Annotated in this window: 57 protein-coding genes (1 of these 57 cut by a window edge); 25 read left to right on the top strand and 32 right to left on the bottom strand. The window is 64.3% G+C overall.

The genetic code is table 11. The features are described from left to right. The 4 genes in view from paoA to QBJ92_RS12175 are tightly spaced (at most 17 nt apart) and all read left to right on the top strand, a layout consistent with a single transcriptional unit that may run on beyond the window. Window positions 1-224 carry the 3' portion of an aldehyde dehydrogenase iron-sulfur subunit PaoA gene (gene paoA, locus QBJ92_RS12190; RefSeq protein ID WP_277969963.1) on the top strand. 415 nt of this gene lie to the left of the window's left edge, so only the last 224 of its 639 coding nucleotides appear in the window; its start codon lies beyond the left edge, outside the window; it ends in the stop codon at window positions 222-224. Beyond that, complete coding sequence (locus QBJ92_RS12185; protein ID WP_277969962.1) at window positions 221-1171, top strand: FAD binding domain-containing protein; 951 nt, start codon at window positions 221-223, stop codon at window positions 1169-1171. The genes paoA and QBJ92_RS12185 overlap by 4 nt, the downstream gene beginning before the upstream one ends. Beyond that, entirely contained in the window at window positions 1168-3387 is a 2220-nt protein-coding gene (paoC, locus tag QBJ92_RS12180) for an aldehyde oxidoreductase molybdenum-binding subunit PaoC (protein ID WP_277969961.1), read from the top strand. The genes QBJ92_RS12185 and paoC overlap by 4 nt, the downstream gene beginning before the upstream one ends. Before the next feature lie 17 nt (window positions 3388-3404). Further along, entirely contained in the window at window positions 3405-4646 is a 1242-nt protein-coding gene (locus QBJ92_RS12175; RefSeq protein ID WP_277969960.1) for a flavin monoamine oxidase family protein, read from the top strand. Between the two features lie 155 nt (window positions 4647-4801). Here QBJ92_RS12175 and rmuC read toward each other — a convergent pair whose 3' ends face one another. Next, a complete protein-coding gene (gene rmuC, locus QBJ92_RS12170; protein ID WP_277969959.1) occupies window positions 4802-6325 on the bottom strand; it encodes a DNA recombination protein RmuC in 1524 nt (507 codons plus the stop codon). Between the two features lie 167 nt (window positions 6326-6492). On the opposite strand from rmuC, the gene QBJ92_RS12165 reads away from it, so the two are divergent. Then, the gene (locus tag QBJ92_RS12165) at window positions 6493-8157 is read left to right on the top strand and encodes a formate--tetrahydrofolate ligase (RefSeq protein ID WP_277969958.1); all 1665 of its coding nucleotides are present in this window, start codon (window positions 6493-6495) and stop codon (window positions 8155-8157) included. Between the two features lie 113 nt (window positions 8158-8270). Here the strand turns inward: QBJ92_RS12165 and def are convergent, their stop codons facing one another. Together def and recR are read right to left on the bottom strand one after the other, a co-directional pair. Further along, window positions 8271-8801 (bottom strand): peptide deformylase, encoded by a 531-nt coding sequence (gene def, locus QBJ92_RS12160; RefSeq protein WP_277969957.1) that lies wholly within the window; start codon window positions 8799-8801, stop codon window positions 8271-8273. 144 nt (window positions 8802-8945) lie between these two features. Next, entirely contained in the window at window positions 8946-9542 is a 597-nt protein-coding gene (gene recR, locus QBJ92_RS12155; protein WP_277969980.1) for a recombination mediator RecR, read from the bottom strand. Between the two features lie 55 nt (window positions 9543-9597). Between recR and fmt the strand changes: the two genes are divergently transcribed. Together fmt and truA are read left to right on the top strand one after the other, a co-directional pair. Continuing rightward, window positions 9598-10503 carry a methionyl-tRNA formyltransferase gene (gene fmt, locus QBJ92_RS12150; RefSeq protein ID WP_277969956.1) on the top strand — a complete coding sequence of 302 codons (906 nt, stop codon included), beginning with the start codon at window positions 9598-9600 and terminating at the stop codon, window positions 10501-10503. Continuing rightward, the gene (truA, locus tag QBJ92_RS12145; RefSeq protein ID WP_277969955.1) at window positions 10500-11285 is read left to right on the top strand and encodes a tRNA pseudouridine(38-40) synthase TruA; all 786 of its coding nucleotides are present in this window, start codon (window positions 10500-10502) and stop codon (window positions 11283-11285) included. Before fmt ends, truA begins: the two co-directional genes overlap by 4 nt. Here truA and thiS read toward each other — a convergent pair. Then, window positions 11278-12282: a sulfur carrier protein ThiS gene (thiS, locus tag QBJ92_RS12140; RefSeq protein WP_277969954.1), complete on the bottom strand. Its 1005-nt coding sequence runs from the start codon at window positions 12280-12282 to the stop codon at window positions 11278-11280. The two genes, truA and thiS, sit on opposite strands and share 8 nt — an antisense overlap. Before the next feature lie 161 nt (window positions 12283-12443). On the opposite strand from thiS, the gene aroQ reads away from it, so the two are divergent. The 9 genes from aroQ to bfr all read left to right on the top strand — a co-directional run bounded on the left by aroQ (window position 12444) and on the right by bfr (window position 21651). Continuing rightward, window positions 12444-12878 (top strand): type II 3-dehydroquinate dehydratase, encoded by a 435-nt coding sequence (gene aroQ / locus QBJ92_RS12135; protein WP_277969953.1) that lies wholly within the window; start codon window positions 12444-12446, stop codon window positions 12876-12878. A gap of 39 nt (window positions 12879-12917) precedes the next feature. After that, entirely contained in the window at window positions 12918-13394 is a 477-nt protein-coding gene (gene accB / locus QBJ92_RS12130) for an acetyl-CoA carboxylase biotin carboxyl carrier protein (protein ID WP_277969952.1), read from the top strand. Window positions 13395-13396: 2 nt separating this feature from the next. Further along, entirely contained in the window at window positions 13397-14749 is a 1353-nt protein-coding gene (accC, locus tag QBJ92_RS12125) for an acetyl-CoA carboxylase biotin carboxylase subunit (RefSeq protein ID WP_277969951.1), read from the top strand. A gap of 177 nt (window positions 14750-14926) precedes the next feature. Then, on the top strand, window positions 14927-15889 hold the full coding sequence (locus QBJ92_RS12120; protein ID WP_277969950.1) for an alpha/beta fold hydrolase: 963 nt from the start codon (window positions 14927-14929) through the stop codon (window positions 15887-15889). Between the two features lie 389 nt (window positions 15890-16278). Next, window positions 16279-17490, top strand: coding sequence for a hypothetical protein (locus QBJ92_RS12115; RefSeq protein ID WP_277969949.1), 1212 nt, complete (start codon window positions 16279-16281; stop codon window positions 17488-17490). 161 nt (window positions 17491-17651) lie between these two features. After that, window positions 17652-18545 (top strand): hypothetical protein, encoded by an 894-nt coding sequence (locus QBJ92_RS12110; RefSeq protein WP_277969948.1) that lies wholly within the window; start codon window positions 17652-17654, stop codon window positions 18543-18545. A gap of 89 nt (window positions 18546-18634) precedes the next feature. Beyond that, complete coding sequence (gene purL, locus QBJ92_RS12105; RefSeq protein WP_277969947.1) at window positions 18635-20875, top strand: phosphoribosylformylglycinamidine synthase subunit PurL; 2241 nt, start codon at window positions 18635-18637, stop codon at window positions 20873-20875. Between the two features lie 78 nt (window positions 20876-20953). Next, complete coding sequence (locus QBJ92_RS12100; RefSeq protein WP_277969946.1) at window positions 20954-21124, top strand: (2Fe-2S)-binding protein; 171 nt, start codon at window positions 20954-20956, stop codon at window positions 21122-21124. A 41-nt stretch (window positions 21125-21165) separates the two neighbouring features. Then, window positions 21166-21651: a bacterioferritin gene (bfr, locus tag QBJ92_RS12095; protein WP_277969945.1), complete on the top strand. Its 486-nt coding sequence runs from the start codon at window positions 21166-21168 to the stop codon at window positions 21649-21651. A gap of 44 nt (window positions 21652-21695) precedes the next feature. Here bfr and QBJ92_RS12090 read toward each other — a convergent pair whose 3' ends face one another. The 24 genes from QBJ92_RS12090 to QBJ92_RS11975 all read right to left on the bottom strand — a co-directional run bounded on the left by QBJ92_RS12090 (window position 21696) and on the right by QBJ92_RS11975 (window position 44122). Beyond that, the gene (locus QBJ92_RS12090; RefSeq protein ID WP_277969944.1) at window positions 21696-21974 is read right to left on the bottom strand and encodes a DUF1467 family protein; all 279 of its coding nucleotides are present in this window, start codon (window positions 21972-21974) and stop codon (window positions 21696-21698) included. 34 nt (window positions 21975-22008) lie between these two features. Beyond that, window positions 22009-23586 carry a ribonuclease J gene (locus tag QBJ92_RS12085; RefSeq protein WP_277969979.1) on the bottom strand — a complete coding sequence of 526 codons (1578 nt, stop codon included), beginning with the start codon at window positions 23584-23586 and terminating at the stop codon, window positions 22009-22011. Window positions 23587-23779: 193 nt separating this feature from the next. Next, a complete protein-coding gene (locus tag QBJ92_RS12080; RefSeq protein WP_277969943.1) occupies window positions 23780-24562 on the bottom strand; it encodes a type III pantothenate kinase in 783 nt (260 codons plus the stop codon). Window positions 24563-24579: 17 nt separating this feature from the next. Next, a complete protein-coding gene (locus QBJ92_RS12075) occupies window positions 24580-25275 on the bottom strand; it encodes a biotin--[acetyl-CoA-carboxylase] ligase (protein ID WP_431358397.1) in 696 nt (231 codons plus the stop codon). Between the two features lie 47 nt (window positions 25276-25322). Next, window positions 25323-26777 carry an NADH-quinone oxidoreductase subunit NuoN gene (nuoN, locus tag QBJ92_RS12070; RefSeq protein ID WP_277969942.1) on the bottom strand — a complete coding sequence of 485 codons (1455 nt, stop codon included), beginning with the start codon at window positions 26775-26777 and terminating at the stop codon, window positions 25323-25325. After that, window positions 26774-28303, bottom strand: a complete 1530-nt coding sequence (locus QBJ92_RS12065; RefSeq protein WP_277969941.1) for an NADH-quinone oxidoreductase subunit M — start codon at window positions 28301-28303, stop codon at window positions 26774-26776. Before QBJ92_RS12065 ends, nuoN begins: the two co-directional genes overlap by 4 nt. After that, window positions 28300-30486: an NADH-quinone oxidoreductase subunit L gene (nuoL, locus tag QBJ92_RS12060; RefSeq protein ID WP_277969940.1), complete on the bottom strand. Its 2187-nt coding sequence runs from the start codon at window positions 30484-30486 to the stop codon at window positions 28300-28302. Before nuoL ends, QBJ92_RS12065 begins: the two co-directional genes overlap by 4 nt. Window positions 30487-30491: 5 nt before the next feature. Then, a complete protein-coding gene (gene nuoK, locus QBJ92_RS12055; protein WP_010163525.1) occupies window positions 30492-30800 on the bottom strand; it encodes an NADH-quinone oxidoreductase subunit NuoK in 309 nt (102 codons plus the stop codon). After that, complete coding sequence (locus QBJ92_RS12050) at window positions 30797-31408, bottom strand: NADH-quinone oxidoreductase subunit J (protein ID WP_277969939.1); 612 nt, start codon at window positions 31406-31408, stop codon at window positions 30797-30799. Before QBJ92_RS12050 ends, nuoK begins: the two co-directional genes overlap by 4 nt. 34 nt (window positions 31409-31442) lie before the next feature. Then, on the bottom strand, window positions 31443-31928 hold the full coding sequence (nuoI, locus tag QBJ92_RS12045; protein ID WP_010163523.1) for an NADH-quinone oxidoreductase subunit NuoI: 486 nt from the start codon (window positions 31926-31928) through the stop codon (window positions 31443-31445). Continuing rightward, on the bottom strand, window positions 31925-33094 hold the full coding sequence (gene nuoH, locus QBJ92_RS12040) for an NADH-quinone oxidoreductase subunit NuoH (protein WP_277969938.1): 1170 nt from the start codon (window positions 33092-33094) through the stop codon (window positions 31925-31927). Before nuoH ends, nuoI begins: the two co-directional genes overlap by 4 nt. Then, window positions 33091-35091, bottom strand: coding sequence for an NADH-quinone oxidoreductase subunit NuoG (gene nuoG, locus QBJ92_RS12035; protein WP_277969937.1), 2001 nt, complete (start codon window positions 35089-35091; stop codon window positions 33091-33093). Before nuoG ends, nuoH begins: the two co-directional genes overlap by 4 nt. Continuing rightward, entirely contained in the window at window positions 35091-36395 is a 1305-nt protein-coding gene (gene nuoF / locus QBJ92_RS12030) for an NADH-quinone oxidoreductase subunit NuoF (protein WP_010216648.1), read from the bottom strand. Before nuoF ends, nuoG begins: the two co-directional genes overlap by 1 nt. A gap of 43 nt (window positions 36396-36438) precedes the next feature. Continuing rightward, entirely contained in the window at window positions 36439-36669 is a 231-nt protein-coding gene (locus tag QBJ92_RS12025) for a hypothetical protein (protein ID WP_277969936.1), read from the bottom strand. After that, a complete protein-coding gene (locus tag QBJ92_RS12020) occupies window positions 36666-37334 on the bottom strand; it encodes a complex I 24 kDa subunit family protein (RefSeq protein ID WP_277969935.1) in 669 nt (222 codons plus the stop codon). Before QBJ92_RS12020 ends, QBJ92_RS12025 begins: the two co-directional genes overlap by 4 nt. Then, a complete protein-coding gene (locus tag QBJ92_RS12015; protein ID WP_277969977.1) occupies window positions 37334-37639 on the bottom strand; it encodes a nuclear transport factor 2 family protein in 306 nt (101 codons plus the stop codon). The genes QBJ92_RS12020 and QBJ92_RS12015 overlap by 1 nt, the downstream gene beginning before the upstream one ends. 26 nt (window positions 37640-37665) lie before the next feature. Then, window positions 37666-38901: an NADH-quinone oxidoreductase subunit D gene (locus QBJ92_RS12010; RefSeq protein ID WP_277969934.1), complete on the bottom strand. Its 1236-nt coding sequence runs from the start codon at window positions 38899-38901 to the stop codon at window positions 37666-37668. Beyond that, window positions 38898-39722 (bottom strand): NADH-quinone oxidoreductase subunit C, encoded by an 825-nt coding sequence (locus tag QBJ92_RS12005; protein WP_277969933.1) that lies wholly within the window; start codon window positions 39720-39722, stop codon window positions 38898-38900. The genes QBJ92_RS12010 and QBJ92_RS12005 overlap by 4 nt, the downstream gene beginning before the upstream one ends. Next, window positions 39719-40273, bottom strand: coding sequence for a NuoB/complex I 20 kDa subunit family protein (locus tag QBJ92_RS12000; RefSeq protein WP_277969932.1), 555 nt, complete (start codon window positions 40271-40273; stop codon window positions 39719-39721). The genes QBJ92_RS12005 and QBJ92_RS12000 overlap by 4 nt, the downstream gene beginning before the upstream one ends. Continuing rightward, window positions 40264-40638: an NADH-quinone oxidoreductase subunit A gene (ndhC, locus tag QBJ92_RS11995; RefSeq protein WP_277969931.1), complete on the bottom strand. Its 375-nt coding sequence runs from the start codon at window positions 40636-40638 to the stop codon at window positions 40264-40266. Before ndhC ends, QBJ92_RS12000 begins: the two co-directional genes overlap by 10 nt. Before the next feature lie 272 nt (window positions 40639-40910). Then, window positions 40911-41723: an inositol monophosphatase family protein gene (locus QBJ92_RS11990; RefSeq protein WP_277969930.1), complete on the bottom strand. Its 813-nt coding sequence runs from the start codon at window positions 41721-41723 to the stop codon at window positions 40911-40913. Window positions 41724-41871: 148 nt separating this feature from the next. Continuing rightward, window positions 41872-42435, bottom strand: coding sequence for an elongation factor P (gene efp, locus QBJ92_RS11985; protein WP_277969929.1), 564 nt, complete (start codon window positions 42433-42435; stop codon window positions 41872-41874). A 64-nt stretch (window positions 42436-42499) separates the two neighbouring features. Further along, complete coding sequence (locus QBJ92_RS11980; protein ID WP_277969928.1) at window positions 42500-43135, bottom strand: M23 family metallopeptidase; 636 nt, start codon at window positions 43133-43135, stop codon at window positions 42500-42502. A 12-nt stretch (window positions 43136-43147) separates the two neighbouring features. Further along, window positions 43148-44122: a L,D-transpeptidase family protein gene (locus QBJ92_RS11975; protein WP_277969976.1), complete on the bottom strand. Its 975-nt coding sequence runs from the start codon at window positions 44120-44122 to the stop codon at window positions 43148-43150. Window positions 44123-44276: 154 nt separating this feature from the next. On the opposite strand from QBJ92_RS11975, the gene QBJ92_RS11970 reads away from it, so the two are divergent. After that, window positions 44277-44801 carry a YcbK family protein gene (locus QBJ92_RS11970; protein WP_277969927.1) on the top strand — a complete coding sequence of 175 codons (525 nt, stop codon included), beginning with the start codon at window positions 44277-44279 and terminating at the stop codon, window positions 44799-44801. Between the two features lie 46 nt (window positions 44802-44847). Here the strand turns inward: QBJ92_RS11970 and thiE are convergent, their stop codons facing one another. Then, entirely contained in the window at window positions 44848-45531 is a 684-nt protein-coding gene (thiE, locus tag QBJ92_RS11965) for a thiamine phosphate synthase (protein WP_277969975.1), read from the bottom strand. 128 nt (window positions 45532-45659) lie between these two features. Then, complete coding sequence (locus QBJ92_RS11960; protein WP_277969926.1) at window positions 45660-46568, bottom strand: class I fructose-bisphosphate aldolase; 909 nt, start codon at window positions 46566-46568, stop codon at window positions 45660-45662. 138 nt (window positions 46569-46706) lie between these two features. Between QBJ92_RS11960 and QBJ92_RS11955 the strand changes: the two genes are divergently transcribed. The 7 genes from QBJ92_RS11955 (at window position 46707) to QBJ92_RS11925 (ending at window position 53185) form a co-directional block, all read left to right on the top strand. Then, window positions 46707-47903, top strand: coding sequence for an MFS transporter (locus tag QBJ92_RS11955; RefSeq protein WP_277969925.1), 1197 nt, complete (start codon window positions 46707-46709; stop codon window positions 47901-47903). 111 nt (window positions 47904-48014) lie between these two features. Then, a complete protein-coding gene (trpB, locus tag QBJ92_RS11950) occupies window positions 48015-49274 on the top strand; it encodes a tryptophan synthase subunit beta (RefSeq protein WP_277969924.1) in 1260 nt (419 codons plus the stop codon). After that, window positions 49271-49480: a hypothetical protein gene (locus QBJ92_RS11945; RefSeq protein ID WP_277969923.1), complete on the top strand. Its 210-nt coding sequence runs from the start codon at window positions 49271-49273 to the stop codon at window positions 49478-49480. Before trpB ends, QBJ92_RS11945 begins: the two co-directional genes overlap by 4 nt. Next, window positions 49477-50280 carry a tryptophan synthase subunit alpha gene (gene trpA / locus QBJ92_RS11940; protein ID WP_277969922.1) on the top strand — a complete coding sequence of 268 codons (804 nt, stop codon included), beginning with the start codon at window positions 49477-49479 and terminating at the stop codon, window positions 50278-50280. Before QBJ92_RS11945 ends, trpA begins: the two co-directional genes overlap by 4 nt. Then, window positions 50277-51137, top strand: coding sequence for an acetyl-CoA carboxylase, carboxyltransferase subunit beta (gene accD / locus QBJ92_RS11935; RefSeq protein WP_277969921.1), 861 nt, complete (start codon window positions 50277-50279; stop codon window positions 51135-51137). Before trpA ends, accD begins: the two co-directional genes overlap by 4 nt. Window positions 51138-51336: 199 nt before the next feature. Further along, window positions 51337-52671, top strand: a complete 1335-nt coding sequence (locus QBJ92_RS11930) for a bifunctional folylpolyglutamate synthase/dihydrofolate synthase (protein ID WP_277969920.1) — start codon at window positions 51337-51339, stop codon at window positions 52669-52671. Between the two features lie 70 nt (window positions 52672-52741). Beyond that, window positions 52742-53185 (top strand): DUF6628 family protein, encoded by a 444-nt coding sequence (locus QBJ92_RS11925; RefSeq protein ID WP_277969919.1) that lies wholly within the window; start codon window positions 52742-52744, stop codon window positions 53183-53185. Window positions 53186-53188: 3 nt separating this feature from the next. On the opposite strand, the gene QBJ92_RS11920 is transcribed toward QBJ92_RS11925, so the two are convergent. Both QBJ92_RS11920 and QBJ92_RS11915 read right to left on the bottom strand, forming a co-directional pair. Beyond that, entirely contained in the window at window positions 53189-54517 is a 1329-nt protein-coding gene (locus tag QBJ92_RS11920) for an AmpG family muropeptide MFS transporter (protein WP_277969918.1), read from the bottom strand. 104 nt (window positions 54518-54621) lie between these two features. Next, window positions 54622-55053, bottom strand: coding sequence for a response regulator (locus QBJ92_RS11915; RefSeq protein WP_277969917.1), 432 nt, complete (start codon window positions 55051-55053; stop codon window positions 54622-54624). A 147-nt stretch (window positions 55054-55200) separates the two neighbouring features. Here QBJ92_RS11915 and QBJ92_RS11910 point away from each other — a divergent pair. Next, a partial coding sequence (locus QBJ92_RS11910) for a pseudouridine synthase (RefSeq protein WP_277969916.1) occupies window positions 55201-56434 on the top strand: 1234 nt, incomplete at its 3' end.

The following is a 56434-nucleotide window of genomic DNA, read 5'->3' as shown; positions in this document are numbered from 1 at the left end:
GCTATCAGTGCGGTTACTGCACGCCCGGCCAGATCTGCTCGGCGGTTGCGGTGATCGAGGAAATCCGCGCGGGCGTTCCCAGCCATGTGACCGGCGACCTCAACGCCAAGACGCCGATCTCGAACGCAGAAATGCGCGAGCGGATGAGCGGCAACATCTGCCGTTGCGGTGCCTATTCGAACATCCTCGAAGCGATGACCGAAGTTGCGGAGACGCGCGCATGAAGCCCTTTACTTACGAACGCGCCTCCTCCCCCGCCGCTGCTGCGGCTGCGGTCGCGCGCACCCCTGGCGCGAAGTTCATCGCGGGCGGGACCAATTTGCTCGACCTGATGAAGCTCGAGATCGAGACGCCGACGCATCTGATCGACGTGCAGGAGCTAAAGCTCGACAAGATTGAGCCGACGCAGGATGGTGGTCTGCGCGTGGGTGCGTTCGTGTCGAACACCGCGCTTGCCTCCGATGCGCGCGTGCGTCGCGATTATGGCGTGCTCAGCCGCGCGATCGTCGCGGGGGCCTCGGGCCAGTTGCGCAACAAGGCGACGACCGCGGGCAATCTGCTCCAGCGGACGCGCTGCCCGTATTTCTACGACACCAACCAGGCGTGCAACAAGCGCAAGCCGGGCTCGGGCTGCGCAGCGCTCGGTGGTTACAGCCGCCAGCTCGGCATCATCGGGACGAGCGATGCGTGCATCGCGACCTATCCCGGCGACATGGCGGTCGCAATGCGGCTGCTCGATGCGCAGATCGAGACGATCAACCCGACCGGTCAGTCGCGAACGATCCCGATCGCCGACTTCCACAAGCTGCCCGGCACGACGCCGCATGTCGAGAACGCCTTGCAGCGCGGCGAGCTGATCACTGCGGTGACCTTGCCCAAGCCGCTCGGCGGGACGCATACCTATCGCAAGGTGCGTGACCGCGCGTCGTATGCGTATGCGCTCGTCTCGGTCGCGGCGATCGTCCAGCCGGACGGCAGCGGTCGGGTCGCGATCGGCGGGATTGCGCCGCGTCCGTGGCGAGTCGACGCCGCCGATGCGCAATTGCGCAATGGCTCCAAGGCAGTGGTCGCTCCGCTGCTGGCAGGCGCACGGCCGACCGAAGACAATGCATTCAAGGTCCCGCTGGTCGAGCGTACGCTCGCCGCGGTGCTGGCGGAGACACGCGCATGAAGTTCACGACCCCCGCAGGCCAGAATCCGATCGACCAGGGCAAGGTCGTCGGCAAGCCGCACGACCGCATCGACGGCAAGTTCAAGACCACCGGCACCGCGCCTTATGCCTATGAACGGCATGACGTCGTCGCCAACCCGGCTTACGGCTACATCGTCCACGCGGCGATCGCCAAGGGGCGGATCGGCGCGATGCATCTGGCGGAGGCGAAGGCCGCGCCCGGTGTCATCACCATCGTCACCGCTGCCGAAGCGGGCAAGCTGACCAAGGGAGATTTCAACACCGCGATGCTGCTCGGCGGGCCCGAGATCCAGCATTACCACCAGGCGATCGCGATCGTCGTCGCCGAGACGTTCGAGCAGGCGCGCGCGGCGGCCAACCTCGTTCGGGTGGACTATGAGCGCGGCAAGGGTCGGTTCGACCTCGACGAGGCGCTCAAGACCGCGCCGCTCAAGGGGGCCGACAGCGGCGAAGGCAGCAAGGCGCCGCCGGTCGACCGCGTCGGCGATTTCGAGGGTGCGTTCGCCAAGGCGGCGGTCAAGCTCGACGCACGCTACACCACGCCGGATCACAGCCATGCGATGATGGAGCCGCATGCGTCGCTCGCGCGCTGGGACGGCGACAAGCTGACGGTGTGGACGTCGAACCAGATGATCGCCTGGGGCAAGGGCGACGTCGCCAAGACGCTCGGCATCCCCAAGGAGAACGTCCGGCTGATCTCGCCCTATGTCGGCGGCGGGTTCGGCGGCAAGCTGTTCGTCCGTACCGATGCGATCATGGCCGCGCTCGGCGCACGCGCGGCGGGACGTCCGGTCAAGGTCGCCTTGGCGCGGCCGATGATGTTCAACAACACGACGCATCGTCCGGCCACGACGCAGCGAATCCGCATCGGCACCGATCGCAGCGGCAAGATCACCGCGATTGCGCATGAGAGCGGGTCGGGCGATCTCCCCGGTGGCGGCCCCGAGACCGCGGTCTCGCAGACCAAGCTGCTGTATGCGGGCGCGAACCGGATGACGTCGATGCGGCTTGCGGTGCTCGACTTGCCCGAGGGCAATGCGATGCGCGCGCCGGGCGAGGCACCGGGCCTGATGGCGCTCGAGATCGCGATGGACGAAATGGCCGAGAAGCTCGGCATGGACCCGATCGCGTTCCGCATCGCCAACGATACGCAGGTCGACCCTGAGAAGCCCGAGCGGCGCTTCTCGCAGCGGCAGCTGATCAAGGCGTTGCAGGACGGCGCGAAAGCCTTCGGCTGGGACAAGCGCAACGCCAAGCCCGCGCAGGTGCGCGACGGGAAATGGCTGATCGGCATGGGCGTAGCTGCGGGCTTCCGCAACAACATGAACATGAAGTCCGGCGCGAAGGTCTCGATCGATCGCAAGGGGATCGTCACGGTTTACACCGACATGACCGATATCGGCACCGGCTCCTACACGATCATCGCGCAGACCGCGGCGGAGATGATGGGGGTCGATATGGACCGCGTCGTGGTCCGGCTCGGCGATTCGGATTCGCCGGTGTCCTCGGGGTCTGGCGGCCAGTGGGGCGCGAACAGCTCGACCGCGGGTGTCTATGCCGCCTGCGTCAAGCTGCGCGAAGCGGTTGCGCAGAAGCTCGGGTTTAACTCGGGTGACGTCGAATTCGCCGACGGCAAGGTGCGCTCGGGCAACCGCAGCGTTGCGCTCGCCGAAGCGGCGGGTGACGCCGGGCTGACCGCCGAGGACACGATCGACTATGGCGATCTGGCCAAGACGTATCAGCAGTCGACCTTCGCGGGGCATTTCGTCGAAGTGGGCGTCGACATGTACACGGGCGAGGTCCGCATTCGCCGGATGCTCGCGGTGTGTGCGGCGGGCCGCATCCTCAACCCCAAGTCCGCGCGCAGCCAGGTGATCGGCGCTATGACCATGGGTGTGGGCTCGGCGCTGATGGAGGAACTCGCGGTCGACAAGCGCTTCGGCTTCTTCGTCAACCACGACCTCGCGCAATATGAAGTGCCGGTGCATGCCGACATTCCGTATCAGGAAGTGATCTTCCTCGAGGAAACCGACCCGACCACATCGCCGATGAAGGCGAAGGGCGTGGGCGAGCTCGGGCTGTGCGGCGTCGGCGCGGCGATTGCGAACGCGGCGTATAACGCGACCGGCATCCGCATCCGCGACTATCCTGTCACGCTCGACAAGATGCTCGACAAGATGCCGCCGGTCGCCTGACGGCGGACGATCGGCGGATGGCAAGCGTGTGTGACGTGGTCATCGTGGGCGGCGGCGCGGCGGGGATCGCTGCCGCCCGCACGCTCGCCGGTTCCGGGCTGAGTGCGGTCCTACTCGAGGCGGGACCGCGCCTTGGCGGGCGTGCGCATAGTGAGCCGCATGGTGGGAACGCGCTCGATCTTGGGTGTGGGTGGCTGCATTCGGGCGAGCGCAATGCGTGGACCGCGATTGCTGAGGAAGCGGGGGTTGCGATCGACCGCCGCACGCCTGCCTGGGGGCAGCAGTTCCACGACCTCGGCTTTGCGCCTGCGGATCAACGCGCGGCGCGGGCCGCGTTCGAGGCGTGGAATTTGCGGATGGAAGCATCGCCGCAACCGAGCGACCGTGCTTCGGATGCTTTGCTACCGGACTGCGCGTGGAACGGTCACATTGCTGCGATGACCGGCTTCATCAGCGGGGTCGGACCGGAGCGGATCTCGGTCGCGGACTATCTGGCGTATGACGCCGCCGCGAGCGACTGCAATTGGCGGCTGCCTGACGGGTACGGCACGCTGGTTACGGATAGTTTGCCCGAGGGGTTTGCGGTTTTCCTGTCGATGCCAGTGGAGCGCATCGCGCTGACGGCGGACGACGTCACGCTTACGACGCCTTCGGGGGACATTTCGGCGCGGGCGGTGATCCTGACCGTTTCCACCGCGGTGCTGGCGGGCGAGACGATCGCCCTCCCTGCCGCGCTCGATCCGTGGCGCGAGGCGGCTGCGTCTTTGCCGCTCGGGCGCAACGAGAAGCTGTTCCTTGCCATCTCCGGCAAAGGGCCGTTCGAGGACGAGACGCAGGTGCTGGGACGGCCGGGCAATCCTACGAGCGGGTCGCATTATATTCGGCCATTGGGTTGGCCGCTCATCGAATCCTTCCTTGGCGGCGACGGCGCGCGAATTGCCGAAGCGGAGGGTATGGACGCGGCGTTTGCGCAAGTGATCGACGATCTGGTTGCGCTGTTCGGGTCGGATGTGCGGCGAATGTTGCGCCCGCTGGCGGCTTCGGGGTGGAGTGCGGACGTTCGGATCGGCGGCGGGTATAGTTGCGCTTTGCCGGGACATACCGCGGCGCGGGGGTTGCTGGCGCAATCTTATGGCGAGCGCATCTTCTTCGCGGGTGAAGCGACCAACCCGACCGACTTCAGCACCGCGCACGGCGCGCACGATAGCGGCGTGCGCGCGGCGCGGGAGGCGATGGGGGTGCTGGGAAGCAGGGGTTAAAACGCGGCTAACGATCCCTCGAATGCGTTTCCCCGGCGAAGGCCGGGGCCCAGGGGTAAGGCCACGGTTGGTTGCGCAGCACGCAGTTTCAAAAACCAGTCCTGCTGGGCCCCGGCCTTCGCTGGGGAAGCGGCCCGAAGGAGAGTCCGCCCAAGCTAAGGCGCGTCGGTCGGCTCCGGCAGCGCAGCCGGCTCGCCATAGCGCGCGAGCGCCTCGACCGGGGGAACGTCGTCGATCTCGCGCGCCGTCGTCTCGATATTAAGATCGCGGAACTTGCGTCCGCTGACGAGTACGCGGCTCTCGAAGCTTGAGACAAACGTATTGTAATTGTTGACGGCGCTCGTCAGTCCGCTGCCGACCTTGCGCAAATCGCCGGCAGCCTTGGCAATCCGTTCGTACAATTCCTTGCCGAGCTCGCCGATTTGCCGGGCTTCCTTGGCCAGCCGCTCCTGCCGCCATACCGCCGCCACGGTCCGCGCAATGGCAATCAGATTGGTCGGTGTCGCCAGCAGCACGCGCTTGTCGAACGCGAAGTCCCACAATGTCGGATCTTGCTCCAGCGCCGCAGTCAGGAAATGCTCGCCCGGGACGAACATGATGACGTAATCGGGGGCATCGGCAAATTGGCTCCAATAGGCCTTGTTGCCCAACCCGTTGACGTGCGCCCGCATCGCCGCCGCATGCATCGTCAGTCCCTTGGCGCGCTCGGCCTCGTCGACAGCGCCGAACGCATCCTGATAGGCGTTGAGTGAAACCTTGGCGTCGATGACGAGACTGCGACCGCCCGGCACGGTGACGATCGCATCGGGTCGCAACCGTCCACCTTCGTCGCCACCGGCCACAGACACTTCAGTCTGGAAATCTGTATGCTCGGACAACCCACAGGTTTCCAAGACATTTTTTAGCTGCTGCTCACCCCAGCGCCCGCGCGACTTGGGGGCATTGCGGAGCGAATTCACGAGCTTGGCCGCCTCGCTGGAGACCTTCTCCTGCCCTACGCGCAGGCCTTCGAGCTGTCCCTTTAACTGGTCGAACGCGCTTAATCGCTCGCCCTCGACGCGCGTAACCGCTTCCTCGTATTTCAGCAGACGGTCGCTTACCGGCTGAAGCATCGACTTGAGGTTATGCCCCGCTGTCTCCTCGGATTGGCGGAAGCGTTCGTCGGCACGCTTCAGAAACACTTCCTGCGCGTCGTTGAGCAGCTTGTTCGAGACCTCGGCAAACTGCGTCGCAAGCAAATCCTTGGCATGGAGCAGTTCGCCGATGCGTGTAGCGTGAGCATCCTCGACCATCTTCTCCCGCGCTGCGGTGGTCTGACGAAGTTCGGCGACACGCGCCTCGTGGGCTTCGCGATCGGCGTTCAGACGTGCATCGTTGTTGGCGTGCATCTCCGCGAGGCGGTTCTCGAAGGCGTTAGCGTGCGTCTTCAGTGCAGTATTTTCCAAGCGCGCCACGTCGCGCTCATCGCGAATGACAGCGAGCTCTGCGCGCAGCTGTTCCGTATCGCGTGCGCGGTGCTCGGCGCTGGCAAGATCGGAGATTGCACGACGAAAGTCGGCATCGCGTGCTGCTGCATCTGCGCGGGCGGCGGCAAGCGGGCGACTGCCGAGCATCCATCCAAAAGCTAGCCCCACCAGCAAAGCGCAGATTGCGAGCAGGGAAATCATCAGGCCGTTCATAAGGGGTCTCGCTGGAACATTCAGTGAACCTTACCCGTGCCAGGGCGTGCGGACAAGCGCACCCCGTCGCAAAGCAGACCCGCATCACGTGAGCAGCCGCCACCCCTTCGCCAAACGATCGGTGCTTCCCCCTCCCCCTTGCTTGCTTATCCCGCTACAGCCGCGCGATGCTCTCTGATATTGCGATCTCGCGCGCCGCCACCCTGCAACCCATTGCCGCCATCGCCGCCGCGGCGGGCATTCCCACGGAGGCGGTCGAGCCATACGGCCATCACAAGGCCAAGATCGATGTGGCGCAACTGCCGTCGCGCACCGAGACCGGCAAGCTCATCCTGGTGACTGCGATTAACCCGACTCCCGCGGGCGAAGGCAAGTCGACCACTTCGGTTGGTTTGGCTGACGCGCTCAACCGAACCGGACGGAAGACGATGCTAGCCCTGCGAGAACCCTCGCTCGGACCGTGTTTCGGCACCAAGGGCGGCGCAACAGGTGGTGGCTACGCGCAGGTCGTTCCAATGGAGGACATTAACCTCCATTTCACCGGCGACTTCCACGCGATCACCTCGGCGCACAACCTGCTGGCGGCGATGATCGATAATCACGTCCATTGGGGCAACGCGCTCGACATTGACGTGCGGCGGATCGTGTGGCGGCGCGTATTGGATATGAACGACCGCGCTTTGCGCGACATCGCACAATCGCTTGGCGGTCCAGCGAACGGGTTTCCGCGCGAAAGCGGCTTCGACATCACCGTCGCATCCGAAGTCATGGCGATCCTGTGCCTTGCGGCCGACCTGCACGATCTCGAAGCGCGGCTGGGGCGGATCGTGGTCGCCTATACGCGTGACCGGCGGCCGGTGACCGCGAAGGACCTGAAGGCCGACGGTGCAATGGCGGTGCTGCTTGCGCAGGCGATCAAGCCCAACCTTGTCCAGACGCTCGAGGGGACGCCAGCGCTGATCCATGGCGGGCCGTTCGCGAACATCGCGCATGGCTGCAACTCTGTCATCGCGACGCGCACCGCGCTCGGCCTCGCGGATTATGTCGTGACCGAAGCTGGGTTTGGCGCCGACCTGGGAGCGGAGAAATTCTTCGATATCAAATGCCGCCAGGCAGGATTGAAGCCAGACGCGACCGTCATCGTGGCGACGGTCCGCGCGCTCAAAATGAATGGCGGGGTGGCAAAAGCAGATCTCTCCGCACCCAACGTAGATGCGGTCCGGCGCGGAGGCGTGAACCTCGCACGTCATATCGAGAACGTCCGCATGTTCGGGGTGCCGGTGGTTGTCGCCGTCAATCGGTTCGACAGCGATACGCTCGAAGAATTCGAGGCAATCCAAGAGATCGCGACCGCGCAAGGATGCGATGCGGTGCTGTGCACACATTGGGCGGACGGAGGCGCTGGGGCGGAGGTCCTTGCTGAGGCCGTCGTCGCGTTATGCGACCATGCTGGCGGACAATTCGCGCCGCTCTATGCCGACGACCTTTCGCTGTTCGCGAAGATCAACACCGTCGCGACACGGATCTATCGGGCGGAAGAGGCGATCGCCGACCCATCCATCCTTGCGCAACTGGCGCGATGGGAAGATGCCGGGTTCGGGCACTTGCCTGTCTGCATGGCGAAGACGCAGTACAGCTTCACCACCAATCCTTCGAAACTTGGTGCGCCGACCGGCCACGTCGTGCCGGTACGCGAAGTACGGCTGAGCGCAGGCGCGGGCTTTGTCGTGGTGATCTGCGGGGAAATCATGACAATGCCCGGCTTGCCGCGGGTTCCAGCTGCGGAGACAATCCACTTCGGCGCAGGTGGTGAGATCGAAGGGCTGTTCTGAAGACGTCAGAGACGTATCACTGTTCTCCTGCGAAAGCCGGAGAACAGGGTAACGGCGAACTGCGCTCGTCGCCCTGAGTGCCTGCCTTCGCAGAAACACTCAGGAGACTGGCTTTAGCCCGCCTTGCGCATCTTGGTAAGCTTCTTCATCAGCATGTCACGCTTGAGCTTCGAGATGTGATCGATGAACAGCACGCCGTTAAGATGGTCGATCTCATGCTGGAACGCGGTGGCAAGCAACCCGTCAAGATCGCCCTCCTGCCGTTCGCCCTGCTCGTCGAGCCATGTCGCACGACACCGTGCAGGACGCTCTACGTCGGCGTATTGCTCTGGAATCGACAGGCAACCCTCGGCGTAGACCGAGAGTTCGTCGCTAACCGAAACCAGTTCGGGGTTGATGAACACCAGCGGCTTTCTCACCGGCTTGGCATCTTCGCCCTCGCCTTCTGGTTCCTGCAGATCGATCACCACGATTCGCTGTTCGATCGCAACCTGGGTCGCGGCAAGACCGATCCCCCGCGCGTCGTACATTGTATCAAACATGTCCCGCACGATCGTCCGCACGGAATCATCCACTTGCGCGACGGGTTTGGCGACGGCGCGGAGCCCGGGATGCGGGATTTCGAGAATTTCTAAGACAGCCATTCTCGCGAGCTAGGAAAGCACGGGCAGTGCGTCAAGGTCGCGGCCTCCCTTCTTCACGTTTATGCGCCTTTGGACGAGAAGATATCCGCTCGAAGAAAGCTGGAATATACAAGTAACAGAGTAGGTTGACCTGCTCGACGAAGACTAGCTGACAGGTCGCCGGGCGCGAAGCGCCTGTGCCAGCGTTCCCTCATCCAGATAATCTAGCTCGCCGCCGACTGGGAGCCCATGGGCGAGTTGCGTGATGCGGATCGGGAACCGCTCGATCCGTTCGGCAATGTAATGCGCGGTGGTTTGCCCTTCTAGTGTCGCGTTCATCGCCAGAACGACCTCGTCGATCCCGCCGTCAGCAATCCGTCGTACAAGTGAATCGATCGCGAGATCCTCAGGACGCACGCCTTCCAAAGCCGAGAGTCTGCCCCCGAGCACGTGGAACCGCCCCGGAAACAGTCGCGAGCGATCGAGCGCCCAAAGATCGGCGACTTCCTCGACGACGCACAGAGCGCGCGGATCCCGGCGTTGGTCCGAACACACGCCGCATGGGTCCGTCGTATCGACGTTGCCGCAGATGGAACAGGTTGCGAGGTTCTCTTCCACCGCCATCAAAGCGTTAAGCAACGGTCCGAGTGCTGCCTCGCGCTTCTTGAGCAAATGCAGCACCGCGCGCCGCGCCGACCGCGGACCAAGCCCGGGGAGCTTGGCAAGCGCCTGGGTCAGCGCGTCGATTTCTGGGGAAGCCATGCAGAACAGATAGGGGGTTGCCTTGCGCCTGCGCAAGCGGCCACAGCATCGCGCCATGCGGATCATCTTCATGGGCACGCCCGACTTCTCCGTTCCGATCCTCCAGGCATTGGTCGATGCGGGACACGAGGTCGTAGCATCCTACAGCCAGCCCCCCCGACGCGCAGGGCGCGGCAAAGCGCTGACACCGACTCCCGTTCATGCGCGGGCCGAGGCGCTCGGTATTGCGGTACGGACCCCGGCAAGCTTGCGGGACGCGGAGGCGCAGGCAGAATTCGCGCGGTTCGATGCGGACATTGCGGTCGTCGCAGCGTACGGTTTGATCCTGCCGCGCGCGATCCTGGATGCACCCCCCCACGGATGCCTTAACGTCCATGCCTCCCTCCTTCCCCGCTGGCGCGGCGCAGCGCCAATCCATCGAGCCATTCTCGCAGGAGATGCAACAACGGGAGTCTGCATCATGGGTATGGAAGCCGGGCTCGACACCGGACCGGTCCTGCTCCGAGACGAGACCTCGATCGGAGAGAAAACTGCGGGGATACTGACCGCGGAGCTTAGCGCCATGGGTGCGCGGCTGATGGTGGAAACCCTGGCAAACTTGTCGTCTTATCTGCCACAACCACAACCCGACGCCGGGGTAACCTACGCTGCGAAGATCGAGAAAACCGAAGCCCGAATCGATCTTACGCAGAATGCCGCGGCGATCGAACGGCAGGTCCGCGCCTTCAATCCAGTGCCCGGCGCGTTCATCGAAGTTGCTGGGGAGCGAATCAAACTCCTTGCGGTCGATGTCGTCACCGACGCGTCGGCCTCGCCTGGAACGGTGATCGACGACCAGTTGACGATTGCCTGTGCAGACGGCGCAATCCGACCGACCGTATTGCAACGCGCAGGCCGGAGCGCGATGGAGGCAGCTGACCTGCTCCGCGGCTTTTCCATACCTGTGGGAACCGTTCTTTGAAACGCTTTGCGATTACAGTAGAATTTGATGGACGACCCTTCATGGGGTGGCAACGCCAGCATCATGGTCCGACGGTGCAGGCCGCGATCGAGCGCGCCGCCCATGCGATCACCAGTGAGACGGTCGCGGTCCATGCCGCTGGGCGGACCGACGCCGGCGTCCACGGGATTGCAATGCGGGCGCATCTCGATCTCGCGCGTGACTTGACGCCATTCCGGCTGATGGAAGCTCTCAATGCCAAGCTGCGTCCGGACCCGGTCGCTATTACCGCGTGCGAAATCGTCCCCGAGGACTGGCACGCCCGCTTTTCCTGCGTCGGACGGCATTATGAGTATCGCATTGTCCTCCGCCGCGCTCCGCTGACGTTTGAACGCGGTCTTGCTTGGCGCATTCCCGGAGAAATTGATGCGGCGGCAATGGCCGCGGGAGCGGCCAGACTGGTTGGCCGACATGATTTTACCACCTTCCGCTCAGCCCATTGTCAGGCCGACAGCCCGCTCCGGACGCTCGACCGACTAGACGTCGTCGCCAAGGGTGACCGGATCAGCGTGTTCGCTTCGGCGCGATCGTTTCTGCATCATCAGGTCCGTTCGATGGTCGGCTGTCTCGCACTGGTGGGTGAAGGCAAATGGTCGCCCGAGGACCTGACGGCAGCCCTCCAAGCGCGCGACCGCACCGCCCTTGGCTTCAATGCGCCGCCAGATGGACTGTTCTTCCTGAGCGCAGATTATCCCGCCGAGTCAGTCGTCAACAGTACGGAATGCGCAGCCGGTATCAGATAAGCCCAGCCAATGGACTCGACGGATCCGCATAGCGGCGCATGCCCATCCGCCCCGCTCGATACGACAGCCGCCCTGCTTCCACCGCGGCCTTCATCGCCGCCGCCATCATGACCGGATTCTTTGCCTCGGCGATCGCTGTGTTCATCAGCACGCCGTCGCAGCCAAGCTCCATCGCGACTGCGGCATCGGATGCTGACCCCACACCCGCGTCGACCAGCACCGGTACGCTTGCGCCCTCGACAATCAGGCGAATCGTCACCCGGTTCTGGATGCCAAGGCCGGACCCGATCGGCGCGCCCAGTGGCATGATCGCAACCGCACCGGCGTTCTCAAGACGCTTCGCTGCGATCGGATCGTCGACGCAATAAACCATCGGCAGAAACCCCTCGTTCGCAAGAACTTCGGTTGCCCGAAGCGTTTCCACCATGTCGGGATACAGCGTCCGCGCTTCGCCCAGCACTTCGAGCTTCACCAAGTCCCAACCGCCCGCCTCGCGCGCCAATCGCAGCGTGCGAATCGCCGAATCGGCATCGAAACACCCCGCCGTGTTGGGAAGGTAAGTAACCTTTTTCGGATCGATGAAGTCGGTCAGCATCGGCGCGTTGGGGTCGCTGACGTTGACGCGGCGCACCGCGACCGTGACGATCTCTGCCCCCGACGCTTCCAAGGCGGCGGCATTCTGCGCGAAGTCCTTGTATTTGCCTGTCCCGACGATCAACCGCGACCGAAAGGTCCGGCCAGCAACCGTCCAGGTGTCCGTATCAATTGTCGGGATGTGATCGCCGCCGCCGACGAAATGCACGATCTCGAGTTCGTCGCCATCCTCGACCTGAACGTCCGCTAAAGTCGACCGGGGCACCACCTCCAGGTTACGCTCCACGGCAACTTTCTCCGGCGCAAGGCCAAGATCGGCGGCAAGATCCGCCAGGCTGAGACCCGCGCGAACGCGGCGGTGCTCGCCGTTGACCTGAATGCTGACAGTTCCATCGCTATGCATCGGTTACCCATTCCCGTTTCGGCGCCTTCATGCCGCCCGCATCGCGCGAAGTCGACCCATCTGCGCGACGCCTTCGGGGCGCACGACACGAACGGTTGGAGGGCGGTGTCCGTTTGATATAGGAGGTCTCCACCGCGTCGCCACACGAAAGCCAGCCCCGGATGCCTCAAACGATCTTCGTCCTCAACGGCCCCAACCTCAACCTGCTCGGCACGCGCGAGCCGGAAATCTATGGTGCCGAGACGCTCGATGACATTGCAGGCCAGCTCGAGGACAGAGCCCGGGAGTTGGGATTTGCAATCGACCTGCGGCAATCGAACCACGAAGGCCATCTGGTCGACTGGATCCACGAGGCACAGGCCCTGCCCGCTAAGGCCGTGATCCTCAACGCCGCCGCCTTTACGCACACCTCGGTTGCCTTGCTGGATGCGATCAAGGCGGTTCGCACCCCCGTGATCGAAGTCCACCTGTCCAACCCGCACGCGCGCGAAGCCTTTCGGCACGTCAGCCGTATCTCCCCTGCCGTCAAAGGCACGATCAGCGGGTTTGGCGCGTTATCCTACCTGCTGGCGCTTGAAGCGGCGGCACGACTCTGACAGGACGCACCCTTGAAAAACAGGGAGCATAGGGAATTTATGCCCGAAGATACCACTGCCGACGCCATGCGGATCGATGTCGATCTGGTCCGTCAGCTTGCACAATTGCTGGACGACACGTCCTTGACCGAGATCGAGGTCGAAGACGGCGGCCGAAAGATTCGTATTGCGCGCAAGGCCGCAGCGGCTGCTGCGCCTGTGCAATATGCCCCGATGGCAACGGCAGCGGCGCCAAGCGCTACCGCGTCGCCCGAGATCGTCGCGAGCGCGGCGCCGTCGACGCTCAATGCGGTCAAATCCCCGATGGTGGGCACCGCCTATCTGTCGCCCAACCCGGAAGCGAAAGCGTTCGTCAGCGTTGGCGATACGGTTGCAGCCGGCGATACGCTGCTGATCGTCGAAGCGATGAAGGTGATGAACCCGATCCTCGCACCGACCGCCGGACGCGTGAGTGCTGTGCTGGTGACGAGCGGCCAGCCGGTCGAGTTCGACCAGCCCTTGGTGGTCGTCGAATAATCATGGCCGAAATCAAGAAGCTGTTGATCGCCAACCGTGGCGAGATCGCGCTCCGCATCCACCGCGCGTGCCACGAGATGGGTATCCAAACGGTCGCAGTGCATTCGACCGCCGACGCGGACGCGATGCACGTGCGGCTGGCCGATCAGGCGATCTGCATTGGACCGCCGTCGGCGAGCGAAAGCTATCTCAATATCCCGAACATCATTTCCGCGGCCGAAATCTCGGGTGCGGATGCGATCCATCCGGGCTATGGTTTCCTGAGCGAGAACGCCAAGTTCGCGGAAATCGTCGAAGCGCACGACATCATTTTCGTGGGCCCAAAGCCCGAACACATCCGGACGATGGGTGACAAGATCGAGGCCAAGCGGACCGCTGGCGCGCTTGGGCTGCCGCTCGTGCCGGGGTCGGCCGGACCGATCAGCGATCTCGCCGAAGCCAAGGAAATTGCCGCGGCGGCAGGTTATCCCGTTATTATTAAAGCGGCATCGGGCGGCGGCGGGCGTGGAATGAAGGTCTGCACCTCCGAAGACCAACTCGAGACCTTGATGCAGCAGGCCGGCAGCGAGGCGAAGGCCGCGTTCGGTGACGCGACGGTCTATCTTGAAAAATACCTTGGTAATCCGCGCCATATCGAATTCCAGGTGTTCGGAGACGGCGAAGGCAACGCGATCCATCTGGGGGAGCGCGACTGTTCGCTCCAGCGTCGCCACCAGAAGGTGCTGGAAGAGGCTCCGTCGCCCGTGCTGGGCGAAGAGGACCGCGCGCGCATGGGGGGCATCTGCGCGAAGGCGATGGCGGACATGGGCTATCGCGGTGCGGGGACGATCGAATTCTTGTGGGAAAACGGTGAGTTCTACTTCATCGAGATGAACACGCGGCTGCAGGTCGAGCATCCCGTGACCGAAGCGATTACGGGACTCGATCTTGTTCGCGAACAGATTCGCATCGCCGAGGGCCATGGCCTGACGTTGCGGCAGGAAGACATCCAGTTCCGCGGCCATGCCATCGAGTGCCGGATCAATGCCGAGGACCCGCGAACTTTCGCGCCTTCTCCGGGGCTTATCAAGCAGTTCCATGCACCGGGCGGGATGAACGTTCGGGTCGATAGCGGGCTGTATGCGGGCTACCGCGTGCCGCCATATTACGATTCGATGATCGCCAAGCTGATCGTCTACGGCACCACCCGTGCGGGTGCGATCCGGCGATTGCGGCGGGCGCTCGAGGAGTTCGTCATCGACGGGCCGACCACGACAATCCCGCTACATCAGGCGCTTATCGAGGATCCCGAGTTTCAGGCGGGGGATTATACGATCAAGTGGCTCGAGGAATGGTTGGCGCGGGAGCCGGCGTAGCGGCAAGACTGGGTTTCGATGGCCCCGGCTTCGTGCCGGGGTACACTTCCCTGCCTTATCAACGCCTTGCCGTGAACTCCAAAACCGACATACTAACGCTTGCCACTTTGCCGAAAACCGGCAATTCTCTCCTGACACACCGCCCGCCAGAAGGACGGACGTGAGTGGGACGAGGCAATGGGCTGGCGCATTCTGGGCTATATCCTGCTTGTCCTTGCCGCGTTTTTGGTCGTTGCGTTTCTGTTTTACCGCACTCCAGACACCGATCCCGTCGCAATGCGCGCCAAATACGGCGCTTCACCGTCGCAATTCGTCGATCTTGGCGGCGGTCTCAAAGTGCATGTCCGCGACACCGGTCCGCGGGACGCTCCGGCGCTGTTGCTGGTGCACGGGTCCAATGCATCGCTCCAGACCTGGGAACCCTGGGCCGCGCGACTCGAGTCGCGGTATCGGGTCATCCGGATGGATCTTCCCGGCCATGGCCTGACCGGAGCCAGCCCGACGCGAGACTACGCACCCGCAGCTTATGTCGACGTGGTCGAACGCCTGCGCGCGAAACTCGGCGTCGACGGGATCGTGCTGGCGGGCAACTCGATGGGCGGCGGGGTCGCGTGGCATTATGCGCTCGCGCACCCGCGGCACGTCCGCGCGCTCGTCCTGATCGACTCGGTCGGGCAGCCCGAGCCGGGCAACGCCGAGCCGCCGCTTGCCTTTCGGATCGCGCGCATGCCGATCCTGCGCGACATTGCCGCCGCGATCACGCCGCGCAGCCTGATCGCGGGAAGCCTTCCGGGCGTATTCGGCAACCCGAAACTGGCCGATGCCGCGATGATCGACCGCTATTGGGAATTGTTGCGCTATCCCGGCAACCGCAAGGCGACGCTCGACCGGTTCGCCTTGGCCCCGGACAGCGCGACCCCGGCGGAACTGGCCTCGCTCAAGCTGCCGGTCCTGATCCTGTGGGGCGCGGAGGATCGGCTGATCCCGCGAGCATCGGGGAACTGGCTTCAGGCGCATATCCCGGGCAGTCGGCTGATCGTCTACCCCGGGACCGGGCACCTCCCCATGGAAGAGCGCCCGGACGAAAGCGCGCGCGATGTCACCCGCTTCATCGACTCGACCGCGACCGCTGAACGCTAGTCCGGCGCAAATTTGCGCGAAAGTGGAGTGATCTTTCCGGGCCCATCCGGATCGCGGGTGCGTGTCGGAGACGGTACGCCGGGGAGGTACCGGGCATGCCAGGATCATGCCCTGCCATGCGGGCGCTTTGCCACTTCGACACCCGGTTGATCGCTATTCTGGATCTTTCCATCGTTGACGGCCTGTAGCGTTCAGAATAATTTTACGGACCGTCCAGAAAGAGCACAGCACCGCCCAAGTATGCCGAAGCCAAAATGTTGGCGCTGGCATGCATTACCGTACGCATCTGCCGCACGGACCGCTCTTTTTCGTCGGCACGAGTATCGTGATTTCCGCGCGTTCCAGCCTTTACTGAAGCACTACGCATTTCCTGAAACCGGAGAGGTATCATGACAAGTCCAGTGACCTTCGATCAACTGCAGGACGGCTTCTACAACGCCCTCGCCGCCGGGCTCGGCTACGACACGACGACACCGTTTCAAGTCGTACAGCCCTCGCCCCCGCTGGTCGGCGGGCTTGGCGCGGATGGCCGCCTGTGGAATTACCTGGACATCATTCCGCCCGCGACGCTCAACATGAACACCTCGCTCGGCGCGGGGGGCAACAAATTCTCGGTGGATTACCAAGGCGTCCTGTCGGCGCTTCAGCCTGCCAGCGAACAGTTCCTCAACACCGTCAAGCAGCCATGCTACGACAATTGGGCGTCGGCGCGTGCCAAGGGGGCGGTCGGCCCGACCGGCCAGAACTTCCAGCTCTGGGCCTATGGCTGTGCCCCGTGCCAGACGGTCGCCCGTCAGGGTGCGATCGCCCTCAACCGGGACAATCTCGACCCGGTCTTCGTCGCCCAGAACAACGCGATGGCGTATCAGCCGACCGGCACCGATCCGATCACCTTCAGCATCGATTATGACACCATGCTGCGGCTGCTGATGTCCGCGCCGACGCGCTCGTTCACGGTCGGGAAAAGCGACTGGAATACCGACGTGTCCCGGACGTGGGCCAACGGCAAGTCCGGCGGCTTTTTCGGCCTGTGGGGCGGCAGCTCGTCGACGTCCATCACTACCCAGAAATTCGGCGGCAGCGGCGTCTCGGTAACGGCGTCGTTCGCGAACGTCCTGCCGTTCGCCGCCAGCCCGGGAAACTGGTTCTCGTCCGCCGCGATGGGCCTGGCCTATCACAATCCGAATGCGGCACCGTGGGATCCAACCTCGACGATCAACTGGGAGAACTCCTTCGGGAAGAACGGCAACATGCAACGCTTCACCACGACGCTGTTGCTGGTCAACCAGATGGACATTCAGGTGACGTCGACGGCAGTGTACACCGAAGCGGAGCAGACCGAGATCCGCAGGAATTCCAGTTCTGGCTTGTGGCCGTTCTACAGCAGCGGCGGATCGGGCGGGACGTCGAGCTCCGCCAGCTTCACCAACACCGGCAACATGCACATTTCGATCACGAGCAATGCCGGGGTTCCGATCATCATCGGTGCGATCGTCGAACCGGTCAAAACCTATCTCGGCGGCGAGGCCGAGGCTGCCAAGTTCCTGACCGAGACGTTCTACGACACGACCGCCAAGAAGCGTGTTCTCGAACCAAGCTGATCCCCGGATCAGACGAGCGACCTGAAAACCGCCAGCGCGATCGGTGGGAAATCCCGCCGATCGCGTCTGTCCACGGGCATCAGCAGCATGTCACGTCGTGCGACGACCGCAAGAATCCCACAGCAGCCCGCCCACAGTCCGACAGGATATGGAGACAGCGCATGGCAACCTTCGACGAGCTTCAGATCCTGCTTCTGAAGCGCACCCTCCAGGCTTTCGGCGTACCCGACACTGCCGGCAAGACATTCCAACCCGCAACCGTCCCCGACAGCGACCAGACGCTTTGGGGATTGTTCAATATCATCCCCGCGGACGGGCCGGTCTTCGTGCAGTCGGGGTCGCAGTTCTTCCCCGCCTATAGCGCAGTAATCGGATCGCTCGTGGCGGGCCACAGTCCGTTCAACCCGATCACGGTCGCCAAGCGGAAGCTCGCCGACTGGGGTACGAAACCTTCGGCCTGGTCGATCGACGAAGCGACGATGTTGCAAATGCTCGCGTTGGCGCCGTCGGCGCGGTTTCCCTTCAGCAGCTCCGGCGCGCCGGAAACCCCGTTCTGGGGCCTGTGGGCCGCGAGTCCCCCGGTCGACGGGGTTGCGGGCGTGCTGGCGGCCGCCAAGCTCGACATGACGCTGTCCTTCGACCATCTGCTCAATTTCGCCACGACCCCAAGCGACTGGTATCTCTCCTCCGCGCTCGCCAACGCTTACAGCAACAAGCATGGCGCCCCCTGGGATCCGACCTCACCGATTACTTGGACGACGACCTTCGGTCCCGGCGGCACGCTTGTCCGCATGCCGGCAAGCCTGATTATCGCCGACACGCTCTCGATCACCTACACAAGTGAGACGGCGTTCGGCCCGGGCGGGCAGGCCGAGATCCTCGCCAATGCGGCAGCCGGGGTGTGGCCCTATTATCTGAGCAGCGGAAATGCGACGACGCACATCAGTTTCGATTCCCACGGACGGCTAACTGCGTCGATCACGACGCCTGCCGGCCAGCCGGTCATCCTCGCGGCTTCAGTGCTTTCGGCGAGTGCCTATCTCGGTCTGGGCTGAGGATGCCGGCGCTTCACCCGCCCGACGAACCGCGCGTGGGCGTCGATACGCGCTAGCGCGGTTCCGCGCCCGACGCTAAGGGCAGCAGCATGACCGACATCACCCCAGAGATCGTCGCCCAGCACGGGCTGTCCGCCGAAGAATATGACCGCGTCCTGCACGCGCTGGGGCGCGAGCCCAACCTGACCGAGCTCGGCATCTTCTCGGTGATGTGGTCCGAGCATTGCTCGTACAAGTCGAGCCGGATCCATCTCAAGAAGCTCCCCACCACCGGCCCGCAAGTCATCTGCGGCCCGGGCGAGAATGCAGGCGTGGTCGACATCGGCGACGGCCAGGCGGCGATCTTCAAGATGGAGAGCCACAATCACCCGTCGTACATCGAACCCTATCAGGGGGCCGCGACCGGCGTCGGCGGGATCCTGCGCGACGTGTTCACGATGGGCGCGCGCCCGATCGCCAACCTCAACGCGCTGCGCTTCGGGCGGCCCGATCATCCCAAGATGCGCCACCTGATCTCGGGCGTGGTTCACGGCATCGGCGGTTACGGCAATTGCGTCGGCGTGCCGACGGTCGGCGGCGAGGTGAACTTCCATCCGGCGTATGACGGCAACATCCTGGTCAACGCAATGACCGTCGGCGTCGCCGAGACCGACAAGATCTTCTATTCCGCCGCCTCCGGGATCGGCAATTCGATCGTCTATGTCGGCTCCAAGACCGGGCGCGACGGCATTCACGGTGCGACGATGGCGTCGGCCGATTTCGGCGAGGATTCGGAATCGAAGCGCCCGACCGTGCAGGTCGGCGATCCCTTCACCGAGAAGCTGCTGATCGAGGCATGCCTCGAGCTGATGGCGTCCGACGCGATCGTCGCGATCCAGGACATGGGTGCGGCCGGCCTCACCTCATCAGCGGTCGAGATGGCGTCGAAGGGCGGCGTCGGGATCGAGCTCAACATGAATGCGGTGCCGCAGCGCGAAACCGGCATGACGCCTTATGAAATGATGCTGAGCGAGAGCCAGGAGCGGATGCTCATGGTGCTCAAGCCAGGCCGCGAGGACTTTGCCGAAGCGATCTTCCACAAATGGGAGCTCGACTTTGCGGTGATCGGCCAGGTGACCGACACCGGCCATATGGTGCTCAAGTTCCACGGCGAGACGGTGTGCGACATTCCGCTCGCCCCGCTCGCGGACGAAGCGCCTTTGTACGACCGTCCGGCCGCGACGAAGGAAGAGTATCAGGCGTGGGCGAAGATCACCCCGCTTGGCGACATCCCGCAGACGCCCGACGTCGCCGCCGATTTGCTGACGCTGATGGCCTCCCCCGACATCGCCTCGCGGCGTTGGATCTGGGAGCAATATGACACGCAGGTCGGCGCCGATACGGTGCAGCGCCCGGGTGGCGACGCTGCGGTAGTGCGCGTCCACGGGACGCAGAAGGGGCTCGCGATGAGCACCGACTGCACCCCGCGCTATTGCTATGCCGACCCCTATGAGGGCGGCAAGCAGGCGATTGCAGAGTGTTATCGCAACCTGTCGGCGGTCGGCGCGACGCCGCTCGCGGTGACCAACTGCCTCAACTTCGCCAACCCGCAGCGCCCCGAGATCATGGCGCAGTTCGTCGGCTGTCTCGACGGCATGGGCGATGCGTGCCGCGCGCTCGACTTCCCGATCGTTTCGGGGAACGTCTCGCTGTACAATGAGAGCAAGGCGACCGGGGGTGGCTCGGCGATCCTGCCGACGCCCGCGATTGGTGCGATCGGGTTGCTCGCCGATTGGTCCAAGTCCGCGACGATTGCGTTCAAGGGCACCGGCGACGTGATCGTGCTGATCGGCGCGCGCTCGGGTCACCTTGGCCAGTCGCTGTGGCTGCGCGAAGTTCATGGCCGCGAGGAAGGCCCCCCGCCCCCGGTCGATCTCGAAGCGGAACGCCGCAACGGCGAGTTCGTCCGCACCCACATCGCAACCGGCGGGCTGACGGCGGTGCATGACGTGTCCGACGGCGGGATCGCAGTGACGATCGCCGAGATGGCGCTGGCGGGTAACGTCGGCGCGATGCTGCATGCGCCGTTGCCGTGCGGCGTCGCCTGCGCGCTGTTCGGTGAGGACCAGGGGCTTTATGTCGCGACCGTCGCGGATCACTTGCTGCTCGAAACGCTGACGGCGGCGGATGCAGCCGGGGTGGAGATCGAGCGAATCGGGCGGACGATTGCGAATCGGCTGATCTTCGAGCTCCCCGACAACGATCATGTCGTCCCATTGAGCGACTTGCGGACCGCGCATGAGGGCTTCTTCCCGAAACTGATGGGCGCAGCCGTACCCGTGGAGAACTGATGATGTGCGAATGGGTCGCATTTAGGCTTGCGACCCATTCTCATTAGCGATAGATCATGCGCTCCGAAGGGAGTGTCCATGGTTGTCTGCATCTGCAATGCCATCCGCGAACGCGACGTCCGCGCCGCCGCCCGAAACGGGTGCCGGACGGCCTGCCAGGCCTATCGTACCATGGGGTGCGAAGCGAAATGCGGCCAATGCGTCCCCGCCGCCCGCGCGATCATCGACGAAGAGCGCGCCGTAGCCTAAAGGCTGGCCTCCGCTATTCCGCGACCAGCAAAGGCTAAACGATGCAAGGCGATCTCAAGGTCATCGAGTACCTCAACACGGCACTCAAGAATGAGCTAACGGCGGTCAATCAATATTGGCTGCATTACCGGCTGTACGATCACTGGGGCGTCCGGAAGCTTGCCGCGTTCGAACGACAGGAGTCGATCGACGAGATGAAGCATGCCGACTGGCTGTCGGAGCGGATCCTGTTCCTCGATGGTCTGCCCAATTTCCAGTTGCTGGGGCGGCTCCGCATCGGCGAGACGGTCGAGGAAGTCCTCAAGGCCGATCTCGCGCTCGAAATGGAAGCGCTGCCGCTGCTCCGCGATGCGATCGAGCATAGCGAAAAGGTCCGCGACTATGTCAGCCGCGATCTGTTCCGCCGCATCCTCGACAGCGAGGAAGAGCATGTCGATACGCTCGAGCGCCAGTTCGAAATGATTGCGCGGATGGGGATCGAGAATTACGTCCAGCTGCAGAGCAAGCCCGCCGACGACGAGGGCTGACGCGCCCGTCACATAGGCGTTTCCCCGGCGAGAGCCGGGGAAACCTACTCCACGTCCTTCCACGCCCCCCAGAAGTCGATCATCTTCGGGGTAAGCCAGCCGTACGTGAAGTTGAGCATGTAGATCGCCCACAACACCGTCGCGACGATCGTCACGCGCAACGCGATGCGCCCGGCGCGGAACTCGTGCGGCGCGCTGTCGGCCTGTCCGGGCACGCGCTCCACGCCTGCCTCGTCCGCGGTTTTCACCCCGAACGGCAGGACGAAGAACACAGAAAACGCCCAGAACAGGAAATAGATCGCCAGCGCTGAAGTCCACCGCATGTCGCTCTCCTCCTGTTCCGAGCCTATGTGAGGCTCAAGCCTCGATCAACAACACGTCGACGATCGGCTTCTTGCCGGTCCAGCGAGTCGCGACCTTGCGGGTGGCGAGCCGGATCTGCTCGCGCAGCTTGTCGCGATCACGTCCACCCTGCTTGACCGCAACGACGACCGCGCTGATCGTCTCTTCGAGGAACGGTTCGCGATCTTCCTCGACCGGAATGCCCTGGATCCGGACTTGCGGCTGGCCGATCATACCACGCTGACCGATCGCGACCGCCACCGAAATCTGGCCGAACAGGCCGAGCTTGCGGCGCTCGTTGATGGTCGAGCCATCGCCCGGCAGGATGACGTCACCGTCGAGCACGAGGCGACCGACAGCGGCATTGCCGATCTTGGTGGGGTTGCCCGGCGCGAGGCGGATGATGTCGCCGTTGGTCTGCACCACCGCGCGCGGCACGCCTTCGGACAAAGCAAAGCGCGCCTGCTCCATCAGGTGGCGCATTTCGCCGTGGACCGGCATCAGGATCTCGGGCTTCATCCACTTGTACATCTGGAGCAGCTCGGGACGACCCGGGTGGCCCGACACATGGACATGCGCCTGGCGGTCGGTGATCATGATCACACCCTTGGCCGCGAGCTGGTTCTGGATTCGCCCGATCGCGACTTCGTTGCCCGGGATCTGCTTCGACGAGAAGACGACGGTATCGCCCTGGTCGAGCGAGATCGGATGCTGGCCATTGGCGACACGTGCAAGTGCAGCGCGATCCTCGCCCTGCCCCCCGGTTGCGACGACCAGAACCTTGTCGCGCGGCAGCCGCATCGCGGCCTCTGCGTCGATCGTGTCGGGGAAGTCCTTCAGATAGCCGGTTGCGCGCGCGACCTTGAGGATGCGGTCGAGCGACCGCCCCTGGACCGACAATTGCCGCCCGGTCTCAATCGCGACCTTGCCGAGCGTGTGGAGACGCGCGGCGTTGGAGGCGAACGACGTTACCAGCACGCGGCCCTTGGCCTTGCCGATCACGTCCATCAGGCCGGACAGTACGTCACTCTCGGAGCCCGAGGCGTCGTTATTGAATACGTTGGTCGAATCACACACCAGCGCGAGAACGCCGTCCTTGCCGATCGCGGCGAGTTGATCCGGCGTGGCGGGCTTGCCGATGACCGGCGCGGCATCGAGCTTCCAGTCGCCGGTGTGGAAAATGCGCCCGTAAGGCGTATCAATCAGCAGCGCGCTCGCTTCCGGAATCGAGTGCGACATCGGCACGAAGGTGATGCCGAACGGCCCGATCTCGAACGGCGCGTCGGGCTGGATCACGCGCAGCTTGACGCGGTTGGCGTTGCCCTCTTCCTCGAGCTTGCCCCGGATCAGGCCGGCAGTGAACGGCGTCGCGTAGAGCGGTACGCCAAGATCCTCGGCGAGATATGGCAGCGCGCCGATGTGATCCTCATGACCATGCGTCAGCACGATCCCGATCAAATCGTCGAGGCGTTCCTCGATGAACTGCAGGTCGGGCAGGATCACGTCGATGCCGGGATATTGCGGATCGGCGAAGGTGATTCCGCAATCGACCATCAGCCACTTGCCGTTGCAGCCGTACAGATTGACGTTCATGCCAATCTCGCCCGACCCGCCAAGGGCCAGGAACAGCAGTTCTTTCTTAGGGGTAGTCACTAAGTCTTTGTTCTTTCAGTTTATCGCCGCCAGCTTGGCAAGCGGCGCAGGGAGGGTGCGCGGGTTAGGCGCGATGAATGTCGTAGAGATCAGAAAAGCGGGGCACCGATACGGGCGCACACACGCAAGGACTCTAGGCCGCTATATGGGCGCGATCCCACAAAATCGCCAGCCCCTGAATGGTGAGATCTGGTTCGATCGCGTCGAACGCGTCGGTATGCTGTTCGAACAGGACCGCCAGACCGCCGGTAGCGACGACCTTGCACGGGCGGCCGACCTCCGCCTTCATTCGCGCGACCAGCCCCTCAATCATCGCGACATAGCCCCAGTAGATGCCGATGTGCATCTGCGACACGGTATCCCGCCCGATCACGCTGGTGTCGTCAGGCGCTTCGATCGCGATCCGCGGAAGCTTCGCGGCGGCGGTGACCAGCGCATCGAGCGACAGGTTGATCCCCGGCGCAATGATCCCGCCCTTATATGCGCCGGTATAATCGACCACGTCGAAGGTTGCGGCAGTGCCGAAATCGATCACGATCAGGTCGCCCGGATGGCGGGCGTGCGCCGCGATCATCGTTACCGCACGATCCGCCCCAACGCTCTTGGGTTCGAGCACGTCGAGATGCATCCCCCATTCGACCGGCGCCTGGCCCGCAATCAACGGTTCGCTATCGAAATACTTCCGCGCGAGCGTTTGCAGGTTGTGGAGCGCCCGCGGGACGACGGTCGCGATGATGACCCCCGTCACCTGCTTGCGGTCATACCCTTCAAGGTTGAGCAACTGGCTGAGCCACACCGCATATTCGTCCGCCGTCCGACGCGGATCGGTTGCAATCCGCCAGCGCGCCTTGATCGTCGAGCCTTCAAGCAGCGCGAAGACGATGTTGGTGTTCCCGGCGTCGATGGCGAGCAGCATGGCTGGAAAAGAGCCCTTCAGAGGAGAAACACGTCGCCCGCGTGAATGACACGCGCGGTGCCATCCGCCAAGCGCAGGATGAGCGCGCCATCGCTGTCGAGCCCGTGGAACAGACCATCCGTCGCGCTCCCGTCGGGTAGCCGGGCAGTGAGCGCGGTGCCGATTGGGTGCGCGCGCTCGAGCCAGCGGGTGCGGATAGGCGCTAGGCCCTGCCCGCGCCAGATGCCGAGCCAGCGGGCGAAGGTTTCGGCGAGTGTCTCGGCGAAGTCCGTGGGATCGGGGGTTGCGCCGTGCGCGGCGAGGCTGGTGGCGACGCGGTCGGTGTCTTTCGGGTGGTGTGCGAGGTTGACGCCGATCCCGACGACGACGGCGTCCCCGGTTCGCTCTAACAAGATGCCGGAGATCTTGGCGCCGCCCAGCAACAGATCGTTGGGCCATTTGAGCGCCAACCCGGCCCCGCGCGGACCGCCGGCGCTTTCACCCTGATGGTTGAGGGGAAGGTACGTCCGAACCACCTCTTCCAGCGCTACCGCAGCCACCAGGGCGAGCGTAGCGGGCGCCGGATCCCCGACCCGCACCCGGACAATACTGGATCCGTAGAAATTGCCGACCGGGGACACCCACAGCCGTCCCTGCCGCCCGCGCCCGCCGGTCTGCCGCTCGGCGCGCAGCCAGATCCCCTCGGAGATCCCGCTGCGCGCCAGTTCCAGCATGTCGGCGTTGGTAGACCCCGTCTCGGCGACGGTGCGAACCCGGTCGATCAGAACAGCGCCTTCGCCGCGACCATCGTCGCCCCGCCGAGGCTCGCGAGCCCGAGCCAGCCGATCGGCGAGATCGCCGCAGCCATCACCGCGATCAGACCGCCCTCGACCGGGTCAGTGCGCACCGCGAGCGGAGCGCCTTCGACTGTCTCGGCCGGTGCATCGATGTACATCACCTTGACGACGCGCAGGTAGTAGAAGGCACCGATCACCGAGGCGACGAAGCCGACCACCGCGAGCGGATAGAGCCCGGCAACGATCGCCGCCTGGAACACCGCGACCTTGGCGTTGAAGCCGAGCATCGGCGGGATGCCCGCGAGCGAGAACATGAAGATCGCCATCGCGAGCGCGAGACCAGGCCGCGTGCGCGACAGGCCCGCGAGCGCGGTGATGCTTTCGACCGGCTGCCCGGCGGCGTCCTTCATCTGAAGGACGATCAGGAAGCTGCCCAGCGTCATCACGACATATACGGTGAGGTAGAACAACACCGCCGCAACACCCGCCTGCGTGCCGGCCGCGAGACCGATCAGCACGAAGCCGACGTTGTTGATCGACGAATAGGCCAGAAGGCGCTTGATGTTGGTCTGCCCGATCGCCGCGACCGCACCGAAGATGATCGACGCGAGCGCCGCGAAGATCACGATCTGACGCCACTGGTCGGTCGCCGGTCCCATCGCCTCGACCGCAACGCGGACCGACAAGGCGACTGCTGCCACCTTGGGGGCGGAGGCGAAGAAGGTCGTCACCGGGGTCGGTGCGCCTTCGTATACGTCCGGGGTCCACATGTGGAACGGAACGGCGCTCATCTTGAATGCGAGACCGGCGAAGACGAACACCAGCCCGAAGGTCAGCCCGAGCGAGCGCCCCTCACCGTACGCCGTTGCGATCGACGAGAAGAGCGTCGTCCCGCTGAAGCCGTAGACCAGCGAGATGCCGTACAACAGGATCCCGCTCGCGAGCGCGCCCAGCACGAAATACTTGAGGCCGGCTTCGGCCGAGCGTGTGTCCCGGCGCATGAAGCTCGCCAGCACGTACGCCGCGAGGCTCTGGAGTTCGAGCCCGACGTACAGCGTCAGCAAGTCGCCCGCCGAGACCATCATGCTCATGCCCGCTGCGGACAGCAGGATCAGCACCGGATATTCCGGGCGGAGATCGTCGCCACGACCGGCCGCGAAGAAACGCGGCGCGATCAGGATCGCGATGGCGGACGCGCCGAAGATCAGCACCTTGGCGAACGCGCCGAACGCATCGCCGCGGACAAGCCCGCCGAATGCGTCGCCGCCGTAGGAGGCGGGCCCGGTCAGCGCGATCGTCGCACCGACCAGCACGGCGACCGCGACGATCGACACCATGCGCGTCGAGGCCTGGCCACCCCAGGCGGCGACCAGCATCAGTGCAATCGCCCCCAGCGCAAGGATTTCCTCGGGGAGGACCATCAACAGCGACATGTTCATGGCCGTGCCTCCGCATGCTGGACGGGCAGCGCCATCGCCTTGCCCGGCGTCGGCAGCGAGTCACCTGCCGGGGTCGCACGCGAAATGCGCGCTTCCAACGTGGCGACATCCTTGCGCATCGGCGCGAGGAAGCTCTCGGGATACACGCCCATCCACAGCGCTACCGCTGCAATCGGGGCCAACAGCGCAATTTCACGCAGCGAAAGGTCGGGCATTGCGCGCACATCGTCCTTGGTCAGATCGCCGAATACGACACGGCGGTAGAGGTAAAGCATGTAGGCAGCCCCGAGGATGATCCCGGTGGTGCACAGCAGCGTGATCGCGGTCGAGACCTGATACGTCCCCGCCAGGCTGAGGAACTCGCCGACGAACCCGCTCGTGCCCGGAAGCCCGATCGATGCCATCGTGAAGAACAGGAACAGCAAGGCGTAGCGCGGCATGTTGATCGCGAGGCCACCATAACGCGAGATCTCGCGGGTATGGAGCCGGTCGTAGATCACGCCGACGCACAGGAACAACGCCGCCGAGACGAGGCCATGCGACAGCATGACGATCATCGCGCCCTCGATCCCCTGGCGATTGAACGCGAACAGGCCGATCGTCACGATCGCCATATGCGCGACCGAGGAATAAGCGATCAGCTTCTTCATGTCCGACTGCACGAGTGCCACGAGCGAGGTGTAGATCACCGCGATCGCCGACAGACCAAGCACCAGCCACGTGAGCTGCGCCGACGCTTCGGGGAACATCGGCAGTGAGAAGCGCAGGAAGCCGTATCCGCCGAGCTTGAGCAACACACCCGCAAGGATCACCGAACCAGCGGTCGGCGCCTGGACGTGCGCGTCGGGAAGCCAGGTGTGGAACGGCCACATCGGCATCTTGACCGCGAACGACGCGAAGAACGCCAGCCACAGGAAGGTCTGCGCCTTGACCGGGAAGTCGGTCCGCAGCAGCGTCGGAATGTCGCTGGTGCCTGCGAAATTCGCCATCCACAGCATCGCCACCAGCATCAGCACCGAGCCGAGCAGCGTGTAGAGGAAGAATTTGTACGAGGCGTAGATGCGGTTTACGCCACCCCAGATGCCGATGATGAGATACATCGGGATCAGGCCGGCTTCGAAGAAGATGTAGAACAGGAACAGGTCCTGCGCCGTGAAGGTGCCGATCATCAGCACTTCGGTGAACAGGAACGCCGCCATATATTCCTGGACGCGGTTGGTGACCGCGACCCAGCTGGCGCCGATGCACACCGGCATCAGAAACACGCTGAGCATCACCAGCAACAGCGCGAACCCGTCGATGCCGAGCTTCCAGCTGAAGATACCGAGGTTGCCGGCGTCCTCGACGAACTGCCACTGCGCGCCGCCGATATCGTAGCTGGTCCACAGCCCGATCCCGAGGACGAGATCGATCAGCGTCGCGATCAGCGCGATCCAGCGTGCGCCTTGCGCGGAAGAGAAGAGACAGGCCACGGCCGCGATCGCAGGGATCGCGAGCATGATCGAAAGGATTGGAAAGCCGCTCACTTGCTCGTCGCCCAGATGTTGATTGCCCAGGTCACGGCCCCGGTCAGGCCCAGCAGCATGACGAACGCATAAGTATAAACGTACCCCGATTGGATTTTACCAGCGACCCGCGAGCTGCGCTCGACGATCCAGGCCGAGCCGTTCGGCCCGAAGCGATCGATCGTCTTCTCGTCCCCGCGGTGCCAGAAGAAGCGACCGATGGCGAATGCCGGCCTTACGAACAGCAGATCGTACAATTCGTCGAAATACCATTTGTGCAGCAGGAAGTCGTAGATCGGCGCGTACGTCTCGGCGAGCTTCTGCGATACACCCGGCGAGCGGATGTAGAAGATGTACGCACCGACCAGACCGGTCAGCATCGCAATGGTCGCCGACAGCTTCACCAGCAGCGGAACCTCATGCATTTCGTGCATCAGATGCTCGCGGAAGGCGATCGCGCCACGCCAGTATTCTTCGCCGGCGGTCGGCTCGATGAAGTAGCCATGGAACACGAACCCAGCCGCAATCGCACCGATCGACAGGATGATCAGCGGGATCAGGATCGGGAACGGGCTTTCGTGCGGATGATAGCCACCCGTGCCGTCGCCCTTGGTGGTGAACACCGGATGCAGCGGGACGGCATGGCCGTGCGCGCCATGAGCATGATCGTCATGACCGTGCGGCTCGCTGCCCTGCCCTTCCTCTGCGGCTTCACCGTGATGCGCATGCGCCGCGGTGGTGCCGTGATCGTCATGGCCGGCATGGACCGCGTCATGGCCGTGGCCGTGCGCGTCGTGGATCGCATGCTGGATATGCTCAGACTGCTCCCAGCGCGGCTTGCCCCAGAAGGTGAGGAACATCAAACGCCACGAGTAGAAGCTCGTCAGCAGCGCCACGATGATCCCGACGATCGATGCGCCGTGATTGCCCGAAGCCCAGGCCGCTTCGATGATCGCATCCTTCGAATGGAAGCCTGCGAAACCGATTGCGAGCGGGTTGCCGAACACTGCGGGAATACCGACGCCGGTGATGGCCAGCGTGCCCATCATCATGCCCCAGAAGGTGATCGGGATGCTTTTCCGCAGGCCGCCATAATAGCGCATGTCCTGCTCGTGATGCATCGAGTGGATCACCGAACCGGCACCGAGGAACAGCAGCGCCTTGAAGAACGCGTGCGTGAACAAGTGGAACATCGCGGCGCCATAGGCCCCGCACCCGGCGGCAAAGAACATGTACCCGAGCTGCGAGCAGGTCGAATAAGCGATCACGCGCTTGATGTCGGTCTGCACCATGCCGATCGTCGCGGCGAACAGGCAGGTCGCAGCGCCCACGGTCATCACCACCGTCAAAGCGAACGGCGACGTCTCGAACATCGGCGACAGGCGGCACACCATGAACACGCCCGCGGTGACCATCGTCGCCGCGTGGATCAGCGCCGACACCGGGGTCGGGCCTTCCATCGCGTCGGGCAACCAGGTGTGAAGCCCGAGCTGTGCCGACTTGCCCATCGCGCCGACGAACAGCAGCAGGCAGAGCACCGTCATCGTATCGAAGCGACCACCGAAGAAGCCGATCGTCGACCCGGCCATCCCCGGCGCAAGCCGCAGGATCTCGGGGATCGAGACGGTGTTGAACACCAGATACGTGCCGAAGATGCCGAGCATGAAGCCCAAGTCGCCGACGCGGTTGACGACGAACGCCTTGATCGCAGCAGCATTGGCCGTGGGCTTGCGGAACCAGAAGCCGATCAGGAGGTAGGATGCTAGACCCACGCCTTCCCAGCCGAAGAACATCTGGACGAGGTTGTCCGCGGTCACCAGCATCAGCATCGCGAAGGTGAACAGCGACAGATACGCGAAGAAGCGCGGCTGGTCGGGGTCCTCCTCCATATAGCCCCAGCTATACAGATGAACGAGCGCCGAGACGCTGGTGATGACGACGAGCATGACCGCGGTCAGCGCGTCGACGCGGAGCGACCAGTCTATCACCATGTCGCCGGAATGGATCCAGTCGAGCACCGGCGTGACCGTTGCTTCGCCACCACCAAGGTAATGGAGGAAGATCGGCCAGCTGAGCGCGCACGACACGAACAAGGCGCCGGTCGTGACGATCTTGGGGAGCGCGGAGCCGAAGCCCTTGTTCGCGAACCCTGCGATCAGCGACGCGAGCAGCGGCAGGAAGACGATGAAAAGAATCGAATGCACGTAACTTACCCCTGCATCCGGTTGGCGTCGTCGACCGAAATCGTCCCGCGGCTACGGAAATAGATGACGAGGATGGCGAGCCCGATGGCCGCCTCACCCGCCGCGACCGTCAGCACGAACATCGCGAACACCTGTCCGACGAGATCGTGGAGATAGCCCGAGAAGGCGACGAAATTGAGGTTCACCGCGAGCAGGATCAGCTCGACCGCCATCAGCATGACGATGAGGTTCTTGCGGTTGGCGATGATGCCGAGCACGCCGAGCGCGAACAGGATCGCGCCCACGACGAGATAATGGCCCAAACCGATCGTCATAGCTCCACCCCTGCGCCGACCGTCGGCTGCGTATTGCGCGTCGCGTCCTGCGGACGGCGCGCGTTCTGCCGCGAAATGTTCTGCTTGCGCGACCCAGAGCGTTCCCGATGCGTCAGCACGATCGCGCCGATCATCGCGACGAGCAGCACGAGCCCGGCGCCCTCGAACACGAACAGATAGCGCGTGTAGAGCACCATCCCGAGCGCCTGGATGTTCGAGATCGTGTCGGGCGTCGGCGCCGCACGGCGCGCGAGCTCGATCTTGCCTGCGCTCCATGCGCCGAAGGCGAGCATGATCTCGGCGGCGAGGCCGACCGCAAACACCGCGCCGATCGCCGCGTAACGGGCGAACCCGGCGCGCAGTTCGGCGAAATCGATGTTGAGCATCATCACGACGAACAGGAACAGCACGGCGACCGCTCCCACGTAGACGATGACGAGCAGCATCGCGATGAACTCGGCACCGACGAGGACCATCAGGCCCGCTGCGTTGAAGAAGGCCAGAATCAGCCACAACACGGCATGCACCGGGTTGCGCGAGGTGATGGTCAGCGCGGCTGACGCGATCACGATCGCTGCGAAAAGATAAAAGGCGAGTGCCTGGATCACGGTTTTCTGGGGCCCCTCAGAGTCGGTGCGGCGCTTAACGGTAAGGTGCGTCGGCGGCAAGGTTCGCGGCGATTGCGCTTTCCCAACGGTCGCCATTCGCCAGCAGCTTGGTCTTGTCGTAGATCAGTTCTTCGCGCGTTTCGGTCGCATATTCGAAGTTCGGACCTTCGACCACCGCGTCGACCGGGCACGCTTCCTGGCACAAGCCACAGAAGATGCACTTGGTCATGTCGATGTCGTAGCGCGTCGTGCGGCGCGAGCCGTCGTCGCGCGGTTCCGCCTCGATCGTGATCGCCTGCGCCGGGCATACCGCCTCGCACAGCTTGCACGCGATGCAGCGTTCCTCGCCGTTGGGATAGCGCCGCAGCACATGCTCCCCACGGAAGCGCGGGCTGATCGGGTTCTTCTCGAACGGATAGTTGATCGTCGCCTTGGCCTTGAAGAAATACTTCAGGGTCAGTGCGTGCGCCTTGAGGAACTCCCAAAGCGTATAGGACTTGATGATCTGGGCGACGCTCACGAGCGCTTCTCCAACTGGTTCACGCGAGCAGCCTGGCACACGCCATCGGTGGGATAGCGCGGACGACCGTCGTCGTAGAGATATTGCTTGGTATAGACCCGGTTCTCGGGCGCGCACTCGGTGCCGACGCGGGTCATCATCAGGACACCCGAGATCAGGAACACCCAGAACAGCGACAGCGGCAGGAAGATCTTCCAGCCCAGCCGCATCAGCTGGTCGTAGCGGTAGCGCGGAACCGTCGCCTTCACCCAGCTGAACAGGAAGAAGAACACCAGGATCTTGATGAACAGCCAGATGATGCCCGGAACGACATACAGCGGCGCCCAGTCGAACGGCGGCAGGTACCCGCCCCAGAACAGCGTCGCGTTGAGCGCGCACATCAGGATCACGTTGGCATATTCGCCGAGCCAGTAGAGCGCGAACGACATCGACGAATATTCGGTCTGATACCCGGCGACGAGCTCGCTCTCCGCCTCGGTCAGATCGAACGGTGCACGCTGCGTTTCCGCGAGCGACGAGATGAAGAACACCACCGCCATCGGGAACAGCAACGGGTTGAGGAAGAAGCCGTTGACCGGCGTTCCCAGCACACCCTTCTGCGCTTCGACGATGTTGGTCAGGTTGAAGCTGCCGCTCCACAGCACGATCGAGATGAGCACGAAGCCGATCGCGACTTCGTACGAAACCATCTGCGCCGCGGCGCGGATCGCCGAGAAGAACGGGTATTTGGAGTTGGACGACCAGCCCGCGAGGATGATCCCGTACACCCCGAGCGACGACGCCGCGAGGACGTAGAGCAACCCGACGTTGATGTCGGCCAATGCGGCGCGCGCATCGAAAGGCACCACCGCCCACACGATCAGCGCGACCGTGAAGGTGATGATCGGCGCGATCAGGAACAGCGTCTTGTTCGCCGCCGACGGGATGATCGTTTCCTGGAGAAAGACCTTGAGGCCGTCCGCGAACGACTGGAGCAGCCCGAGCGGGCCGACCACGTTCGGACCACGCCGCAACGCCATCGCCGCCCAGATCTTGCGATCGGCATAGATGATCATCGCGACCGCGAGCATCAGCGGCAACGCGATCAGGAGAATGTCCATCAGCGTCGCGAGCGTCCAGGCCCAGCCATATGGCAGGCCGAACCGGTAGGTGAAGAAGGAGGTCATTCCGCTGCCTCCGCAAAGTCTACGCCGTGGACGAGTTCAGCCGAGCAGCGCTGCATCGTCGGGCTCGCCCGGCAGATTGCGTTGGTCAAATAGAAGTCCTTGATCGGATAGCCGGTCAGTTCACCCGAAGCCGCCGCGTTGAGCGCGGGCGGTGCCCAGTCAAACGTCGCGAGCCCAAGCGTTGCGAGCGCAGGGGTATCGGTCGCCATGTCCGCGCGCAGTTCCTCGAGCGTGTCGAACGGGAGCGTCTTGCCCATCATGCCCGACAGCGCGCGCAGGATCGTCCAGTCCTCGCGCGCGTCGCCCGGCGGGAACACCGCACGCTCGCCACGCTGAACACGACCCTCGAGGTTGACGTACGTCCCCGACTTCTCGGCATAGCTGGCGCCCGGCAACACGACGTCGGCAGCAGCCGCGCCCTTGTCGCCGTGATGGCCGATGTAGATCTTGAACGTGCCCTCGAACGCGGCGAAGTCGACTTCGTCCGCGCCCAGGAAGAACGCGAGCTTCGGCTTGGCCGCGACGACATCCGCGATGCCGCCCTTTTGCGCGTAACCGAGCATCAGGCCACCCATGCGGCTGGCCGCCATGTGCAGCACGTTGAAGCCGTTCCACCCGTCCTTGATTAGACCCAGCGGCGACACCAGCGCGAGCGCGGCGCCGAGCGACTTGAGCCCTGCCCCGCCGACGATCATCATCGGACGCTCGGCCTTGGCGAATGCCTCGGTCACGGCGTCCGGCAGGTTGCCGAGCACGCCGAGATCCTCGCCGAGCCAGTCGACCTTGTAGGTCAGCTCGGTTTCCGGTCCGATCGCGAAGACCTTGGCGCCCTTCTTGATGGCTTTGCGGATCCGCGTGTTCACCAGCGGCGCTTCCCAGCGCACGTTGCTGCCCACGATCAGGATCACGTCAGCCTTTTCGGTGCCAGCGATCGTCGTGTTGAAATTGACCGCGGCCAGATTGGTCGTGTCGTAATCCATACCCGTCTGGCGGCCTTCGAGCAGGGTCGAGCCCAGGCTGCCGAGCAGCGCCTTGGCGGCATACATCGTCTCGCAATCGACCAGATCGCCCGCAATCGCCGCGATGTTCGACCCGGCGTCGACCTGCGAGATCGCAAGGAACGCGGCATCCCACGAGGCTTCGGTCAGACGGCCATTCTTACGGATATACGGCTTGTCGAGACGACGACGGACCAGACCGTCAACCGCGTGGCGCGTCTTGTCGCTCGCCCATTCCTCGTTCACGTCCTCGTTGATCCGCGGCACGGCGCGGAGCACCTGGCGACCACGGCTGTCGAGCCGGATGTTGGTGCCAACCGCGTCCATCACGTCGATCGTCAGCGTCTTGCGGAGTTCCCACGGACGCGCCTCGAACGCGTACGGCTTGGAGGTCAGCGCACCGACCGGGCACAGGTCGACGACGTTGCCCGACAGTTCGCTCGTCACGGCATGTTCGAGATAGGACACGATCTGCATGTCCTCGCCACGACCGATCGCGCCGATTTCCTCGACGCCCGCGACTTCCTCGGCAAAACGGATGCAGCGCGTGCACTGGATGCACCGCGTCATCACCGTCTTGACGATCGGCCCCATATACTTCTCGGTGACCGCGCGCTTGTTCTCGTCATAGCGCGACTGGCCGCGCCCATAAGCGAGGCTCTGGTCCTGCAGGTCGCATTCGCCACCCTGGTCGCAGATCGGGCAATCGAGCGGATGGTTGATGAGGAGGAACTCCATCACCCCTTCGCGCGCGTTCTTGACCATCGGCGAGTTGGTGAAGATTTCCTGCTTGTCCGCCGCCGGCAGCGCGCACGATGCCTGCGGCTTCGGCGGTCCGGGTTTCACCTCGACCAGGCACATGCGGCAATTGCCCGCGATGCTCAGGCGCTCATGATAGCAGAAGCGCGGGATTTCCTTGCCCGCGATCTCGCACGCCTGGAGCACGGTGGCACCAGCGGGCACTTCGACTTCGACGCCGTCGACTTTGACAATAGGCATTATTCAGCCGCTTCCATCATCGGGCTCAGCCCGCCGCCACGCTTCTCGGTGATCCGCCGCTCCATCTCGGGGCGGAAGTGCTTGATCAGGCCCTGGATCGGCCAGGCCGCCGCATCGCCGAGCGCACAGATCGTGTGGCCTTCGACCTGCTTGGTCACCTGATACAGCGTATCGATCTCGGAAATGTCCGCGTCGCCGGTGCGCATCCGCTCCATCACGCGCCACATCCAGCCGGTGCCCTCGCGGCACGGCGTGCACTGGCCGCAGCTCTCATGCTTGTAGAAATACGACAGGCGGCTGATCGCGCGGACGATGTCGGTCGACTTGTCCATGACGATGATTGCGGCAGTGCCCAGACCCGAACCGACCTTCTTGAGGCCGTCGAAATCCATCGGGCAGTCCATGATCTCGGCAGCCGGCACCAGCGGAACCGACGACCCGCCCGGGATGACCGCGAGCAGATTGTCCCACCCGCCACGGATCCCACCGCAATGCGTCTCGATCAGTTCGCGGAAGGTGATGCTCATCGCCTCCTCGACCACGCACGGCTTGTTCACGTGACCGCTGATCTGGAACAGCTTGGTGCCGCGGTTGCCCTCGGCGCCGAAGCTCGCGAACCACTCCGGCGAGCGACGCAGGATCGTCGGAACGACTGCGATCGACTCGACATTGTTGACCGTCGTCGGGCAGCCATAGAGCCCCGCCCCGGCCGGGAACGGCGGCTTGAGCCGCGGCTGGCCCTTCTTGCCCTCGAGGCTCTCGAGCATCGCGGTCTCTTCGCCGCAAATGTAGGCGCCCGCGCCACGGTGGACGAAGACGTCGAAGTCGTAGCCCGACCCGCTGGCGTTCTTGCCGATCAGGCCCTTGTCATACGCCTCGGCGACCGCCGCGAAGAGGACTTCGGCTTCACGAATATATTCGCCGCGGATGTAGATATACGCAGCACGCGCCCGCATCGCATAACCCGCGATCAGCGCACCCTCGATCAGCTTGTGCGGATCGTGACGGATGATCTCGCGATCCTTGCACGACCCCGGCTCGGATTCATCGGCGTTGATGACGAGGAAGTTTGGCCGGTCCGGCTTTGGCTCCTTCGGCATGAACGACCATTTGGTGCCGGTCGGGAAGCCAGCACCACCACGGCCGCGCAAGCCCGATGCCTTGACCGCGTCGATCAGCGCATCCTGCCCGCGTGCCATAAGGCCCTTGGTGTCGTCCCAATCGCCACGCTTGATCGCGGCCTCAAGATTCCACGGCTGGAAGCCGTAGACGTTGGTGAAAATGCGGTCCTTATCGGCGAGCATCAGCGTGCGCTCTCGGTCGCGAGGGTAGGAAGGAACGGGCGCATCAGGCGACTCCGTCCACGAGTTCGAGCCGCTGCTTCACGCGGCGCATGTCGGCCGACACGCCGTCGACCCCATGCTGGAGGGCGGCAAGATGCGTATCGATCCCGAGCAGGCGATGCTCCATCGCGGTCTGCCGCAATTCCATGTTCAGCATCCGATCTTTCACGTCGCTGACATCACTGCGAATGCCGCGCAGCATCTCGGAGATGAAACGGGTTTCTTCGACCGTCATGCCCACTCCCCCCGATAGTCATGGTTCTCGTCGACCATCGCGACGAGGTTCGTCGGGCCGCCTGCCGCGCAGCTGTCGCGCCGCCCAGTCTGCGATCCCGGCGTGACCGGCGTGCCGTTGGCCAGTGCCTCGAGCAAAGCGCTGGTCTTGTCGTAATCGAGATCTTCGAAGTTATCGTCGTTGATCTGGACCATTGGCGCATTCGCGCAGGCACCGAGACACTCGACCTCGGTCAGCGTGAACAGACCGTCCGGAGTCGTACGGCCCTTAATCAGGCCCTTGTTCTTGCAGGCCGCCAGAACGTCGTCGCTGCCGCCGAGCAGGCACGGCGTCGTGCCGCAGACCTGAACGTGATAGCGGCCGACCGGGGCCATGTTGAACATGGTGTAGAAGGTCGCGACCTCATAGACGCGCATGTACGGCACGCCGATCTGGCGCGCGACGAACTCGATCACCGGGACCGGCAGCCAGCCTTGCGTCTGCGTTTCGGCGCCGACCTGACGTTGTGCCAGATCGAGGAACGGGATCGACGCGGATTGCTCGCGACCCTTGGGATAGCGACCGAGGATCTCGTTCGCCTTCTTCTGGTTTTCGTCGTTCCACGCGAACGCACCCCAGCGGGCGCGAGTCTCGGCTTCGTCGGGAATTTTGGGCGCTTCGGCCATTAGCGGATGAACTCCACGCGGTCGACTTTATCGCCGACAAACGAATAGATGGACATGACTTCGAACGCTTCGCCGCCGGGTCCGCGCGAAACATTCTCGTGCAAAACGACGGTGTCGCCGATTTCGTAGGACGACAGGATCCCGGCATGGTTCTGCGGGTATTGCGCGAACATCGCCTTCAATCCCGACCGAACCCCTTCCCGACCTTCGCGAACGACGGCGCCACGATAGGTCGCCTCGCACGCGCCGTCGGTCATCAGGTCGACATAGCCGTCGGCATCCTGCGCATTGTAGCGCGCGATCATGCGGTGTGCGGTTGCCAGCTTGCCGGTCACCGGTCACACTCCCCGAACACGATGTCCATCGCCCCCAGGATCGCGGTGGTGTCGGCGAGCATGTGGCCCTTCGACATGAAGTCCATCGCCTGCAGATGCGAGAACGCCGTCGGGCGGATCTTGCAACGGTACGGCTTGTTCGTGCCATCCGCGACCAGATACACGCCGAACTCGCCCTTCGGGCTTTCGGTCGCGACATAGACGTCGCCGGCGGGCACGTGGAAGCCTTCGGTGTACAGCTTGAAGTGATGGATCAGCGCTTCCATCGAGCGCTTCATCTCGGCGCGCTTGGGCGGCACGACCTTGCGGTCGAGCGACGCGATCGGCCCCTCGGGCATGTCGCGCAGGCACTGCTTCATGATCCGTGCGGACTGGCGGACTTCCTCGACGCGCACCATGAACCGGTCATAGCAATCGCCGCGCGTGCCGACCGGCACGTCGAAGTCCATCTTGGCGTACACGTCATACGGCTGCGACTTGCGCAGATCCCAGGCGATGCCGGAGCCGCGGATCATCGGGCCGGAGAAGCCCCACTTGATCGCATCGTCACGGCTAACCGTGGCGATATCGACGTTGCGCTGCTTGAAGATGCGGTTGTCCGCGACGAGCGAAATCGCATCCTCGAACAGACGCGGCAGGCGCGTGTCGAGCCAGTCGGCCAGATCGGCGAGCAGCTTGAGCGGGGCGTCCTGATGGACGCCGCCCGGGCGGAAGTATGCGCTGTGCATCCGCGCGCCCGAGACCCGCTCGAAGAAGTTCATGCAATCCTCGCGGATTTCGAACAGCCACAGGTTCGGCGTCATCGCGCCGACGTCCATGACGTGCGACCCGAGGTTGAGCATGTGATTCGAAATGCGCGTCAGTTCGGCGAACAGCACGCGGAGATACTGCGCGCGGATCGGCACTTCGAGATCGAGCAGCTTCTCGATCGCGAGCACATAGCTGTGCTCCATGCACAGCGGCGAGCAGTAATCGAGCCGGTCGAAATACGGCAGCGCCTGCATGTACGTCTTGTATTCGATCAGCTTCTCGGTGCCGCGATGCAGCAGCCCAACGTGCGGATCGACACGCTCGACGATCTCGCCGTCAAGCTCCATCACGAGGCGCAAAACGCCGTGGGCTGCCGGATGCTGCGGACCGAAGTTGATCGTGTAATTCTGGATTTCGACGTCGCCGACTTCCGGGTTTTCCCCGTCGTAGCGATGTTCGAGCTGGTCGAGATACTCGGTCACTGGTTCTGCCCCTTGGTGGAGGGAACGACATCCGGATTGGCTGGCTTCTCGCCCGCACCCGGGCCGGGCTTGCCCGCACCCGACTGCGTGGTGTTCTCGGTCGCCTTGGGCTCGGTCGCGCCGGAGACGGGGCTTTTCGGGGCATCCGCCTTGACGATCTCGTCGGCCTTGAGCGGCGTCGGCGCGCCCTTGGCTTCGGGCACCTTCGCCTTCTCGTCACCCGGAAGGACGTATTCGGCGCCTTCCCATGGGCTCATGAAATCGAACGTGCGGAAATCCTGCGCAAGCGCGACGGGCTCATAGACCACGCGCTTTGCCTCTTCCGAGTAGCGCAGTTCGACATAGCCGGTCAGCGGGAAGTCCTTACGCTGCGGATGCCCGCGGAAACCGTAATCCGTGAGAATGCGGCGCAGATCGGAATTGCCAGAGAACAACACACCGTACATGTCGTACACTTCGCGCTCGAGCCAGCCGGCGACCGGCCAGATGCCCGTTACCGATGGCACCGGCTTCTCGTCGTCCGTCTGCACATGCACACGAATGCGGTGGTTGCGCGTCAGCGAGAGCAGGCAATAGACGACCTCGAACCGGTCGATCCCGCGATCGGGATAATCGACTCCGGCGATTTCCATCAGCTGCTGATATTCGAGACCGGGCGTATCGCGCAGCGCAACCATCGTCTCGACCAGCGAGTCCCGATCGACATGCAACGCAACTTCGCCGACCGCATCGAGCGAATGCAGCAGGTGGCCACCGAGCGCAGCGGTCGCCGCGTCGATCACGCCGTCATTGGCGCGATAGGCAGGAGCCGGCGCCCTCATCGTTCGATCGTCCCGACGCGACGGATCTTCCGTTGCAGCTGCATGATGCCATACAGCAACGCTTCCGCGGTCGGCGGGCAACCGGGGACATAGATGTCCACGGGCACGATCCGGTCACAACCGCGCACGACCGAGTAGCTGTAGTGATAATAGCCGCCGCCATTGGCGCACGAGCCCATCGAAATGACGTACTTCGGCTCCGACATCTGGTCATAGACCTTGCGAAGTGCAGGCGCCATTTTGTTGCAGAGCGTGCCCGCGACGATCATCACGTCCGACTGGCGCGGGGACGCGCGCGGTGCGGCACCGAAGCGCTCGAGATCGTAACGCGGCATGTTGACGTGGATCATTTCGACCGCGCAGCACGCGAGCCCGAAGGTCATCCACCACAGCGAACCCGTGCGCGCCCACTGGAACAGATCCTCGGTCGAGGTGACGAGGAAACCCTTGTCGCCCAGTTCGCCGTTCAGATCGTTGAAGAACGCGGCGTCGGGCTGGACCAGGTCCTGGCCCGGCAGGCCAGTCGTCGGATGAGTGAGTTCTACTCCCATTCGAGAGCTCCCTTCTTCCACGCGTAAACAAGGCCGAGCGCGAGTTCGGCAATAAACAGCATCATCGATCCCCACGCGACCCAGCCGAGCTGGAACACGCTGACCGCCCATGGATACAGGAACGCCGCTTCGAGATCGAAGATGATGAACAGGATCGCGACGAGGTAGAAGCGCACGTCGAACTGGCTGCGCGGATCCTCGAACGCGGGGAAGCCGCATTCATATTCGGAGAGTTTTTCTGCGGTCGGTTTGTGCGCGCCGGTCAGGCGCGCAACAACCATCGGCAGGAACACGAACGCGCTGGAAAGCACGAGCGCGACGCCGAGGAACAGCAGGATCGGCAGATATTGTGACAGGTCAACCAAGGGTGTTCTCGCATGTGCGAAGGGATGCCGAGGGCTTTAGGACCATGGGCTAATAGGGGCAAGGGTTGCGGGCGTGAGAATGAATCGCAACAGGGATTTGGCGGGCGGTGTTGGTAGGCGCGTGTGGCCCGCGCACCCCCGCCCCCTTGCGGCATTCCCGCGAAGGCGGGAATCCGTTGACGCCACGGCAGAAAGGTTGACCGAGGCCAGTCACCATTTATCCCTGCCTTCGCGGGGATGCCGGAACGTGGGGGCAGCGTCGCCCCCACCCCTTAGCGCAGAGCGCCCGCCAGCAATTTATGGAGTCGCGTCTGGAGCCCGTCGTTCGCGGCCAGGAATTCGCTGCGTTCCATCATCTTCTCGCCACCGCGGAAGTCGGTGACGAATCCGCCCGCTTCCTTGACGAGCAACAGGCCTGCGGCTGCGTCCCATGGCTTGAGGCCCGATTCCCAATAACCGTCGTACCGCCCTGCCGCGACCCAGGCGAGATCGAGCGCCGCCGACCCCATCCGCCGGATGCCGGCGACTTCCGGTGCGATCGCGCCGAAAATGCGCGACCATTCGGCGAAATTGCCGTGGCCGAGGAACGGAATGCCGGTCGCGATCAGCGAGTCGGCGAGGTCACGACGGGCCGACACGCGCAGCCGCTGCTCCTGCACCCATGCGCCCCGGCCCTTCTCGGCCCAGAACGCTTCGTCGGTGATCGGCTGATAGACCATCGCCGAGGTGATCTCGCGCTTGCCATTGGGCATCGGCTCCTCGACCGCGATCGAGATCGCGAAGTGCGGGATGCCGTGGAGGAAGTTGGTCGTGCCATCGAGCGGGTCGACGATGAAGCGCGGCTTGTTGGGGTCGCCTGCGACTTCGCCGCGCTCTTCCATCAGGAAGCCCCAGTCGGGGCGGGCGCGCGACAATTCCTCGTATAGCGTCTGTTCGGCACGCTGATCGGCGATCGTCACGAAGTCGGCGGGGCCCTTGCGGCTGACCTGGAGCTGCTGGACCTCGTTGAAATCGCGGCGCAGGCGCGGACCGGCCTTGCGCGCGGCACGATCGATGACGGTCATCAGACCGGAATGGGAGGGCATATCTTTTTCTTTCTTCTCCCTCTCCCCGCTTGTGGGGAGAGGGTCGGGGAGAGGGGCAGTACAGTGCGGTGCGCTACGATACTGCCCCTCTCCCGTCCTCGCTTCGCTCGGCCACCCTCTCCCCGCAAGCGGGGGAGAGGGAGAAGCGTTATTCGGCGCGCTTCACGTAGGTCTGTTCGTAGACGTCGACGACGATCCGCGTGCCCGCGCCGATATGCGGCGGGACCATGACGCGGACGCCATTCTCGAGGATCGCGGGCTTGTAGCTCGACGAGGCGGTCTGCCCCTTCACTACGGCATCCGCCTCGACGATCAGCGCCTCGATCGTGTCGGGGAGCTGCACCGAGATCGGACGCTCCTCCCACAATTCCATCACGACATCCATGCCGTCCTGCAGGAACGCCGCAGCATCGCCAAGGATGTCCGCGTCGAGCGAGATCTGCTCGTAATTGACCTTGTCCATGAAGGTCAGCGTGTCGCCCTCGCGGAACAGGAACTGGAAGTCGACCGTGTCGAGCCGGACCTTCTCGAGGCTCTCGGCCGAACGGAAGCGAACGTTGTTCTTGCGGCCGTCGATGAGGTTCTTCAGCTCGACCTGCATATAGGCGCCGCCCTTGCCGGGCTGGGTGTGCTGGATCTTCACCGCACGCCAGATGCCGCCTTCATATTCGAGAATGTTGCCGGGACGGATTTCGACCGCGTTGATCTTCATGGGGTGAGCCTGCGTTGCAAAGAGCCAAGGGGCGCCTCTTTTCGAGGCACCGTGGCGCGAGGCCTTAGCCGGGCAGCGGCTTCCCGGCAAGATAGGGGAACGGATCGACGTCTGTTCCCTCGTACCAATGCTGCGCAGGATCGGTCCGTGTCAGGCCGAAATGCAGGTGATAATTCCCTGCCCCCGCGTTGCCGGTATCGCCGACATACCCCAGCAGCTCACCCGCAGCGATCGTCTGGCCTTCGTGCAGTCCGGGGGCATAGCCCGAGAGATGGGCGTAATAATGCGTCCACGTCCGCGCCGGCGACCGGACGTATACGGTGATGCCACCGGCTTCGCTGTTCCACAGCTTCTCGACGACCCCCGGCGCCGCCGCGACGACCGGAGTATTCGCGGGCGCCATCACATCGGTGCCATGATGCGCCCGCGTTCCGTCATCCCGCGCTTCGCCCCAGGAGTCGCGAAGCGCGTTTCGCGCGATCCCGGAGACAGGCATGCCGAGCAAGATGGCCGGCCCGCGACCAGCACCGATATCAACCGGCTGGGGCTGCCAGCGTACCGCCAGCCGGAGCCGATCGAGCGGAGTTCGCGCCGCGCCGGACGATCCGGCGGGCGCATCCGGCAAGAACACCAGGGCAGCAATCCAAAGCCCGACGACCGCAACCAGCAATCCGAGCAAGACGAAACCGATCCGCCGCATACCGACGTCCGATCAGCTCTGGAACACGGCTGGCGTTCCGGGCTTTATCATCATCGCGAGTCGCGCAGCGTCCCAGTTGGTCAGGCGGATGCAACCGTGGCTTTCCGCGCGCCCGATCGTCTCGGGCGATGGCGTGCCGTGGATGCCATAATGCGGCTTGGACAGATCCAGCCACACGACCCCGACCGGACCGTTCGGCCCCGGAGGAAGCAACGCCTGCTTGGCGCTCTTCTTCGCGTCCCAGAACAGATCCGGGTTGAAGTGGAATTCGGGATTGTAGGACGCGCCCTTCACCTTCCACGTCCCGATCGGAAGCGGATCGTGCGTGCTGCCCATTGTCGCCATGAACTGCGCGACGAGCTTGCCGTCCTTGTCGAGTACGCGAAGGACTTCCTTGGACTTCGACACGACGATCTTGGCGCCGACTGGCTGAGTCGAGTCGACGTTGAGGTCGCTCAGCGTCTTGCGCCATGCCTCGGGCAGTTTCGAATCGTAGGCGCGCTGTGTCGTGATCGCATTGGGAACGACGATCTCCGTCCCGGCGGTCAACTTCGTATCGGGGCTGTTGAGTTCGATCAGCACCGCTGGCGTGGTGTGGAACATCTCCCCGAGTTTCTCCATCACGCTCTTGTACCCGAGCGCGGGCAGTTTCGATTGGAGTGCGGGATCCTTGGGGAACGGATTGGTATAGGGACCGGCAAGGATCTGATCGGTCAACGTGATCCGCTGGATCGGGCGAAACGCGCGATGCGGATACAGCGCACGCAACGTCTGCTGATCGAGCTTCCCCGTGATGGGCAGACCCTGTGCTTCCTGGAAACCATTCAGCGCGGCGACGAGCGATTTACCCTCGCGACCGTCGAGGACGCCGGGCGAAAAACCGAGATGATCCAGAATCACTTGCGCGTGAAGGACGGAACGGTCGAGCGAGGTCTGCGCGGCGGGATTGGACTGCGGCGCCTTTGTTCCCGCCGCGGCGGCACCCATGAGACCAACCGGGGTCAAGACCAGACAAGCCAAGCCGGCGAAGGTTTTTAGCACGGTTTCAGTCCCCTACATGCAATGCATGGATACAACGATAGATAACCCACTTGGCTCCGTTACGAATGCGAAATGTCAGTCGCTCCTCTCGCGACGCGCAATGCTCGGCGGCGCCATCGCTGGTGGCGCGGCGCTGGCCCTCCCCTTGCCCGCCATGGCGAAGGGTATCGAATGGCGTCTGGCGATCCGCAACGTCCATACCAACGAGACGGTCGACGCCGTCTTCGCCCGTTCGGGCCGGTTCCTCGCCGCCGGACTGGCCGAGCTCAATCATGGGCTGCGCGACTGGCGGACCGGCGAGACGATCGGCATGGACCGACGGCTGCTCGCCTTGCTCGTTTCGCTCCGCCAAAAGCTCGACCTTGGCGGCAATCGCAAGATCGATCTGATTTCCGGCTATCGGTCCCCCAAGACCAACGCAAAACTGCGGTCAAACGGCGGCAAACATACGGGCGTCGCGCACATGAGCCAGCATATGCTCGGCAAGGCGACCGACATCGTCGTGCCGGGCGTATCGCTCGACCGCCTTCGCGGCGCGGCGCTGGCGCTGGGTGGCGGGGGCGTCGGCTATTATCCGCGCGACGGATTCGTCCATATCGATACCGGACGCGTCCGCCACTGGTGATCCGTCCGTCGCGATGGATAATTCGCGATCGACAGGAGCCGCGCCGTTACCGCTCCAGCACCGCCCCAAATGCCTGCACTGCCGCAGCTTCATCGCCGCCCCACACCGCATGCGACACCGCAAGGAAGTCCGCCCCCGCAGCAACCAGCGGCGGCGCGTTGACCGGGGTGATCCCGCCGATCGCGACACAGGGGATTTCGAACACGGTCGACCACCAGCTGAGCAGCACGGGATCGGCAAGATGTTCGGTCGCCTTGGTGACGGTCGGGTGGAACGCGCCGAACGCGACATAGTCCGCCCCCGCTTCGCCCGCTTCCATCGCGAGATGGCGGCTGGCGTGACACGTGACACCGATTTGCGCTGCGGCGCCGAGTTCGCTGCGCGCTTCCTGCGGATCCCCGTCGTCCTGTCCGAGATGCACGCCATCCGCGCCGAGGCGCTTCGCCAGCGCAATGCTGTCGTTGACGATGAACGCGACATCGGCGTCCGCGCAGATTCGCTGCAACGGCTCGGCGAGCGCGGCGGCGGCATGCTGGTCGACATCCTTTACGCGGAACTGGAACGCGGCGACCGGTCCCGCCTCGAGCGCGCGCTTCAGGCGATCGGGGAACCCGCCGCCGACGTCGAGTGGCGATACGAGATACAGCTGGCATGGGGGGCGTCGGTAGTCGCGCTGGAATTGCGCACCGAAATTGGGGTCAAGCGGGCCGAGCGGGTCTTCAATGTCCATCCGCTGCCGATAGCGCCACGATCGCGGCATGGAAAGCCGCGGTATGTTCGGGCACACGCGTCTGGCGTAGCTCTAGAAGCACGCCTGTCATCGGACCAAGGTCGCGATGACAGGCGTGCCCGTGCGATTTACGCCTCGCCCTTGTAGATCGCGATGATCTTGGCGAGCATTTCGAGGGCTTCGTCGCGCGGACGCTGGAAGGTGTTGCGCCCGATGATCGAGCCGTTGCCGCCACCGGCGAGAATGTCGCGCGCGTCCTGATATACCGCGTCCGCGCCCTTGGCCGCGCCGCCCGAGAAGACGACGATGCGGCGACCCGCGAAGCTCGACTGCACGACATGTTTCACGCGGTCCGCCTGGTTCGACCAGTCGGTGCCCTCGTACATCGGCTTGGCTTCCTCCTGCTCGATATGATCGCTCGGCAGTTTCACCTTGATTATGTGCGCACCGAGCAATGCCGCCATGTGCGCGGCATAGGCCCCGACGTCGAGCGCGAGCTCGCCCGACTTGGGCAGGATGCCGCCACGCGGATACGACCAGATGACGGTCGCGATGCCGACCGACTTTGCCTCCGCCGACATTTCGCGAATCTGGCCGATCATGTCGAACAGATCGTCCGATCCCGGATAGATCGTGAAGCCGATCGCCGCGCAGCCGAGCCGCACCGCATCCTCGACCGAGCCGGTGACGGCCTGATTGGCACCTTGCGCCCAGCTGTTCGAGCTGTTGACCTTGAGGATCGTCGGGATCTGCCCTGCAAAGGTGCCCGCGCCTGCTTCGAGCATCCCGAGCGGTGCGGCATAGGCCGAAAGCCCGGCATCGATCGCCAGCTGATAATGGTAATGCGGGTCGTATGCCGCAGGATTGACGGCGAAGCTGCGCGCCGGGCCATGTTCGAAGCCCTGGTCGACCGGCAGGATGACGAGCTTGCCGGTCCCGCCGAGCTTGCCCTGCATGAGGATACGACCAAGGTTCGCCTTGGTCGCGGGGCTGTCCGATTCGTACTTGTCGAGAATGGCTTGGACGGCTGGCGTCATGATTAGGCTCCTCCACGGGAATGTTTGGCGGCGTGATACCCAGCCGCATTGGCGACTGCAACGCGGCATTCCCCGGCCAACGCCGATTCGTCCGCTCACCTCTTGCTATTTGGCACATTGCCGGGCTTTCGCGACGCGATGACCCAAACCGACAAGCACGATCTTTCGCCTGCCGTCACGATGCTGATGGCGATCGCCTGCGGTGCGATGGTCGCGAACCTCTATTACGCACAAACGCTGATCGAACAGATCGGCCCCGATATCGGCCTGTCCGCCGGGCTGGCCGGCGCAATCGTGACGTTGACGCAACTGGGATATGGGCTGGGTCTCGCCTTCATCGTGCCGCTGTCGGATCTGGTCGAGAACAAGCGCCTGATCCTGATCTCGACCGCAGGCGCGGTGCTCGGTTCGCTTGGCATCGCGCTGGCGCGGGGCCCGGCGACGTTTCTTGCCGCCGCGCTGATGACGGGGGTCTGCTCGGTCGGGGTACAGGTGCTCGTCCCCCTTGCGGCGAAGCTCAGCAGCCAGGCGCGGCAGGGGCGCACGATCGGGCTGGTGATGAGCGGCCTGCTGACCGGAATCATGCTCGCGCGACCGGTTGCCAGTTTCGTCGCCGGGTTGGCGGGGTGGCGCGCGATGTTCTTCGTTTCCGCCGGAATTACCGCGCTGGTCGGGATCGCGTTGCTGACGATGCTCCCGGCGCGGCGGCCCGACAGCACCCTGCGCTACCGCGCGCTGCTGGCGTCGTCGGTCGAGCTGCTGCGACTGTATCCCGTCTTGCGGTTGCGCGCGGCGTATCAGGCATTGCTGTTCATCGCGTTCAACATGTTCTGGACCGCTGCGCCGATCGTGCTGACTCAGCGATTCGGGCTCGGGCCGAACGGTATCGCGCTGTTCGCGCTGGCGGGCGCGGGCGGCGCCTTGGTCGCGCCTGTCGCCGGATGGCTGGCGGACCGCGGGCTGGCACGCCGGGCGACGTTCGGGGGCCTGATGTTGCTGACGCTGTCGTTTCTCGGGTCCGACATGGTCGTCGCCGCGGGTAGCGTGATCGCCTTCGCCGTCAGCGCGGTCCTGATCGACGCCGCGGTGCAACTCAACCAGATCTCCGGCCAGCGAATCATTTTCGGGCTGGATGCGAGCGCGGGCGGGCGGATCAATGCGGCGTATATGACGATCGTCTTCCTGTTCGGCGCGACCGGCTCAGTGATCGGCAGCGCCAGCGTGGCGGCGGGAGGCTGGGCGCTGACCAGCTTGATCGGCGCGGCGTTCGGCGGGGTCGGGTTGGTGCTGTTCCTCGTATTCGATCGTCCGAGCCGTACGAACCGACAGGGCTGACGCGCGTCCGCTTCAACGGCCCGAATGACCGATACGCGCGGTGACGCCGTTGCATGCGACGCGCGGCAAAGCCCCTTGGAACGCGGCCGCATCCTGCTAAACGCTGGCGCGATGAACCTTCCCTCCGAAACCACACCGCCGCTCGCGCAGGCCAACAGCCTGCGCCAGCAACCCGACGACAACGGGCATTTCGGCCAGTTCGGTGGCCGCTACGTCGCCGAAACGCTGATGCCGCTCGTGCTCGAGCTCGACCAGGCGTATCGCGCGGCGAAGGCGGACCCCGCGTTCCAGGCGCAGTTCGACGATCTGCTCGAACATTATGTCGGCCGCCCGAGCCCGCTTTACTACGCCGAACGCCTGACCGAGACGTTGCGCGAATCCGCGCCCGACGGAAAAGGCGCGCAAGTGTGGTTCAAGCGCGACGAGCTCAACCATACCGGCGCGCACAAGATCAACAATTGCATCGGGCAGATCCTGCTCGCGATGCGCATGGGCAAGACCCGCATCATCGCCGAGACCGGTGCTGGGCAGCATGGCGTCGCCACCGCGACGGTCTGCGCGCGCTTTGGCTTGCCGTGCGTGATCTACATGGGCGCCAAGGACATCGCGCGGCAGGCGCCCAACGTGTTCCGCATGAAGCTGCTCGGTGCGGAAGTCCGCCCGGTAACGAGCGGGTCGCACTCGCTGAAGGATGCGATGAACGAGGGCATGCGCGACTGGGTGGCCAACGTCCACGACACCTTCTACATCATCGGCACCGCCGCCGGGCCGCACCCCTATCCGGAGATGGTGCGCGATTTCCAGAGCGTGATCGGCAAGGAAGCGCGCGCGCAGATGCTGTCGCGGATCGATCGGCTTCCTGATCTTCTCGTCGCCGCGATCGGTGGCGGATCGAACGCGATCGGCCTGTTCCACCCCTTCCTCGACGATGCCGACGTGAAGATGCTTGGCGTCGAAGCGGCAGGTCGTGGGCTCGACAAGGAACATGCGGCGTCGCTGGCAGGCGGTGCGCCGGGGATTCTCCACGGCAACAAGACCTATCTGCTGCAGGACGAGGACGGCCAGATCACCGAGGCGCATTCGATCTCGGCCGGGCTGGACTATCCCGGCATCGGGCCGGAGCATAGCTGGCTGCATGAGATCGGCCGGGTCGAGTATACGGCGATCACCGATACCGAGGCGCTGGATGCGTTCCAGCTGCTGTGCCGGACCGAGGGCATCATCCCCGCGCTCGAACCGGCGCACGCGATCGCCGCCGTCGCTAAGCGCGCACGCGAGATGGACCGCGACCAGATCATCCTCGCCAACCTGTGCGGGCGTGGCGACAAGGACATCTTCACCGTCGCCGAAGCGCTGGGCGTGGCGATATGAGCGCGCGGGGGGGCGGTCTTTCGGACGTCGTCACCGCTGCCGTGGTGGGGGCGGTCGTCGCGCTGATCGTGCGCGAAGTCAGTGCGTTCGGCATCGATGTGCAACGCTGGACCTTGCATGTCCCGCGCGCGCTCGATTCCGCCAAGATCGGCGCGATCGCGGGTGCGGCGAGCAACCTCTTCGGCAACTGGAGAACGGGACGATGAGCCGCCTTTCCGCTGCGTTTGCCAAAGGTCATCCCGCGCTTGTCGCATTCGTCACCGCGGGTGACCCCACCCCCGCCGCCACCGGCGCGATCCTCGACGCGATCGTCGAGGGCGGCGCGGACGTGATCGAGCTCGGCATGCCGTTCACCGACCCGATGGCGGATGGCCCCGCGATCCAGGCCGCGAACATCCGCAGCCTGCTCGCGGGCACGCGGACCGTGGATATCCTCGGGATCGCGAAGGCGTTCCGCGCCCGGCACCCGGATACGCCGCTGGTGCTGATGGGCTATGCCAACCCGATGACGATCCGCGGCGGCGACTGGTTCGCCGCCGCCGCCAAGGATGCGGGCGTCGACGGCATCATTTGCGTCGACATTCCGCCCGAGGAAGACGCCGAGCTTGGCCCAGCCCTCCGCGCCGCGGGAATCGACCCAATCCGCCTTGCGACCCCAACGACCGACGCTGCGCGCTTGCCTGCGGTGCTCGATGGCGCGAGCGGCTTCGTCTATTACGTATCGGTCGCCGGGATTACCGGACTGCAACAGGCGGCACAGGCTTCGATCGAGTCCGCGGTCGCCCGGCTGAAGGCGTCGACCGACCTGCCGATCGCAGTCGGCTTCGGCGTCCGTACTCCCGATCAGGCCGCCGCGATCGCCAAGGTTGCCGACGGCGTCGTCGTCGGCTCGGCGATCGTCGAGCTGGTCGCGCAGCATGGCGCCGCTGCACCGGAGGCGGTGCGCACCTACATTCAATCCCTGTCGACGGCGATCCACGCCGCCCGCGAAGGAATCCCTGCATGACCTGGCTTACCAGCGTCCGCAACGCGCTCTCGCTCGTCGTCCCGATCAAGAAGGAGACGCCCGACACGCTCTGGCACAAGTGCAAGGGCTGCGGGCAAATGGTGTTCGTGAAAGAGTTGGAGGACAATCTCTACGTCTGTCCGCACTGCGACCATCACGAGCGGATCGGGCCGCTCCTGCGCTTCCAATATGTCTTCGACGCCGGCTCCTACACGATTGTGCCGCTGCCGAAGGTCCCCGATGACCCGCTCAAGTTCCGCGATACCAAGCGCTATGCGGACCGGATCAAGGCGGCGCGTGCTGCGACGTCCGAAGGCGACGCGCTGATCACCGCGCGCGGTACGATCGAGGGTCGCCGCGCGGTCATCGGCGTACAGGACTTTGCGTTCATGGGCGGATCCATGGGTCTTGCGGTGGGCGAGGCGTTCGTGCGCGGGGTCGAGACCGCGATCAAGGACGACTGCCCGTACATCATCTTCACCGCCGCAGGCGGCGCGCGGATGCAGGAGGGTATTCTCAGCCTGATGCAGATGCCGCGCGCGACCGTGGCGATCCAGATGCTGCACGATGCGGGGCTCCCGTACATCGTCGTGCTGACCGATCCGACCACGGGCGGCGTCACCGCAAGCTATGCGATGCTTGGTGACGTGCAGATCGCCGAGCCGGGTGCGCTGATCGGCTTTGCCGGCCAGCGCGTGATCGAACAGACGATTCGCGAGAAATTGCCGGACGGCTTCCAGCGGGCGGAATATTTGCTCGAACACGGGATGATCGACATGGTGAAGCACCGCCGCGACCTGCGCGTGACGCTGGCGAGTTTGATTGATTACCTGGGTGGAAAGCGCGCGGCGGCGTGATTGTTCTCCCTCTCCCCGCAGGCGGGGAGAGGGCAAGCGAGGCGAAGCCGAAGCGAGGGAGAGGGGCAGTACGGTTGGGGTGGCGTGCTGGAATGCCCCTCTCCCCGGCCAGTTTGGGGTAAACATCGCCCCGCGATGTTTAGGCCATGCCGGGGGCATAGCCGCCCCCAAACTCCCCGGAGGGGAGAGGGAGTAAGAAATGGACCACGCCGTCTCCGAGAATAGCGCCGTTCAGGCGCAGCTTGACCGGTTATGGAAGCTGTCTCCCGGTGCCGATATCCTCGGCCTCGAGCGGATCACGCTGCTGCTCGGCCGGCTTGGCAATCCGCAGGATCGGCTCCCGCCGGTGTTCCATGTCGCGGGCACCAACGGCAAGGGCTCGACATGCGCGTTCCTGCGCAGCGCGCTGGAGGCCTCGGGCCTGACGGTCCATGCTTATACCAGCCCGCATCTCGTGCGGTTCAACGAACGCATTCGGGTCGCCGGAAGCCTCATCGACGACACCCTGCTCGCAGCGTTGCTCGAAGAGGTGCTGGACGCTGGCGGAGACATCGGTGCCAGCTTCTTCGAGGTCACCACCGCCGCCGCATTCCTCGCCTTTGCGCGGACACCTGCGGATGCATGCGTGATCGAGGTGGGCCTCGGCGGACGGCTCGATGCGACCAACGTGATCGCGCACCCGCTGGTCACCGGAATCGCGCAACTCGGGATCGATCACCAGAGCTTCCTTGGCGACAGCGCGGTGGAGATCGCCGGCGAGAAAGCTGGGATCGCCAAGGCCGGTGTCCCACTCGTCACCATGACGTACGAAACCGACAGTGCGGCACGTGTTGCCGAAATTGCGCGTTATGCGAAGGCGTCCGTGATTGCGCTCGGTAGCGGATGGCAAATGCATGTTGACGGCACGACCCTGCGGTACGAGGACGCGAACGGTACCGTCGAAACGCCGCTGCCCGCCCTGGCGGGTCCGCACCAGCCCGGCAATCTGGCGCTCGCCATCGCGATGCTCCGCCACCAGACGGTCCTGACGATGCCAGCCGATGCCTATTCGGCCGCCGCGCGTGGCACGCACTGGCCCGCGCGGATGCAGCGTTTGCACCCGGGGCCGCTGGTCGGTCTGCTGCCGCCTGGAAGCCAAATATGGCTGGACGGCGGGCACAACCCCGCTGCCGCCGGGGCGATCGCGGCCACCTTGCGCGCGATTGCCAATCCCGGGATCGGGCGCAGCGAAGTCCATCTCGTGCTCGGCATGCTGGCGAACAAAGATCCTGCCGGGCTGCTGGCGCCCTTCGCCGGAATCGCGACAACGCTCCACGCAGTGCCGATCTCGGGGCACGCGCATCATGCCCCGGCAGCGCTTGCCGCGATCGCCCACGCGTTCGGAATCGCTGCGCACACCGCCGATGACGTCGCTGGCGCGCTCCGGGATATTGCCGAAATCGCCGATCAGGCAGAACCGCCGATCGTACTCGTCCTGGGCTCGCTCTACCTCGCGGGCGAGGTGCTCTTGGCGAACGGTGAACTACCGGACTGACCGTTATTATTGCGATTGACTTGCAATAGCGACTGGAAGAGGATTGCTCCACCCGAAGGAGTATCCGTTCATGTCCTCGAATCAGCCTACCGCACCGGCGCTTGCTGCGGCACTCCCGCACCCCCTCCCCGAGGATACAAACGCGCGTTTGTTCCTTTTCGCGTTCCGCCGGATGGGGGCGCACGGGCTCAACGATGCGTTCGCCGCGCACGCATTGCTGGAAGGGTTCGGCGCTGGATTTCGTCGTCCGCTCACGCTGCTTCGCGCGATGATGGCGGACCTTGCAGGCGGCGCAAAGTGCTCAATCGCGATCGCGCCATGCTGCTGCCGCCGCACGACGCATGCGGAACATGCGTTGCTGACGATCGTAACCCGGGCAGAAATCGCGCCGGACAGCGCGCGCCTGTTGCTGAGCGACCTCATCGGACTGCGAAGCCCGGACGGGATCCTTGCGAGCATCTGCATCGTGGCACAGGCGTTTGCCGATGCAGGGCGTCCGATCACCGCGGAATAAGGTCTAGTCGAACACCTGGTCGTGCGTTGCGTCCTCGGTAGCGCCGATCGACGCATCGATCAGACCACTCCGGCTCATCCACCAGAAGAGCAGCACGCCAGGCAGCGCCACGATCGTCGTGAGCAGGTAGAAGTTCACATACCCCATCGAGTCGATCAGCCCGCCAGCGGTCGTCCCGGTGACGAAGCGCCCAACGATGCTCGCCGCTGCCGAGATCAACGCATATTGGGCGGCGGTGAAGCGGGAATTGGTCAGTGCCGAGAAATAGGCAATGACCGTGACCCCGCCGATCCCACTCGAGAAATTCTCCAACCCGATTGCGGAGGCCATGCCGAGATTGGAATGCCCCGCCGCCGCCAGACCCGCAAAACTGAGGTTCGAGAGCATCATGAGGATCAGCGACACCAGCACGGACCGCTTGAGCCCAAGCCGTGTGTAGAGGATTCCGCCGACGAAAATGCCGACCATGAAGGCGAGAAAACCGATCCACACGTCGTAGAATGCGATCTCGTCGTTGGTGAAGTGGAGCGAGTCGAACAGCAGTCGGAACGTGAGGTTCGCCAGCGTATCGCCGATCTTGTGGATCAGGATGAACAACAGCACCAGCGCCGCGCCACGCCGTTGGAAGAATTGCAGGAACGGTCCGAGGATCGACGTGCCGAGATTGGCGAACCCTGGACGCCGCTTTTCAGGAGCCCGTCGGTTTGCCGGTTCGCCGCAGATCAGCCCTGCGACCATCGCCGGCAAGGCAAACGCAGCGCAGACAAGATACGCATTCGCCCAACCGAAGCGCGCTGCGACGACCAGCGCAACCGCCCCCGCCCCCGCCGACCCGAGCCGCCAGCCATATTGCGACATGCCCGATCCGACGCCCAACTGGCGCGGTTCGAGCAGTTCGATGCGATAGGCGTCGATCACGATATCGAACGTCGCGCCCGCCGCGCCCACCAGGATCGCCGCGACCGCCGTCGCAAAGATGTCAGCCTTGGGATCGATGAGCGCGAGATGCGCAACCGCCGCGATTACCAGCAGGCCTGCGACGATCAGCCAGGACACCCGCTGACCTAGCGCTCCAATGCCGGGAAGGCGGACGCCGTCGACGATCCACGCCCATAACCACTTGAGATTATAGACAAGGAACGCGAGGCTGAACGCGGTGACGGTCGACTTGGTGATGCCGTCCTGCGCGAGGCGCGTCGTCAGGGTCGCGCCGATCATCGCGAACGGGAACCCCGACGAAATCCCGAGCGCCAACGCCGCCAGCGGGGCCTTTTCGAAATACGGGCGAATGCCATCCGACCAGCGACGGTCGCGCCCGCTCATGCCATCCATGCGTCTATTGCCCCTGCCGCGAAATCCGGTTTCCGTCGCGCAGGACCCTAACGCCTAAAACGCGGAGCGGAAGAGCGGACCCGCCGCAACACGCCGGGTTGCGCTCAGGTCGCCTGCCCGAACAGACTGAAGCCAGACGGAATCCGTTTCGGAACCTTGCCGTCGAGCACCGCCTCGATCGCGGAGATCGATGCAAGCAAATCGCGCTGTGCATACGGTTTAGCGAGGCATCCGGCGGCAATTTCTCGTGCGCCTTGCGGGCATTGGCCGGTCACGAACAGCACGGCGATGCCCTTTGCGTGTGCGGCATGCGCGACGTCGACGCCGCTGCCGTCGGCGAGGCTGATATCGACCAGGACCAAATCGAGTTCCTCGTCGAGGTCTATTACCGTGATTGCGTCGGCGACCCGATCGACCGTCGCGACGATCTCATAGTTCGCCTCGCGGAGGTAATGCTCGGTATCGAACGCCACCAGCGGCTCGTCTTCGACGAGCAACAGCTTGCAAATCCGCCGCTTTTTCCGTCCGAACAGCATGTCCGGTGCCCCACCTTCTGTACCACGCCGAGAATGGCATCGTGCGTTCCGCCCTCGTTACGCACCCGTGCCTTAACGCTCAGCTACGAGATCGGGCGCAAATCTTTTTGTTCAACACTCGTGGAAGATTTTGGGTATCAGGGCGGCGTGTCAAAATACCGTCCCCCCAAAATTGCCGCGCCGGGCGCCGCCACCACCCCGCGCGAACGCGCCGACGACGAACAGCGGATCGCCAAGCTATTGGCGCGCGCCGGAATTGCGTCTCGGCGCGAAGTCGAACGCATGATCGCGGAGGGGCGCGTCGCCCTGAACGACGTGGTGATCGATACGCCCGCGACGATCCTCGCGTCGCTCGAGGGGGTGACGGTCGATGGAAATCCGGTCGCAGCCGCCGCCGAAACGCGTCTGTTTCTGTACCATAAACCGTCAGGACTCCTCGTTACCGAGCGGGATCCTGCCGGAAGACCGACGATTTACGACCGTTTGCCGCAGGATTTACCGCGGCTGGTGCCCGTGGGGCGACTCGATCTCAACACCGAAGGCCTGTTACTGCTTACCACAGACGGCGAATTGAAGCGACAGCTCGAACTGCCGTCGACCGGCGTCGAACGGGCCTATCGCGCGCGCGCCTATGGCCAGGTCACGCAGGACCAGCTCGAGGAACTGATCCACGGGATCGAGATCGAGGGGGTCCGCTACGGATCGATCAACGCCAATCTCGAACGCCGCACGGGCGCCAACGTCTGGATCGAGATGATCCTGACCGAAGGCAAGAATCGCGAAGTCCGCCGTGTCCTCGAATTCCTCGGGCTCAAGGTCTCGCGGCTGATCCGGACGCGGTACGGCCCGTTCCTGCTGGGCGACCTGTCGCCCGGGGCGATCGGTGAGGTGCGGGCGCATGACGTCGCGGCGTTCCGCAAGGATCCCAAGCGGATGTTGCAGCCCGAGCGGATCAGGGGCCCGTCGCCCGACCGCGCCAAGGCCACCGCCACGCCTCCAGCGGAACGGCCGCAGCGCGCCGCGCGCCCTGCGTCGCGCCCGAGCGCAACGCGCATCACGCGTGCGGTGGCGAACGATAGTGACCGCGCTGCGTTCGCGGACCCGCGCCGCGCCGCCGCTGAACCACGCCGCGAGGGGATCGTCGTCACCAAGGCGCCCAAGATCAAACGCTTCTATGACGCCAAGCCCAAGGCGGGTACGCCCGCCGCTGGCGCAGGCGCACCCCCAGGCGCACGGCCGGCGAGCGGATCGGCCCGCCCGCCCGCGCGGACGCCGGACGGACGGCCTGCACGCGTGTTCAACCCGGAGCTTGGGCGCAACGTGCGCGCGAAGCCCGGGCGTGGCGCCGGAACGGTGAGCACCGCAACGCAACGGTCGGATT

Origin of the sequence: Sphingomonas echinoides (assembly GCF_029623395.1) — a bacterium.
GTDB lineage: Bacteria > Pseudomonadota > Alphaproteobacteria > Sphingomonadales > Sphingomonadaceae > Sphingomonas > Sphingomonas echinoides_A.
The sequence above is the reverse complement of the archived record's forward strand: the minus strand, read 5'-3'. Positions and strand labels throughout refer to the sequence as shown.

Excerpts from the sequence above, each read along its gene's own strand:
- aroQ (WP_277969953.1), top strand. The coding sequence starts at position 12,444 with ATGCCTCAAACGATCTTCGTCCTCAACGGCCCCAACCTCAACCTGCTC.
- nuoF (WP_010216648.1), bottom strand. The coding sequence starts at position 36,395 with ATGCTCGCCGATAAGGACCGCATTTTCACCAACGTCTACGGCTTCCAG.
- nuoH (WP_277969938.1), bottom strand. The coding sequence starts at position 33,094 with ATGACCTCCTTCTTCACCTACCGGTTCGGCCTGCCATATGGCTGGGCC.
- paoC (WP_277969961.1), top strand. The coding sequence starts at position 1,168 with ATGAAGTTCACGACCCCCGCAGGCCAGAATCCGATCGACCAGGGCAAG.
- nuoN (WP_277969942.1), bottom strand. The coding sequence starts at position 26,777 with ATGAACATGTCGCTGTTGATGGTCCTCCCCGAGGAAATCCTTGCGCTG.
- QBJ92_RS12025 (WP_277969936.1), bottom strand. The coding sequence starts at position 36,669 with ATGACGGTCGAAGAAACCCGTTTCATCTCCGAGATGCTGCGCGGCATT.
- QBJ92_RS11980 (WP_277969928.1), bottom strand. The coding sequence starts at position 43,135 with ATGCGGCGGATCGGTTTCGTCTTGCTCGGATTGCTGGTTGCGGTCGTC.
- accD (WP_277969921.1), top strand. The coding sequence starts at position 50,277 with ATGACCTGGCTTACCAGCGTCCGCAACGCGCTCTCGCTCGTCGTCCCG.
- QBJ92_RS12165 (WP_277969958.1), top strand. The coding sequence starts at position 6,493 with ATGCTCTCTGATATTGCGATCTCGCGCGCCGCCACCCTGCAACCCATT.
- trpA (WP_277969922.1), top strand. The coding sequence starts at position 49,477 with ATGAGCCGCCTTTCCGCTGCGTTTGCCAAAGGTCATCCCGCGCTTGTC.
- QBJ92_RS11945 (WP_277969923.1), top strand. The coding sequence starts at position 49,271 with ATGAGCGCGCGGGGGGGCGGTCTTTCGGACGTCGTCACCGCTGCCGTG.
- QBJ92_RS12005 (WP_277969933.1), bottom strand. The coding sequence starts at position 39,722 with ATGAGGGCGCCGGCTCCTGCCTATCGCGCCAATGACGGCGTGATCGAC.
- QBJ92_RS12000 (WP_277969932.1), bottom strand. The coding sequence starts at position 40,273 with ATGGGAGTAGAACTCACTCATCCGACGACTGGCCTGCCGGGCCAGGAC.
- bfr (WP_277969945.1), top strand. The coding sequence starts at position 21,166 with ATGCAAGGCGATCTCAAGGTCATCGAGTACCTCAACACGGCACTCAAG.
- QBJ92_RS12090 (WP_277969944.1), bottom strand. The coding sequence starts at position 21,974 with ATGCGGTGGACTTCAGCGCTGGCGATCTATTTCCTGTTCTGGGCGTTT.
- QBJ92_RS11955 (WP_277969925.1), top strand. The coding sequence starts at position 46,707 with ATGACCCAAACCGACAAGCACGATCTTTCGCCTGCCGTCACGATGCTG.
- QBJ92_RS11925 (WP_277969919.1), top strand. The coding sequence starts at position 52,742 with ATGTCCTCGAATCAGCCTACCGCACCGGCGCTTGCTGCGGCACTCCCG.
- QBJ92_RS11975 (WP_277969976.1), bottom strand. The coding sequence starts at position 44,122 with ATGGGTGCCGCCGCGGCGGGAACAAAGGCGCCGCAGTCCAATCCCGCC.
- QBJ92_RS12075 (WP_431358397.1), bottom strand. The coding sequence starts at position 25,275 with ATGCTGGAACTGGCGCGCAGCGGGATCTCCGAGGGGATCTGGCTGCGC.
- QBJ92_RS11930 (WP_277969920.1), top strand. The coding sequence starts at position 51,337 with ATGGACCACGCCGTCTCCGAGAATAGCGCCGTTCAGGCGCAGCTTGAC.
- QBJ92_RS12100 (WP_277969946.1), top strand. The coding sequence starts at position 20,954 with ATGGTTGTCTGCATCTGCAATGCCATCCGCGAACGCGACGTCCGCGCC.
- QBJ92_RS11960 (WP_277969926.1), bottom strand. The coding sequence starts at position 46,568 with ATGACGCCAGCCGTCCAAGCCATTCTCGACAAGTACGAATCGGACAGC.
- QBJ92_RS12120 (WP_277969950.1), top strand. The coding sequence starts at position 14,927 with ATGGGCTGGCGCATTCTGGGCTATATCCTGCTTGTCCTTGCCGCGTTT.
- thiS (WP_277969954.1), bottom strand. The coding sequence starts at position 12,282 with ATGCATAGCGATGGAACTGTCAGCATTCAGGTCAACGGCGAGCACCGC.
- efp (WP_277969929.1), bottom strand. The coding sequence starts at position 42,435 with ATGAAGATCAACGCGGTCGAAATCCGTCCCGGCAACATTCTCGAATAT.
- QBJ92_RS12080 (WP_277969943.1), bottom strand. The coding sequence starts at position 24,562 with ATGCTGCTCGCCATCGACGCCGGGAACACCAACATCGTCTTCGCGCTG.
- fmt (WP_277969956.1), top strand. The coding sequence starts at position 9,598 with ATGCGGATCATCTTCATGGGCACGCCCGACTTCTCCGTTCCGATCCTC.
- def (WP_277969957.1), bottom strand. The coding sequence starts at position 8,801 with ATGGCTGTCTTAGAAATTCTCGAAATCCCGCATCCCGGGCTCCGCGCC.
- QBJ92_RS11920 (WP_277969918.1), bottom strand. The coding sequence starts at position 54,517 with ATGGATGGCATGAGCGGGCGCGACCGTCGCTGGTCGGATGGCATTCGC.
- QBJ92_RS11915 (WP_277969917.1), bottom strand. The coding sequence starts at position 55,053 with ATGCTGTTCGGACGGAAAAAGCGGCGGATTTGCAAGCTGTTGCTCGTC.
- QBJ92_RS11970 (WP_277969927.1), top strand. The coding sequence starts at position 44,277 with ATGCTCGGCGGCGCCATCGCTGGTGGCGCGGCGCTGGCCCTCCCCTTG.
- QBJ92_RS12175 (WP_277969960.1), top strand. The coding sequence starts at position 3,405 with ATGGCAAGCGTGTGTGACGTGGTCATCGTGGGCGGCGGCGCGGCGGGG.
- nuoK (WP_010163525.1), bottom strand. The coding sequence starts at position 30,800 with ATGACGATCGGTTTGGGCCATTATCTCGTCGTGGGCGCGATCCTGTTC.
- QBJ92_RS12110 (WP_277969948.1), top strand. The coding sequence starts at position 17,652 with ATGGCAACCTTCGACGAGCTTCAGATCCTGCTTCTGAAGCGCACCCTC.
- trpB (WP_277969924.1), top strand. The coding sequence starts at position 48,015 with ATGAACCTTCCCTCCGAAACCACACCGCCGCTCGCGCAGGCCAACAGC.
- accC (WP_277969951.1), top strand. The coding sequence starts at position 13,397 with ATGGCCGAAATCAAGAAGCTGTTGATCGCCAACCGTGGCGAGATCGCG.
- QBJ92_RS12115 (WP_277969949.1), top strand. The coding sequence starts at position 16,279 with ATGACAAGTCCAGTGACCTTCGATCAACTGCAGGACGGCTTCTACAAC.
- rmuC (WP_277969959.1), bottom strand. The coding sequence starts at position 6,325 with ATGAACGGCCTGATGATTTCCCTGCTCGCAATCTGCGCTTTGCTGGTG.
- QBJ92_RS12085 (WP_277969979.1), bottom strand. The coding sequence starts at position 23,586 with ATGAACGTCAATCTGTACGGCTGCAACGGCAAGTGGCTGATGGTCGAT.
- QBJ92_RS12185 (WP_277969962.1), top strand. The coding sequence starts at position 221 with ATGAAGCCCTTTACTTACGAACGCGCCTCCTCCCCCGCCGCTGCTGCG.
- thiE (WP_277969975.1), bottom strand. The coding sequence starts at position 45,531 with ATGGACATTGAAGACCCGCTCGGCCCGCTTGACCCCAATTTCGGTGCG.
- purL (WP_277969947.1), top strand. The coding sequence starts at position 18,635 with ATGACCGACATCACCCCAGAGATCGTCGCCCAGCACGGGCTGTCCGCC.
- QBJ92_RS12015 (WP_277969977.1), bottom strand. The coding sequence starts at position 37,639 with ATGATCGCGCGCTACAATGCGCAGGATGCCGACGGCTATGTCGACCTG.
- accB (WP_277969952.1), top strand. The coding sequence starts at position 12,918 with ATGCCCGAAGATACCACTGCCGACGCCATGCGGATCGATGTCGATCTG.
- recR (WP_277969980.1), bottom strand. The coding sequence starts at position 9,542 with ATGGCTTCCCCAGAAATCGACGCGCTGACCCAGGCGCTTGCCAAGCTC.
- QBJ92_RS11990 (WP_277969930.1), bottom strand. The coding sequence starts at position 41,723 with ATGCCCTCCCATTCCGGTCTGATGACCGTCATCGATCGTGCCGCGCGC.
- nuoG (WP_277969937.1), bottom strand. The coding sequence starts at position 35,091 with ATGCCTATTGTCAAAGTCGACGGCGTCGAAGTCGAAGTGCCCGCTGGT.
- QBJ92_RS12020 (WP_277969935.1), bottom strand. The coding sequence starts at position 37,334 with ATGGCCGAAGCGCCCAAAATTCCCGACGAAGCCGAGACTCGCGCCCGC.